This is a genomic window from Bacillus sp. T17B1 (assembly GCF_026796395.1).
Taxonomy (GTDB): domain Bacteria; phylum Bacillota; class Bacilli; order Bacillales; family Bacillaceae; genus Bacillus; species Bacillus spizizenii_A.
Window position 1 is genome coordinate 1 of sequence record NZ_JALAYA010000014.1, and the last position, 57,671, is coordinate 57,671.

Annotated in this window: 59 protein-coding genes, 1 pseudogene and 2 other annotated features (1 of these 62 running past the window's edge); of the genes and pseudogenes, 10 read left to right on the top strand and 50 right to left on the bottom strand. The window is 45.5% G+C overall.

Features of this window, described 5'->3' with window-relative positions; translation table 11 throughout:
• Nucleotides 1-35: 35 nt before the first annotated feature.
• Nucleotides 36-908: an agmatinase gene (gene speB / locus MOF34_RS07840; RefSeq protein ID WP_019716081.1), complete on the bottom strand. Its 873-nt coding sequence runs from the start codon at nucleotides 906-908 to the stop codon at nucleotides 36-38.
• Between the two features lie 60 nt (nucleotides 909-968).
• Entirely contained in the window at nucleotides 969-1,799 is an 831-nt protein-coding gene (speE, locus tag MOF34_RS07845; RefSeq protein ID WP_003222027.1) for a spermidine synthase, read from the bottom strand.
• A gap of 202 nt (nucleotides 1,800-2,001) precedes the next feature.
• Between speE and MOF34_RS07850 the strand changes: the two genes are divergently transcribed.
• Entirely contained in the window at nucleotides 2,002-4,077 is a 2,076-nt protein-coding gene (locus MOF34_RS07850) for a transglycosylase domain-containing protein (RefSeq protein ID WP_268399622.1), read from the top strand.
• Between the two features lie 188 nt (nucleotides 4,078-4,265).
• Here MOF34_RS07850 and MOF34_RS07855 read toward each other — a convergent pair whose 3' ends face one another.
• Together MOF34_RS07855 and MOF34_RS07860 are read right to left on the bottom strand one after the other, a co-directional pair.
• A complete protein-coding gene (locus MOF34_RS07855; RefSeq protein WP_019716083.1) occupies nucleotides 4,266-4,784 on the bottom strand; it encodes a YwhD family protein in 519 nt (172 codons plus the stop codon).
• 12 nt (nucleotides 4,785-4,796) lie between these two features.
• Nucleotides 4,797-5,456, bottom strand: a complete 660-nt coding sequence (locus MOF34_RS07860) for a site-2 protease family protein (RefSeq protein WP_268399623.1) — start codon at nucleotides 5,454-5,456, stop codon at nucleotides 4,797-4,799.
• 108 nt (nucleotides 5,457-5,564) lie between these two features.
• Here MOF34_RS07860 and MOF34_RS07865 point away from each other — a divergent pair, with 108 nt between their 5' ends.
• Nucleotides 5,565-5,753, top strand: a complete 189-nt coding sequence (locus MOF34_RS07865; protein WP_003222038.1) for a 2-hydroxymuconate tautomerase — start codon at nucleotides 5,565-5,567, stop codon at nucleotides 5,751-5,753.
• A 42-nt stretch (nucleotides 5,754-5,795) separates the two neighbouring features.
• Here the strand turns inward: MOF34_RS07865 and MOF34_RS07870 are convergent, their stop codons facing one another.
• The 6 genes from MOF34_RS07870 to MOF34_RS07895 form a co-directional block, all read right to left on the bottom strand.
• The gene (locus MOF34_RS07870; protein WP_019716085.1) at nucleotides 5,796-6,215 is read right to left on the bottom strand and encodes a MarR family transcriptional regulator; all 420 of its coding nucleotides are present in this window, start codon (nucleotides 6,213-6,215) and stop codon (nucleotides 5,796-5,798) included.
• A gap of 118 nt (nucleotides 6,216-6,333) precedes the next feature.
• Complete coding sequence (thrS, locus tag MOF34_RS07875; protein WP_268399625.1) at nucleotides 6,334-8,250, bottom strand: threonine--tRNA ligase; 1,917 nt, start codon at nucleotides 8,248-8,250, stop codon at nucleotides 6,334-6,336.
• Between the two features lie 44 nt (nucleotides 8,251-8,294).
• Nucleotides 8,295-8,515, bottom strand: a binding site (T-box leader).
• A 31-nt stretch (nucleotides 8,516-8,546) separates the two neighbouring features.
• Nucleotides 8,547-8,769: a binding site (T-box leader), on the bottom strand.
• Nucleotides 8,770-8,881: 112 nt separating this feature from the next.
• Nucleotides 8,882-9,004, bottom strand: coding sequence for a hypothetical protein (locus MOF34_RS07880; RefSeq protein WP_268399626.1), 123 nt, complete (start codon nucleotides 9,002-9,004; stop codon nucleotides 8,882-8,884).
• 138 nt (nucleotides 9,005-9,142) lie between these two features.
• Nucleotides 9,143-9,643, bottom strand: coding sequence for a YwgA family protein (locus MOF34_RS07885; protein ID WP_268399627.1), 501 nt, complete (start codon nucleotides 9,641-9,643; stop codon nucleotides 9,143-9,145).
• Nucleotides 9,644-9,678: 35 nt separating this feature from the next.
• Nucleotides 9,679-10,980 carry an HD domain-containing protein gene (locus MOF34_RS07890; protein ID WP_019716089.1) on the bottom strand — a complete coding sequence of 434 codons (1,302 nt, stop codon included), beginning with the start codon at nucleotides 10,978-10,980 and terminating at the stop codon, nucleotides 9,679-9,681.
• Nucleotides 10,981-11,141: 161 nt separating this feature from the next.
• Entirely contained in the window at nucleotides 11,142-11,366 is a 225-nt protein-coding gene (locus tag MOF34_RS07895) for a DUF1450 domain-containing protein (RefSeq protein ID WP_003222050.1), read from the bottom strand.
• Nucleotides 11,367-11,579: 213 nt separating this feature from the next.
• On the opposite strand from MOF34_RS07895, the gene rsfA reads away from it, so the two are divergent.
• On the top strand, nucleotides 11,580-12,359 hold the full coding sequence (gene rsfA / locus MOF34_RS07900) for a prespore-specific transcription regulator RsfA (protein ID WP_268399629.1): 780 nt from the start codon (nucleotides 11,580-11,582) through the stop codon (nucleotides 12,357-12,359).
• Between the two features lie 143 nt (nucleotides 12,360-12,502).
• Here the strand turns inward: rsfA and MOF34_RS07905 are convergent, their stop codons facing one another.
• From MOF34_RS07905 to pta, 4 genes are all read right to left on the bottom strand, one after another.
• Nucleotides 12,503-13,393, bottom strand: coding sequence for a carboxylate/amino acid/amine transporter (locus MOF34_RS07905; protein WP_268399631.1), 891 nt, complete (start codon nucleotides 13,391-13,393; stop codon nucleotides 12,503-12,505).
• Nucleotides 13,394-13,561: 168 nt separating this feature from the next.
• Nucleotides 13,562-14,407 (bottom strand): octanoyl-[GcvH]:protein N-octanoyltransferase, encoded by an 846-nt coding sequence (gene ywfL, locus MOF34_RS07910; RefSeq protein ID WP_268399632.1) that lies wholly within the window; start codon nucleotides 14,405-14,407, stop codon nucleotides 13,562-13,564.
• Between the two features lie 47 nt (nucleotides 14,408-14,454).
• Nucleotides 14,455-15,354: a cysJI operon transcriptional regulator CysL gene (gene cysL / locus MOF34_RS07915; RefSeq protein WP_019716093.1), complete on the bottom strand. Its 900-nt coding sequence runs from the start codon at nucleotides 15,352-15,354 to the stop codon at nucleotides 14,455-14,457.
• A 146-nt stretch (nucleotides 15,355-15,500) separates the two neighbouring features.
• On the bottom strand, nucleotides 15,501-16,472 hold the full coding sequence (gene pta, locus MOF34_RS07920) for a phosphate acetyltransferase (protein ID WP_268399635.1): 972 nt from the start codon (nucleotides 16,470-16,472) through the stop codon (nucleotides 15,501-15,503).
• Nucleotides 16,473-16,745: 273 nt separating this feature from the next.
• Between pta and hemQ the strand changes: the two genes are divergently transcribed.
• Nucleotides 16,746-17,510: a hydrogen peroxide-dependent heme synthase gene (hemQ, locus tag MOF34_RS07925; RefSeq protein ID WP_041906304.1), complete on the top strand. Its 765-nt coding sequence runs from the start codon at nucleotides 16,746-16,748 to the stop codon at nucleotides 17,508-17,510.
• 52 nt (nucleotides 17,511-17,562) lie between these two features.
• On the opposite strand, the gene MOF34_RS07930 is transcribed toward hemQ, so the two are convergent.
• From MOF34_RS07930 to spsA, 15 genes are all read right to left on the bottom strand, one after another.
• Nucleotides 17,563-18,828, bottom strand: coding sequence for an MFS transporter (locus MOF34_RS07930; protein WP_268399636.1), 1,266 nt, complete (start codon nucleotides 18,826-18,828; stop codon nucleotides 17,563-17,565).
• A 311-nt stretch (nucleotides 18,829-19,139) separates the two neighbouring features.
• Nucleotides 19,140-20,687 carry an L-glutamate gamma-semialdehyde dehydrogenase gene (gene pruA, locus MOF34_RS07935; RefSeq protein WP_268399638.1) on the bottom strand — a complete coding sequence of 516 codons (1,548 nt, stop codon included), beginning with the start codon at nucleotides 20,685-20,687 and terminating at the stop codon, nucleotides 19,140-19,142.
• A 237-nt stretch (nucleotides 20,688-20,924) separates the two neighbouring features.
• Nucleotides 20,925-22,199: a glutamate dehydrogenase gene (rocG, locus tag MOF34_RS07940; RefSeq protein WP_019716098.1), complete on the bottom strand. Its 1,275-nt coding sequence runs from the start codon at nucleotides 22,197-22,199 to the stop codon at nucleotides 20,925-20,927.
• Nucleotides 22,200-22,375: 176 nt separating this feature from the next.
• Nucleotides 22,376-22,840 (bottom strand): biofilm surface layer hydrophobin BslB, encoded by a 465-nt coding sequence (gene bslB, locus MOF34_RS07945; protein WP_019716100.1) that lies wholly within the window; start codon nucleotides 22,838-22,840, stop codon nucleotides 22,376-22,378.
• A gap of 317 nt (nucleotides 22,841-23,157) precedes the next feature.
• Nucleotides 23,158-23,613, bottom strand: coding sequence for a dTDP-4-dehydrorhamnose 3,5-epimerase family protein (locus MOF34_RS07950; RefSeq protein WP_019716101.1), 456 nt, complete (start codon nucleotides 23,611-23,613; stop codon nucleotides 23,158-23,160).
• Nucleotides 23,606-24,457 (bottom strand): dTDP-4-dehydrorhamnose reductase, encoded by an 852-nt coding sequence (gene rfbD / locus MOF34_RS07955; protein WP_019716102.1) that lies wholly within the window; start codon nucleotides 24,455-24,457, stop codon nucleotides 23,606-23,608. The genes MOF34_RS07950 and rfbD overlap by 8 nt, the downstream gene beginning before the upstream one ends.
• Before the next feature lie 13 nt (nucleotides 24,458-24,470).
• Nucleotides 24,471-25,418: a dTDP-glucose 4,6-dehydratase gene (rfbB, locus tag MOF34_RS07960; RefSeq protein ID WP_268399642.1), complete on the bottom strand. Its 948-nt coding sequence runs from the start codon at nucleotides 25,416-25,418 to the stop codon at nucleotides 24,471-24,473.
• Nucleotides 25,418-26,158, bottom strand: a complete 741-nt coding sequence (locus tag MOF34_RS07965; protein ID WP_019716104.1) for a sugar phosphate nucleotidyltransferase — start codon at nucleotides 26,156-26,158, stop codon at nucleotides 25,418-25,420. The genes rfbB and MOF34_RS07965 overlap by 1 nt, the downstream gene beginning before the upstream one ends.
• A 12-nt stretch (nucleotides 26,159-26,170) precedes the next feature.
• The gene (locus MOF34_RS07970) at nucleotides 26,171-27,199 is read right to left on the bottom strand and encodes a PseG/SpsG family protein (protein WP_268399645.1); all 1,029 of its coding nucleotides are present in this window, start codon (nucleotides 27,197-27,199) and stop codon (nucleotides 26,171-26,173) included.
• Nucleotides 27,200-27,201: 2 nt separating this feature from the next.
• The gene (locus MOF34_RS07975; protein ID WP_268399646.1) at nucleotides 27,202-27,921 is read right to left on the bottom strand and encodes a cytidylyltransferase domain-containing protein; all 720 of its coding nucleotides are present in this window, start codon (nucleotides 27,919-27,921) and stop codon (nucleotides 27,202-27,204) included.
• Entirely contained in the window at nucleotides 27,914-29,035 is a 1,122-nt protein-coding gene (locus MOF34_RS07980) for an N-acetylneuraminate synthase family protein (protein WP_019716107.1), read from the bottom strand. Before MOF34_RS07980 ends, MOF34_RS07975 begins: the two co-directional genes overlap by 8 nt.
• Nucleotides 29,035-29,904, bottom strand: a complete 870-nt coding sequence (locus MOF34_RS07985) for a GNAT family N-acetyltransferase (RefSeq protein ID WP_268399649.1) — start codon at nucleotides 29,902-29,904, stop codon at nucleotides 29,035-29,037. The genes MOF34_RS07980 and MOF34_RS07985 overlap by 1 nt, the downstream gene beginning before the upstream one ends.
• A complete protein-coding gene (locus tag MOF34_RS07990; RefSeq protein ID WP_268399651.1) occupies nucleotides 29,905-31,074 on the bottom strand; it encodes a DegT/DnrJ/EryC1/StrS family aminotransferase in 1,170 nt (389 codons plus the stop codon). It lies immediately after the preceding gene.
• 20 nt (nucleotides 31,075-31,094) lie between these two features.
• Complete coding sequence (locus tag MOF34_RS07995) at nucleotides 31,095-32,519, bottom strand: CDP-glycerol glycerophosphotransferase family protein (RefSeq protein ID WP_268399652.1); 1,425 nt, start codon at nucleotides 32,517-32,519, stop codon at nucleotides 31,095-31,097.
• A 4-nt stretch (nucleotides 32,520-32,523) separates the two neighbouring features.
• Nucleotides 32,524-33,294, bottom strand: a complete 771-nt coding sequence (gene spsA / locus MOF34_RS08000) for a spore coat dTDP-glycosyltransferase SpsA (protein ID WP_268399653.1) — start codon at nucleotides 33,292-33,294, stop codon at nucleotides 32,524-32,526.
• Between the two features lie 319 nt (nucleotides 33,295-33,613).
• Here spsA and gerQ point away from each other — a divergent pair, with 319 nt between their 5' ends.
• Nucleotides 33,614-34,168, top strand: a complete 555-nt coding sequence (gerQ, locus tag MOF34_RS08005; protein WP_268399655.1) for a spore coat protein GerQ — start codon at nucleotides 33,614-33,616, stop codon at nucleotides 34,166-34,168.
• 43 nt (nucleotides 34,169-34,211) lie between these two features.
• On the opposite strand, the gene MOF34_RS08010 is transcribed toward gerQ, so the two are convergent.
• The 3 genes from MOF34_RS08010 to MOF34_RS08020 all read right to left on the bottom strand — a co-directional run bounded on the left by MOF34_RS08010 (nucleotide 34,212) and on the right by MOF34_RS08020 (nucleotide 36,303).
• The gene (locus MOF34_RS08010; protein WP_268399656.1) at nucleotides 34,212-34,583 is read right to left on the bottom strand and encodes a DUF423 domain-containing protein; all 372 of its coding nucleotides are present in this window, start codon (nucleotides 34,581-34,583) and stop codon (nucleotides 34,212-34,214) included.
• Between the two features lie 61 nt (nucleotides 34,584-34,644).
• Entirely contained in the window at nucleotides 34,645-35,967 is a 1,323-nt protein-coding gene (locus tag MOF34_RS08015) for a purine/pyrimidine permease (protein ID WP_268399657.1), read from the bottom strand.
• A gap of 18 nt (nucleotides 35,968-35,985) precedes the next feature.
• Nucleotides 35,986-36,303 carry a YwdI family protein gene (locus MOF34_RS08020; RefSeq protein WP_029317140.1) on the bottom strand — a complete coding sequence of 106 codons (318 nt, stop codon included), beginning with the start codon at nucleotides 36,301-36,303 and terminating at the stop codon, nucleotides 35,986-35,988.
• 167 nt (nucleotides 36,304-36,470) lie between these two features.
• Between MOF34_RS08020 and MOF34_RS08025 the strand changes: the two genes are divergently transcribed.
• Nucleotides 36,471-37,841 (top strand): aldehyde dehydrogenase, encoded by a 1,371-nt coding sequence (locus MOF34_RS08025; protein WP_268399658.1) that lies wholly within the window; start codon nucleotides 36,471-36,473, stop codon nucleotides 37,839-37,841.
• A 26-nt stretch (nucleotides 37,842-37,867) separates the two neighbouring features.
• Here MOF34_RS08025 and MOF34_RS08030 read toward each other — a convergent pair whose 3' ends face one another.
• The 5 genes and pseudogenes from MOF34_RS08030 to MOF34_RS08050 form a co-directional block, all read right to left on the bottom strand.
• On the bottom strand, nucleotides 37,868-38,545 hold the full coding sequence (locus tag MOF34_RS08030; protein ID WP_268399660.1) for a uracil-DNA glycosylase: 678 nt from the start codon (nucleotides 38,543-38,545) through the stop codon (nucleotides 37,868-37,870).
• 14 nt (nucleotides 38,546-38,559) lie between these two features.
• Nucleotides 38,560-39,366: a glycosyltransferase family 2 protein gene (locus MOF34_RS08035; RefSeq protein WP_019716117.1), complete on the bottom strand. Its 807-nt coding sequence runs from the start codon at nucleotides 39,364-39,366 to the stop codon at nucleotides 38,560-38,562.
• A gap of 89 nt (nucleotides 39,367-39,455) precedes the next feature.
• Nucleotides 39,456-39,989 (bottom strand): annotated as a pseudogene (locus MOF34_RS08040) (hypothetical protein).
• A 47-nt stretch (nucleotides 39,990-40,036) separates the two neighbouring features.
• Nucleotides 40,037-40,672 (bottom strand): permease prefix domain 1-containing protein, encoded by a 636-nt coding sequence (locus MOF34_RS08045; RefSeq protein WP_268399661.1) that lies wholly within the window; start codon nucleotides 40,670-40,672, stop codon nucleotides 40,037-40,039.
• Nucleotides 40,665-41,003, bottom strand: coding sequence for a PadR family transcriptional regulator (locus tag MOF34_RS08050; protein ID WP_268399663.1), 339 nt, complete (start codon nucleotides 41,001-41,003; stop codon nucleotides 40,665-40,667). Before MOF34_RS08050 ends, MOF34_RS08045 begins: the two co-directional genes overlap by 8 nt.
• Before the next feature lie 143 nt (nucleotides 41,004-41,146).
• Here MOF34_RS08050 and MOF34_RS08055 point away from each other — a divergent pair, with 143 nt between their 5' ends.
• Nucleotides 41,147-41,962, top strand: a complete 816-nt coding sequence (locus MOF34_RS08055) for a bifunctional hydroxymethylpyrimidine kinase/phosphomethylpyrimidine kinase (protein WP_019716121.1) — start codon at nucleotides 41,147-41,149, stop codon at nucleotides 41,960-41,962.
• A gap of 34 nt (nucleotides 41,963-41,996) precedes the next feature.
• On the opposite strand, the gene MOF34_RS08060 is transcribed toward MOF34_RS08055, so the two are convergent.
• The 3 genes from MOF34_RS08060 to scrA all read right to left on the bottom strand — a co-directional run bounded on the left by MOF34_RS08060 (nucleotide 41,997) and on the right by scrA (nucleotide 45,160).
• Nucleotides 41,997-42,245, bottom strand: coding sequence for a hypothetical protein (locus MOF34_RS08060; RefSeq protein ID WP_019716122.1), 249 nt, complete (start codon nucleotides 42,243-42,245; stop codon nucleotides 41,997-41,999).
• A gap of 93 nt (nucleotides 42,246-42,338) precedes the next feature.
• A complete protein-coding gene (sacA, locus tag MOF34_RS08065; protein ID WP_268399664.1) occupies nucleotides 42,339-43,778 on the bottom strand; it encodes a sucrose-6-phosphate hydrolase in 1,440 nt (479 codons plus the stop codon).
• Complete coding sequence (gene scrA, locus MOF34_RS08070; protein WP_019716124.1) at nucleotides 43,775-45,160, bottom strand: PTS system sucrose transporter subunit IIBC; 1,386 nt, start codon at nucleotides 45,158-45,160, stop codon at nucleotides 43,775-43,777. Before scrA ends, sacA begins: the two co-directional genes overlap by 4 nt.
• A 300-nt stretch (nucleotides 45,161-45,460) precedes the next feature.
• Here scrA and MOF34_RS08075 point away from each other — a divergent pair, with 300 nt between their 5' ends.
• A complete protein-coding gene (locus tag MOF34_RS08075) occupies nucleotides 45,461-46,231 on the top strand; it encodes a formate/nitrite transporter family protein (RefSeq protein WP_268399666.1) in 771 nt (256 codons plus the stop codon).
• Nucleotides 46,232-46,270: 39 nt separating this feature from the next.
• Here the strand turns inward: MOF34_RS08075 and sacT are convergent, their stop codons facing one another.
• Both sacT and MOF34_RS08085 read right to left on the bottom strand, forming a co-directional pair.
• Complete coding sequence (sacT, locus tag MOF34_RS08080) at nucleotides 46,271-47,101, bottom strand: sac operon transcriptional antiterminator SacT (RefSeq protein ID WP_268399669.1); 831 nt, start codon at nucleotides 47,099-47,101, stop codon at nucleotides 46,271-46,273.
• Nucleotides 47,102-47,140: 39 nt separating this feature from the next.
• Nucleotides 47,141-47,443, bottom strand: coding sequence for a hypothetical protein (locus MOF34_RS08085; protein ID WP_029317142.1), 303 nt, complete (start codon nucleotides 47,441-47,443; stop codon nucleotides 47,141-47,143).
• Nucleotides 47,444-47,968: 525 nt separating this feature from the next.
• On the opposite strand from MOF34_RS08085, the gene vpr reads away from it, so the two are divergent.
• Nucleotides 47,969-50,389, top strand: coding sequence for a serine protease Vpr (vpr, locus tag MOF34_RS08090; protein ID WP_268399671.1), 2,421 nt, complete (start codon nucleotides 47,969-47,971; stop codon nucleotides 50,387-50,389).
• Nucleotides 50,390-50,426: 37 nt separating this feature from the next.
• Here the strand turns inward: vpr and MOF34_RS08095 are convergent, their stop codons facing one another.
• From MOF34_RS08095 to MOF34_RS08115, 5 genes are all read right to left on the bottom strand, one after another.
• Nucleotides 50,427-51,428 (bottom strand): LLM class flavin-dependent oxidoreductase, encoded by a 1,002-nt coding sequence (locus MOF34_RS08095; protein WP_268399673.1) that lies wholly within the window; start codon nucleotides 51,426-51,428, stop codon nucleotides 50,427-50,429.
• A gap of 175 nt (nucleotides 51,429-51,603) precedes the next feature.
• The gene (gene nfsA, locus MOF34_RS08100; protein WP_268399675.1) at nucleotides 51,604-52,353 is read right to left on the bottom strand and encodes an oxygen-insensitive NADPH nitroreductase; all 750 of its coding nucleotides are present in this window, start codon (nucleotides 52,351-52,353) and stop codon (nucleotides 51,604-51,606) included.
• A 105-nt stretch (nucleotides 52,354-52,458) separates the two neighbouring features.
• Nucleotides 52,459-53,643, bottom strand: coding sequence for an FtsW/RodA/SpoVE family cell cycle protein (locus MOF34_RS08105; RefSeq protein WP_268399677.1), 1,185 nt, complete (start codon nucleotides 53,641-53,643; stop codon nucleotides 52,459-52,461).
• 209 nt (nucleotides 53,644-53,852) lie between these two features.
• On the bottom strand, nucleotides 53,853-54,266 hold the full coding sequence (locus MOF34_RS08110) for a sterol carrier protein domain-containing protein (RefSeq protein WP_268399744.1): 414 nt from the start codon (nucleotides 54,264-54,266) through the stop codon (nucleotides 53,853-53,855).
• A gap of 5 nt (nucleotides 54,267-54,271) precedes the next feature.
• On the bottom strand, nucleotides 54,272-54,997 hold the full coding sequence (locus MOF34_RS08115) for a GNAT family N-acetyltransferase (RefSeq protein ID WP_268399679.1): 726 nt from the start codon (nucleotides 54,995-54,997) through the stop codon (nucleotides 54,272-54,274).
• A 229-nt stretch (nucleotides 54,998-55,226) separates the two neighbouring features.
• On the opposite strand from MOF34_RS08115, the gene ywcE reads away from it, so the two are divergent.
• Entirely contained in the window at nucleotides 55,227-55,493 is a 267-nt protein-coding gene (gene ywcE / locus MOF34_RS08120; RefSeq protein ID WP_080010364.1) for a spore morphogenesis/germination protein YwcE, read from the top strand.
• Nucleotides 55,494-55,746: 253 nt separating this feature from the next.
• Here the strand turns inward: ywcE and qoxD are convergent, their stop codons facing one another.
• The 3 genes in view from qoxD to qoxB are tightly spaced (at most 13 nt apart) and all read right to left on the bottom strand, a layout consistent with a single transcriptional unit that may run on beyond the window.
• The gene (qoxD, locus tag MOF34_RS08125) at nucleotides 55,747-56,121 is read right to left on the bottom strand and encodes a cytochrome aa3 quinol oxidase subunit IV (RefSeq protein WP_019716132.1); all 375 of its coding nucleotides are present in this window, start codon (nucleotides 56,119-56,121) and stop codon (nucleotides 55,747-55,749) included.
• Between the two features lies 1 nt (nucleotide 56,122).
• A complete protein-coding gene (qoxC, locus tag MOF34_RS08130; RefSeq protein ID WP_268399681.1) occupies nucleotides 56,123-56,737 on the bottom strand; it encodes a cytochrome aa3 quinol oxidase subunit III in 615 nt (204 codons plus the stop codon).
• A gap of 13 nt (nucleotides 56,738-56,750) precedes the next feature.
• On the bottom strand, nucleotides 56,751-57,671 hold the 3' end of the coding sequence (gene qoxB / locus MOF34_RS08135; protein ID WP_019716133.1) for a cytochrome aa3 quinol oxidase subunit I. It continues 1,029 nt past the right edge of the window; the window shows 921 of its 1,950 coding nt (coding positions 1,030-1,950); its start codon lies beyond the right edge, outside the window; its stop codon occupies nucleotides 56,751-56,753.

The following is a 57,671-nucleotide window of genomic DNA, read 5'->3' on the forward strand; positions in this document are numbered from 1 at the left end:
ATCTTATGGGGTCAGTCCCAAGTCTGGATGTTTTCTTATTTCACAAACCCAAGCAGCATTTCACGGATGATTTTGCTGGCTGTGTTTGCCGTTTGTTCTGAGTGGTCATACACTGGTGCGACTTCCACTAGATCAGCGCCCTTCACGTTTACTTCTGAGCGCGCAATTTCATGGACGGATGCAAGCAGTTCTTTAGACGTGATGCCCCCTGCGTCAACCGTTCCCGTTCCCGGTGCATGTGCAGGGTCTAATACGTCAATGTCGATTGTGACATATACCGGACGGCCCGCAAGCTTCGGAAGCACTTCTTTCAGCGGTTCAAGCACTTCGAATTTTGAAATGTGCATGCCGTTTTGCTTCGCCCATTCAAACTCTTCCTTCATGCCGGAACGGATTCCGAATGAGTACACATTTTGCGGTCCGATCAATTCTGCCGCTTTGCGGATCGGCGTGGAGTGAGAAAGCGGTTCTCCCTCATAATCAACGCGAAGATCTGTATGCGCATCAAAATGGATAATCGCAAGGTCTGGATATTTCTTGTACATTGCTTTAATGACAGGCCATGACACGAGGTGCTCCCCGCCCATGCCCATTGGGAATTTTCCTTTTTCTAATATACTGTCCACATATTCCTCAATCATATCAAGGCTTCGCTGCGGATTTCCGAACGGCAGCGGAATGTCGCCGGCGTCAAAGAAGTTTAAATCGGCCAGATCACGGTCTAAATACGGGCTGTATTCTTCAAGGCCGATTGACACCTCGCGGATTCTGCTAGGGCCAAAGCGTGAGCCCGGACGATAGCTGACCGTCCAGTCCATTGGCATGCCGTAAAGGATGGCGTCCGCCCCCTCCCACTCGGGACGGCTCGCAATAAATACTTTTCCTGAATAAGCTTCATCAAATCTCATCTATAATACCCTCGCTTTCCTGTAAAAAAGCGCAAGATTCGCTCCTGCGCCATACCTTCATTATTTAATCAGGTCACTCACAAATTTCGGCAGAACAAACGCCGCTTTATGAATATCTTTTGTGTAATATTTCGTATCAATTTCGAAGAAACGGCTATCTTCTACTGCAAGCGGATCATATTTTTTCGAACCGATTGTAAATGTCCACAAGCCGCTTGGATATGTTGGAATGTTAGCCGTATACAGTTTCGTAATCGGGAAGATTTCCTTCACGTCGCGCTGTACATTTGTGATTAATTCCGGTGTAAACCATGGGTTGTCCGTCTGAGCGACGAAAATGCCGTCTTCTTTCAGTGCCTTCGCGATTCCCGCGTAGAATCCTTTTGTAAACAGGTTTACAGCCGGCCCGACAGGTTCAGTTGAATCCACCATGATCACGTCATATTGATTTTCAGATTTCGCAATGTGCATAAATCCGTCATCCACCTGCACATCAACGCGTGGATCATCCAGCTTTCCTGCGATAGAAGGAAGGAACTTTTTAGAGTATTCAATAACCTTGCCGTCAATATCAACAAGCGTCGCTTTTTTCACGCTCGGATGCTTCAGGATTTCTCTGATGACGCCGCCGTCACCGCCGCCGACTACAAGAACGTGCTCAGGATTTGGGTGCGTAAATAACGGCACATGCGCTACCATTTCGTGATAAACGAACTCGTCTTTTTCAGATGTCATCACCATGCCGTCCAAAAACAGCATGTTGCCGAACTCTTCTGTTTCCACCATTTCTAAATGCTGAAACTCTGTTTGTTCTGTATGTAACGTTTTGTTAACCTTCATCGTAATGCCAAAGTTTTTCGTCTGCTTCTCTGTGTACCAAAGTTCGCTCAATTGTCATCTCCCTTTCAAGGCTGTATTCATTTATTGTAAGCGTCTTATCAGCTTTTATTCTACGGTTGAAATCTCATTTTCACCTAAGGAAAAAGTATAGAGGATGGCGGGGAAAAAGTAAAGATACGTCCTGTTTTGTGATGTTTAAAAATAATCTTTTTTTCTCATAATAGTAGAAACATAAAAAAAGGGGGAACCCGTTGTGGATGCAATGACAAATAAACGGCTGAGACTGACGCTGAAAACCGTTCGCGCCTTTATCTTTTTAGGGGCTTTGGCGGCCTTAGCGGCAGCTGCTGTGTTTATGACTGTCATTTTGATTGCCAAATACCAGGGCGCTCCTTCCGTGCAAGTGCCGCAATCCACGATTTTGTATGCGAGTGACGGCTCAAAGCTCGGGGAAACGAATTTCGGTGAAAAGCGCTATTGGGTCCCCTTAAAGGACATGAATCCGATGATTGTAAAAGCGACAGTTGCGGTTGAAGACCAGAATTTCTACGAGCATCACGGTTTTGATTATAAACGCATGGCCGGTGCGGCGCTTGCTGATCTGAAAGCATTTGCCAAGGTTCAGGGTGCCAGTACCATCACCCAGCAATATGCGAGAAACTTATACCTTGAACACGATAAAACGTGGAAACGGAAATGGAATGAGGCGTTCTACACAATTCGTCTGGAACAGAACTATTCTAAGGACGAGATATTAGAAGGCTATTTAAATACGATTTACTACGGCCATGGCGCCTACGGCATTGAAGCCGCTTCCCGCCTGTATTTCGGCAAGCATGCAAAAAATCTGACAGATGCGGAGGCTGCGCTTTTGGCGGGTATCCCAAAAGGCCCTTCCGGCTATTCGCCGTATGTCAATGAAACAAAGGCCAAGGAGCGCCAGAAAACGATTGTGCGGATGATGGAAAAGCAGCGGATGATCAGCCATAGGAAAGCGGATGAACTCATGAAAGAACCTCTTTCTTATCAGCCTTTGAATAAACAAGTTTCCAAGAAAAAAGCCCCTTATTTCTATGACAATGCGATGAGAGAGCTGGAGAAAAAGCTCGGCCTGACGCGGGAGCAAATTGAAACGAGCGGGTTAAACGTCTATACGACGGTAGATAAACGGATGCAGCGCATAGCTGAGGAGACCATTACCGAAACCGTCAACTCTGGCTCTGACATTCAAGTCGGGTTTTCAGCCATTGATCCCCGCACAGGAAACGTTCTCGCTCTTGTCGGTGGCAGGGATTATCATAAAAGCCCGTTTGACCGGACGACACAGGCGAAGCGCCAGCCTGCTTCGACAATTAAGCCGTTACTGTACTATAAGGCGATTCAGAGCGGATTTACGCCAGTTACCTTGATGAAAAGCGAAGAAACCGAGTTTCAAATTGATGCAAAGGGAGAAACCTATTCTCCAAGCAACTATAACGGATACTATGCCAACAGGCCGATTACGCTTCTGCAGGCGCTGGCGCTTTCCGACAACATTTACGCTGTGAAAACACATCTCTTTCTCGGCATGAACAAGCTCGTACAGGCGGCAGAGGAATTCGGCATCACCGCGCAGCTACAAGCACTGCCGTCCCTGGCGCTCGGTACCGAGCCCGTGCGCCCGATTGAGATGGTCAATGCCTATGCCATGCTCGCAAATGGCGGGAAGCAAATCGAACCGACCTTTATTTCGAGGGTCACGGACGCAGCGGGACATGTGCTGTATGAAAACCCGAATCAGCATAAACAAGTGCTCGATGAAAAAGCCGCTTTTATCACGGCGAGTATGATGACAGGCATGTTTGATCCGGATTTAAACGGCTATACGTCGGTAACCGGACGGATGATCGCCAACCGCCTGACAAGAACGTATGCGGGAAAATCAGGAACCACAAGCGCAGACAGCTGGATGATTGGTTTCAATCCGAAGCTGGCCGCAGGTGTTTGGACGGGCTATGATAAAAACAGCACCATCGACTCGGTCGAAGAAAAAAGCTATGCCAAAACGATTTGGGCTGACTTTATGGAGGATGCGCTCAAAGGAGAACCGGAAACTGCATTCAAACCGCCAAAAGGCGTAACCGGCGTGTACATTGATCCGGTAACAGGCTACACGTCAGGCCCCGGCTGCGCAGCCAAGCACTACACGTATTTTGTGAAAGGCACTGAGCCATCAAACGTATGCTATGGGGCAGAACCAGCAAAACAAACAAAAGACCTGCATCCAGTCAAAGAGAAGCCTGCTTCACCGAAAAAGTGGTGGGACAAATGGCTGGGGCGGAATCATTGAAAATAACCCGTCTCCTCGGAGGCGGGTTATTCGCATGGTTTCGTACATCATCTTACACTTACAAAATGAAAAACCCCGAGTCTTGGTTCGGCTCGGGATTTTCCATGTCCTATTTCTGTATCACCAGTTTACTCAATGTTTACGAAAAATAGTTCAAATTTTCTAAAAGTTCACAGAAAGTTCACAATTTAATTGTCTTCCGGAAGCAGGCCGGTTTTTAATTCATCTGGGGAGCGGTCCCATAGACCCTGATCATGCTTTTTCAGAAACTCGCCGAGCACACGCTTCGAGCTGTCATCCATTTTATCAATGATAATTTTTCGTTTCATTGATTTATCCATTAGATTCACATGCTCAGGCAACGATTTGTAGCCTCTTCTGATGCTTCTGTCGACCGTTAGTTCACAAGCTGTCACGCCTGCGTAATAAGGCCCCTCTTCTCTTCTGTCAATCGTCACCCATACAAGCCAGTATGGTTTGCCGTTTGGAACTTCTTCTTTATTCGGCAGAAATTTAATTCCTTTTTCAACGGTGCTGCGGGCGTGCATGGCACCGATGTCAACGAACGCTTCTTTTTCCTCTACATCGACGAATACAGGGGAAATGTTATCGAGGCTGAGTGCCCCTACACCGAAACCGCCATGTCCGTCTGTCGGATCACTTTTGATAATATTAAACCCGATTGATTTTTTCTTTTTTTCTTCCATGAGTTCTACCTCCTACAAAAGCGGTTGAAATATCGCTGAAAACAGCTGTAAAATCCGATCTCTTCCGGCATTTAGCAGTGGCCAAAGCACGTAAGATCCGAGCGGTGTCACAAACAGAACCAAAAAGACGATAAAGCCGTAGTTCTCCGCCTGCGTCATCTTGACACGCACTCCCGGGGGAACGAGATCTTCGATTATTCGATACCCATCGAGCGGAGGAAGCGGCAGCAGATTAAATAAAAACAAAACAAGATTCAGCTGTATCCAAATGGAAAAGAACTGATCAAGCCCCGTGCTGAATGCCGCAAGCAGCTCCATTCCGTATGCATGCATCAACACTAACAAAAAGAAACCGATAAACGCAAGAATCAGGTTACTGACGGGTCCGGCAATAGATACAAGCACGCCGGCAAGCCGAGGATTCTTAAAGAAGCGGCGATTAACGGGAATAGGGCGCGCCCATCCGAAGCCGGCCACCAGAATCAAAATGGTTCCGAACGGATCAAGGTGTTTAATGGGATTGAGCGTCAGTCTTCCTTGTTTTTTCGCCGTATCGTCACCGAACTTGTATGCGACATAAGCGTGGGCAAGCTCATGCACCGTAAACGACACAATTAACGTGATGACGAGGTATGGCATTAACGATAACGGATAATATAAAAAACGGTCCAAGTGTGATATCCCTCTTTCTAAAAATGCAAGAATTTACTTTATTCAGTATACTATAAGAAGCCTCTTTTTCTAAAGAGAGGAAACGAGATAAAGGAGGATTCAGCATCCATGCCATACGTAACTGTCAAAATGCTCGAAGGCCGTACAGACGAGCAGAAACGCAATCTTGTCGAGAAAGTAACAGAAGCCGTAAAGGAAACAACCGGTGCCTCTGAAGAAAAAATTGTTGTATTTATAGAAGAAATGAGAAAAGACCATTATGCTGTCGCAGGCAAACGCCTGAGTGATATGGAATAATCTCTATAAAGCCGGCGTTTCGCACACCGGCTCTTTCTATCCCTATTGGGTAAGCTTCCCAATAATCGCTAAGAACGTCTTTTTCTCTTCGTTTGTTAAACGCTCAAACATGCCGTCAATCAGCTGCTGGCGGTTTTCGATCATTTGTTCAGCTGTTCCCCGGCCCGATTCAGAAAGCGTAATCCATACAGTACGGCGGTCATTGTTATTTCTGGATCTTTCAATAAACCCCTCCTGTTCTAAATGATTCAGAGCGGTGGTTGTGGCTGAGGGAGACAGTGTGACCTCCTTCAGAATATCCTTTATTGTGCAGCTCCCATGTCTGTATATAATCCGCAGAATAAATCCTCTTACATTATTCATGTGTTTCGGAACAGTGGCTTCATCCAGTTGCTTCGTGCTTTTCAAGTATTTTGTAAGTGCGTGATCCAGCAAATTTGCTTCCAGTTTGTCATGGTCCATGTCAATTTCCCCATTTCGAGATGCATTCATAACATACGAACGATAGATTTACTTATTATTTTACTGATTCCGGATAGGGAAAGTCAAAAAAGCAAAATGAGAATTCACAGCTTTTCTCCTAGATACTTCGATTTTCCACCTGTTTGACAAGTTTATCTTTAAACGTCTGAAAAGGGACGTGTTCATTCTGCTGACTTCTGAATTGGCGGACGTTTACCGCACCTTCCTGCTCTTCGTGATCCCCAAGCACCAGCACGTACGTGATTTTCTGTACCTGCGACTCTCTGATTTTATAGCCCAGCTTCTCATTACGCTCATCTATGCGGGCTCTTATCCCCAGCTGCCTCAGCTCTGTCTGCACCTTTCTGCAATAGTCCAAATGAACGTGCGAGACCGGTATGATTTGAACCTGGATCGGTGCAAGCCAGACGGGAAATGCCCCTCCGAAATGCTCGATCAAAATGCCGAAGAACCGGTCGATCGAGCCGAATATCGCTCTGTGTATGATAACAGGACGAACTTTTTCATTGTGTTCATCAATATATGTTAAATCAAATTTTTCCGGCATTTGAAAATCAAGCTGTATTGTCGCGCATTGGTGGCTTCGTTTCAGGGCATCTTTGATGTGAAAATCAATTTTCGGCCCGTAAAACGCCCCGTCACCTTCATTAACCTCATAAGACAGGTTAAGTTCCTCAAGGACGCCTGCTAAGGCGCGTTCCGACGCTTCCCAAAGGCTGTCATCGCCTAATGAATCTGCCGGGCGAGTCGAGAGTTCGACCGAATACTCGAAGCCAAAAGTACGATATACCTCGTCAATCAGCCGAATCGCTTCTTTAATCTCACTCTCAATCTGATCGTCTCGAACGAAGATATGGGCGTCATCCTGGCAGAACGTCCGGACGCGTAGCATTCCGTTTAAAGCACCGCTGTATTCATGGCGGTGCACCTGACCGAATTCCGCCATTCGAATCGGCAGATCCCGATACGAATACAGGCTGTTTTTAAAGATGAGCATATGGCCGGGACAATTCATCGGCTTCATTGCGAATCTTGTATCATCCACTTCTGAAAAATACATATTGTCACGATAATGATCCCAGTGGCCTGACTGTTCCCATAACCGCTGATTCATCATAAACGGCGTACGGACCTCCTCGTAGCCAGCCTTTGTTTGCAGCTCACGCGAGAAGTGTTCCAGCTCATTGCGGATAATCTGCCCTTTCGGCAAATAAAACGGCATCCCCGGCGCTTCTTCAGAAAACATAAACAGCTCTAATTGTTTGCCCAGCTTGCGATGGTCTCGTTTTGCCGCCTCTTCCAGCATATGGAGGTGTGCATCGAGATCTTTTTTCTTAAGAAACGCAACCCCGTACACCCGCTGCAGGACTTCATTTTCGCTGTCTCCACGCCAATAAGCGCCCGATACTCTTGTCAGTTTGAACGCCTTGATCATTCCTGTAGAAGGAAGATGCGGCCCGCGGCACAGGTCAACGAATTCTCCCTGCTGATACAGTGTAATATCCTCTCCGGGCGGAATATCCTTCAACATCTCCAGCTTAAACAGCTCGCCTTTTTTGGCAAATAGCTCTTCAGCCTCTTCGTAAGAAACCTCAATTCGTTTGATTTCAAGGTTCTCATTTATAATATTCATCATTTCTTTTTCGATGGCCTCTAAATCTCCTGATGTCAAGCTTTGCTCCAGCTTTATGTCATAGTAGAAGCCGTCTTCAATCACTGGACCTATCCCCAATGACACTTCTCCGTACAGACGTTTCACTGCTTGAGCGAGTACGTGCGCTGATGTGTGGCGAAGCACCTGCAAGCCTTCTTGGGAATCAAGTGTGACAATCGAAAGCTCAGCATCCTCCTCCAGCTTAAAGCTAAGATCAACGAGCTTGCCGTTGACCTGACCCGCAGCCGCCTTCTTTTGCAAACTGGAACTGATAGAACCAGCCGCTTCTTTGATTGTGATGCCTTTCGGATATTGCTTGATCTGTCCGTCCGGAAGCTGAATGTGCACTTGTTTACTCATTTTTAAAATCATTGTTGGATATAAAAAAACACACCCGTCCCGCTGAAAGGGACGAGTGTGTGATGACCCGTGGTTCCACCCAAGTTCCCGACAAACGATATATTGTCGGCTCGGTGCTGTAACGCAGCATAGACGGCATTGGATACTTCAGTTCCCCAATGCTGCTCCAAGGCGGTAAATGATATCCCTAAGCTGGGAAGCTCTCACCTTTTCTTCCCTCTCTGAAAACCGTAAATATCATTCATGTCCTTTTCTTCACATGTATTCAATTCATAAAAAAACACACCCGTCCCCCTGAAAGGGACGAGTGTGTGATGTACCCGTGGTTCCACCCAAATTCCCGACAAACGCTATGTTGCCGGCTCGGTGCTGTAACGCAGCATAGACGGCATTGGATACTTTTAGTTCCCCAATGCTGCTCCAAGGCGGTAAATGATCATCCTAAGCTGGGAAGCTCTCACCCTTCCTTCCCTCTCTGAAAACCGTAATGATCATTCATGTCCTTTTCATCGCATGTATTTAGTTCATAAAAAAACACATCCATCCCTCTAGAAGGGACGAATGTGTTTATAATCCGTGGTTCCACCCAAATTCCCGATCAACACACATGGTGTATCGGCTTTAAGGTGCTTTAACGCAGCATGACGGTACCAGATACTTGATTTCCCCGATACGGCTCAAAGGCGGTAAGCTGCTTTCCCTGCGTTAGGAAGATCTCAGCAGTCCTTCCCTCTCTGGAAACCGTAAAAAGCATCTCATGTCCTTATCAAAGCCTGTATACATTACTGATTGTTTAATGATTTCATATATTTTACAATACATTTTCTGAAACCGCAAACGGTTTTGTTAAAAAAAAGCAAAAGAAACGGAGCATTTCTTTTGCTCGGTATGGTTAACAAATTTGCTTCAGTTCTTCTATGTATCGAAGCGCTTCGTCATATTCTTCGTTTGTATATTTTTGTTTGCTTTTGATTGTAAAGACTTTTTCTTTCTTTTCCTCGGCCTCAAGCCCGTCAAAGTAAAGGATCGTGGAAACCAGCTCTAAAAACCGTGATGAACGGCTGTTGACACTGTCGATATAGCCTTTGATATCCGGCATATCGAGATCAGCATGGTCTAAAAATGCGGAGCCTGTCTCAGTCAGCGAATAACGGTATTGAAAGTAGCCGCCCTTTTTTTCCTTCACCTCATGCAGAAATCCAAGGTTGCACAGCTCTTCAATCTGGAGCGTCAGTTCCTCTGAATATGGTCCGTAAAAGTGAAAATCATATTTCTCATAGAAAGGAAACTCCATTTTCTTCGCAATATAAATCATTTTCTGCAGCTTCTTCCGCCCGATGATTTCTCCAGAATCCGAGAACACCTTCATCAGTTTTGCATGTTCTTTCAACAAATTCCCGACATCTCCTTTTTCCTTCTTTCCAATTTCTATGTCAGTCCCAGCAGCTGCCGGATTTTCATTTTCGCTTCCGGATGTTCAGAGCCGTCACAAATCAGGTCCTTCGGATAGTACAGCTTGTGGTCCGTCCGCCGTTTTCCGGAGATGGATTCCACGATAGCCGACTGTCTGGACAGCTCTTTAATTTGGCCGTTTTGCGTCAAGAGATGGATCGGCAGACGCTCCTCTTCCTCTCCCGGACGGTAAAAATCGTATGGCAAATCTGAAGAAGAATCGACAACCAAATAATAGCTCGGATCGATTCCCGCCTCTTTGAACAATGAAGTCAGCTCAAAATAAGCCGACATTTCTTCATTCGGATTGAATTCAACGTATTGGAACAACTGGCGGTTAATGAATCTGCGGCACAAATCTGATAAAATCGCGTCTTCTTCATCCTCCCAGGCCTGGAAGTAATACAAAATAATAGACTCATCCAGCTTCACATAATCCTCCAGCGTCAATTTCCCTTCAAAAATAGAATAGAAATGAACCGGAGCGTGAGTGAAGACATAGCCTTCATCGTGCAGTTGCTTCGCCCTGTGAAGAATCTTCGTTAAAATAACCTCTGCGCTTCTTGTCACAGGATGGAAATACACCTGCCAGTACATTTGGTAGCGGCTCATGATATAGTCTTCGACAGCGTGCATCCCGCTTTCCTTAATGACGATCTGATCCTCGCGCGGGCGCATCACCCGAAGAATCCGCTCCATATCAAAATGCCCGTAGCTGACGCCCGTATAATATGCGTCGCGTTGCAGGTAATCCATGCGGTCTGCGTCTATCTGACTCGAAATCAGGCTGACCACTTGCTTATTTTTATATGTTTTGGCAATGACTTCAGCAACATCCTGCGGGAAACGCGGGCTCACCTTTCTGAGCACCTGATTGACCTCTGTGTCCCCCAAAATGATATCTCTTGTAAAATCTTCGTGGTCTAGATGAAAGACTTTTTCAAATGAATGTGAGAACGGCCCATGCCCGAGATCATGAAGCAGCGCCGCGGCCAAACAGAGTTCTCGCTCACTGTCATCCCATTCAGGGCGGCCTTTAAAGACGTCATCAACCATTCTCCTGACAATTTCATAGACACCGAGAGAATGGTTGAACCGGCTATGCTCAGCGCCGTGGAACGTCAAATACGTCGTGCCGAGCTGCTTAATTCTGCGGAGACGCTGAAATTCGCGGGTTCCAATTAAATCCCATATCAGCTTGTCCCGAACATGAACATAGCGGTGCACCGGATCTTTAAACACTTTTTCTTCTGATAATTTTCCATTTGGATACGCCATCGTCATTCCCTCTTTTTTTTAGCCGTGTTTCTATTATATCGACTCTATTCTTTGAAAACATCCTTGAATTTGTCCGGCGATTTGTTCCATCTTTACGAAAAACACGTTATGTGAAGCAAAAAAGCCTGACCTGAGGGCCGAGGCTATGAAAAAATATGTTTTTATTTTTTTATTTTCTTTTTTACTTTGTCAATCAGCTCATCCTCTGTCGGAGCTGACAGCGGGCGATTGTTCACAAAAGCAAATGATTTTTTCCGTCCGGGTCCGCAATAAGATTGGCATCCTACCTCAACCTTTGCGTCCGGGTCCACTTCTTTTAAACGCGGCAGCAATGTTTTGATATTAGTGGCTTGGCAATCATCACACACTCGAAATTCATTAGCCATGACGTACGCTTCCCTTCATTTCTATGTTCATCTATGTGAATAACCTAAAATCACTTTTCAAAAAAATCACATCGCTCTTCATTTTACAAGGATTCGGCTGTTCCTGCAAGCCGCTCCATCCTTCGTATCTCCTAGTCTTTCAGCCAACTTGTATAAATATTTTCCAAACTGGACATTCTAATACCATGAAAAGAAAAATGGGAGTTGAGATAAATGACAAAACAGCGACAAGACGCTTGGTCAGAGGAAAACGATCTGCTTTTAGCCGAAACAGTGCTTCGGCATGTGAGGGAGGGCAGCACTCAGCTGAACGCCTTTGAAGAAGTCGGAGATAAATTAAACCGGACATCTGCAGCCTGCGGATTCAGATGGAACGCGGTAGTTCGCCATCAATATGAAAAAGCGCTTCAGCTTGCGAAAAAACAACGAAAACAGCGGATGAGAGCGCTCGGAAACGGGCAACCTGCGAAAAAAAGGTTATTATATCAGCCTCCTGCGGTTGAACCTGAAATCATTCAAGATTCCGCTCCAGAGGAGACTGTTAAAACAGACGCACCTTCAGCTGAAAATGAGCAGCAGCCTTTCATGTCAGGCGAACACATGCCTTTTGTGGATGAAAGCTTTAAGGAAGAGTTAGCTAGTCTATCACACTTATTGTCTCCCCAAACCCCTGCAGCTGCACCTGAGATGACAATGAACGATGTGATCCGTTTTCTGCAGAATTACGATGGCAATAACGAGCAATCATCAGCTTTAAAAATGGAAAATGAGCGTTTAAAGAAAGAAAATCAGGAATTGCAAAGCAAAACGGAACAGCTTGAGGCAGAAGTACAAAAGCTTGAAAAAGACCAAAAGACGATCCAAGAAGATTATGAAACCTTGGTGAAAATTATGAATAGAGCCAGAAAGCTAGTTTTATTTGAAGAAGATGAACATGCCTCTCCGTCCTTCAAAATGGACCGAAACGGCAATTTAGAAAAAATGGCAGAGTAAGTTAGAAAAATCCCAAAACAGCAGCTGGTTTTGGGATTTTTACCATGTGTAAAATCCCCTTTTCCATTGTGAAAAGAGGATTTTATTATTTTGCAGCTGGCTCCGCTATTCTTGTAAAATGAGGCCAAGCTTATGCGAATCTATTAAGACATGTGAGCTGCCTCAGCCGTTTTTTGTTTCCGAGGCGCAGCGGAAATGACCAGAAGCCCAAGCATCATCAGTGCAATGCCGAGCCACGAGGAAAGTGAAAGTATTTCTCCTATGAAAAACACGCCCAGCAATGAGGCAGTCAGCGGTTCAGCTAAAGACAGCGTGACCGCCGCCGAGGCCGGAACCCCGGTAAGGCCTTTCACAAACAAAAAGTATGCGGCACATGTTGCTATTAGACCGATGTAAAGACTCGTCCCCAATCCTCTCGGGGTCAATATCCACGAGATATCTGACTGCCATAAAAGCGGCGTCAGCAAGATGGCGCTAATCATAAAAACAACGGCGGAAGTCGCTCGCGGAGGCTGGGTTTTCATCATCGCTTTACTGATAAGCGTATAGCCCGCAAAAGAAGCACCCGCTCCGAGCGCCATAAGAACGCCAGCCACATCAACTCGAACATTGGAACCATCGGAAAACAGGAGCCAGCAACCGGCTAAAGCCAGCACAGTCGCGATCCACCAAGAATTTCGCGGACGTTTTTTTAATACGGCCCATTCCATGCTTCCGGCAATGATAGGTGCACTGCCGATCGCAATTACAGTGCCCACCGCGATTCCTGTTTCTTTAACGGCTGTGAAAAACAGCGGCTGATAACACGCCATACAAACCGCTGCCGCTAACACGAGCGGCCATGACCAATTTTTCACGTGAAGCTCTCGGCTGATCCAAACCGCAAGCAGCATGGCGCTTCCTCCTATTAATAATCTGAACGCTCCGAATGCCAGCGGTGTGGAGCTTTCTGGAGCCATCGCCTGGATGGTTCCCGTGGTTCCCCAGAAGAAAGCCGCGATCAGCACAAACAGGCTGTAAACATTCCCTTTCATCTGCCTCTCCCCTTTGTATATGGATGCTGATGTCATTTTATCGTTTTTCTTTTTGTCAGGGTTATCTGAATGTAAGAAGGATTTATCTGAAAATAAGATTGTTGGGGATAACATACCGCTTGATATAAAAAATGCATGCCGGCCATACAGCTGGCATGCGAAGAACATTCACCCAAATACCTTTGCATTCCGCTCAGCCATCCGGACGAGGTTTTTCTCAAATTCCATTTCCTCATCAATGGACAGTCCGGCTGAGTAAAGATGGGTGCTTAACGCTTTTAATTCTGTCAGTAAAGCGAACATTAGGTCTTGTACGGAGATGTCTGTTTGCAGTAGCTCGCTTAAGGACGCCATCGTTTCCGGACGTAACTCCGGATAGACGCCTTTTTTATCGTTTCGTTTGTCCTTCAGCGCTGCTTGGTAGAATCGTCTGATCACATCAGCTCTTTCACTGCCGCTTTTATCCGCGCAAAGATAAATTTGAACAGCGACTCCGCCTCGAACGCGCCTTTGAGAGATGCCGGCGAATTTTTTGCCATTTATGCTAAGGTCATAGCTCCCGGGACAATAGGATCCTTCAATTTCATAGGCTTCGATCTTAGCGTTGTACGGTTTCAATATCCGTCTCATCAGCTCAACCATCGCTTCGTATCCTTTATCTATATCGATGCCTTTCTTTTCGTCCTCGAATATGAGAGAAATATTTAAAACGCCTTCATCCAAAACGACGGCAAGACCGCCGGAATTTCGTACAATTACACGGTACCCTTCATTCTCCAGGAAGGCGATACCGTCCTGCAAAAACGGGAGGCGCGTATCCTGTATTCCAAGGACAATTGTATCGTGGTGAACCCATGAGCGCACTGTCGCCGGCGACACGCCTTTTCCGACAGACATGCACAGCGTATCATCCATCGCAAAGGATTGTTTTGCATCAAATAAAGGGCCGAGACTGGATTGGTCAATAACTCTCCATGTCGGCTGCATCAGTAAATCAATCGGTTGGTTTGCCATCTATGTAAAACCCTTTCATGTTAGGCTTATGCACGAAAACTATTATATCATTTTAGCCGCTGTGATTGATAATTGCTTTTTAGCATCGTGATAAAAATTTCTTTATTTTTTGTATTCTCCATGAGAGGAGAATGAATGTAAGACAGCTTGCGCTTTAACGAGAAATCTTTTATATGGAGAATTGAAATTTCACGGTGAATCAAATCCTTATGCAGCACACTTCTGGATAGAACCGACAGCCCCATGCCGCTGATCACCGCTTCTTTTACCCCTTGATTGCTGCTGATGGTGAACATCGACTTCGGCCGCAGCCCGTTTGAGCTGAGCACATGATCGAGATATTCCCTCGTCCCGGAGCCTTTTTCCCTTGTCACCCATGCTTCGTTTTGCAAATCGCTGATCGGAATATCTCTTCGTCCTGCCAGCGGATGCTGATTGGGCGCTGCGATGCACATTTCATCTTCCATGAACGGTTCAATTTCCAGCTCGTTTTCGTTTGTATGTCCTTCAATCAGTCCGATATCAGCCTGAAGCATCCGCACACGCTCGCTGACCTCCTCTGTATTGCCAATCATGACATCGAGGTTCAGCTCTGGATACAGCTTTTGCAGCTGGGCCAAGAGCGGCGGAAGAATATACTCTCCGATCGTAAAGCTGGCAGCAATTTTCAATTCGCCTTTCACATAGTGATGATGCGCATAGATTTCAGCCTTTGCTTGCTCGTATAGAAATACCATTTGCTTTGCTCTTTGATATAAAATGTCTCCTGTCGGCGTTGTTGTAAAGTGTTTTGGCGATCGGTTCAGGAGGGCCGTTTGAAATTCTTTCTCAAGATTTTTGATATGCAGGCTGACGCTGGGCTGGGAAATCATCAGCTTTTCCGCCGCTTTTGTGAAGTTTTTTTCTTCTACTACCGCTATAAACGTTTTCAGGACGTCATAATACAAAAACCCCACCCCTGTCATTAATAAGATATATGGTTATGATCAGTTTTCTTTATTGTACTCATATCATCTGTCTTGGTAAAGAAGGCTATACGGAGACGCAAAAAAGGCAGCCCTCCGGAAGAGAGCTGCCATCGTCTTCATTTTTCTTACAGTGCTTGCACCGCTGTAATTAATGCGAGATTGTAAACATCTTCAGCGTTACATCCTCTTGAAAGGTCGTTTACAGGCATATTCAAACCTTGCAGGATTGGTCCTACCGCTTCAAAGTTACCCAAACGCTGAGCGATCTTGTAGCCGATGTTCCCTGCTTCAAGGCTTGGGAATACGAATACGTTAGCGTCCCCTTTGATCTCGGAATCCGGCGCTTTTTTCTCAGCTACAGATGGAACAAATGCAGCATCGAATTGGAATTCGCCGTCAAGTGTCAGTTCAGGCGCTTTTTCTTTCGCGATTTGCACCGCATCCGCTACTTTTTCTGTTTCGTCAGATTTTGCTGAGCCTTTTGTAGAAAAGCTTAGCATTGCGACGCGAGGCTCAATGTCGAACATTTTTGCCGTATTGGCACTTTCAATCGCAATCTCGGCAAGATCTTGGCTGTCAGGCGCAATGTTGATTGCGCAATCCGCGAATACGTATTGCTCTTCTCCGCGAGCCATAATGAACACGCCGGAAGTCTTTTTCACGCCTTCTTTTGTTTTGATGATTTGAAGAGCCGGGCGGACAGTGTCGGCAGTTGAATGAGCCGCTCCGCTTACAAGTCCGTGTGCAAGGCCTTTGTACACCAGCATTGTACCGAAGTAGTTCTCATCTAATAACGCTTTTCGAGCCTGTTCTTCTGTTGCTTTGCCTTTACGGCGTTCTACGAATGCTTGTACAAGGTCTTCCATGCCTTCATATGTATGAGGATCATAAATCTCAACGCCGTCTAGCGTCAGGTTCAGTTCTTTTGCTTTTGCTTGGATCTCATTTTCATTGCCGATCACAATCGGATTCAGCACTTTGTTTCCTGCAAGCTTGCTGACCGCTTCTAAAATACGCTCGTCTAAGCCTTCAGGAAATACAATTTTAATGTCTTTTCCAGCTACTTTTTCTTGCACTGTTGAAAATAAATCTGCCACAATAAAACCTCCTCAAAATGTTACAAAAACGCTTTCTTTTACTAGCATACTCTTCTTCCAATCAAATTCAAACAGCCAACTTTCATTATAGCGCTTTCATGAAAAAATCTTATTTTTCTAATTAATTTAAGCGGCTCATTCTTTCCTTATAGCTTCTCTTATTTTTATGAAGTTATACGAAAGAGATGTTCAAGGTTTCTCCACAGTAAAATCGGATAAACTATGATATAGTGAAGGCAATCATAAGTAAATAGATCATAGGAGTGAAGATAAATGAGTGAACAGCAAATGACCAATGAAGCGGCGAAAACGCTTGACGGCTGGTATGCGCTTCATGATTTTCGCACAATGGATTGGACTTCCTGGAAGCTGCTGTCCAGTGATGAGCGCCAATCGATCATACATGAATTCACAGGATTGCTTGAAAAATGGGGTATAGCCCAAAAAGAAGGAAAAGGATCACAGACCCTTTACAGCATCGTCGGCCAAAAAGCTGATTTTATGCTGATGATTCTTCGTCCTACAATGGAAGAATTAAATCAAATTGAGCTCGAATTCAATAAATCAAGACTTGCTGAGTTCACCATTCCGGCCTATTCCTACGTATCAGTGGTAGAGCTGAGCAACTACTTGGCAAGCGGTGACGGCGATCCTTATGAAAATCCGCACGTGCGTGCACGCCTTTACCCTGAACTGCCTGAGTCAAAATATGTATGCTTCTATCCAATGGATAAAAGAAGATCCGGCAATGACAACTGGTACATGCTTTCAATGGAAGAACGCAGAAACTTGATGAGAAGCCACGGCTTAATCGGCCGCAGCTATGCGGGTAAAGTCAAACAGATCATCACCGGCTCAGTCGGCTTTGACGATTACGAGTGGGGCGTTACATTATTCAGTGATGATGTGCTTCAATTCAAAAAGCTTGTGTATGAAATGCGTTTTGACGAAGTCAGCGCTCGCTATGGCGAATTCGGTTCATTCTTTGTCGGCAACCGCCTTTCGCTTGATACACTTCCTCAATTCCTATATGTATAATATCTCCTCCCGCCCAAACAGGCGGGAGTTTAATATATAGGCAATGTTACAATTAAACGGAATTTTTAGATTTATTCACTAACCTCGTAACAACTCCATCGGCTTTCTGCTCATACTTGCCATACTTTTTGTATGCGAATACACTGAGTGCAAATCCGAGCACTGTAATGGCGGCGCAAATCAACCCGACGGCTGCATACCCGTATCCTACATATACAGGCCCCATCAAAGCAGATCCTAGTGTCACAGCGAGATTCGAGGCAAGGCTGTAATACACCATGATTTTTCCGCGATGATGTTCTGAGCAGTCACTCAAAATGGTGCTAAGCAGTGTCACCGTCAAGCTTTGCATTACTCCCCAAATAAACAGGCTGACAATGAACAGAATCATTGAAGCCGGTGCATAAGCTAAACATGCCAACAGCACGCTGATGACCCCCAGTGCAATAAAAAGGGAGCGCATTTTTCCGATGCGATCAGCAATCTTTCCTGTAATAACGCTCATGGAAAACCCGATGCCGTAAATCATAATAAATAAGCTCGCAGCTGTATTTCCTCCGGTAAAGACGTCTTGGAGATAGGAGCCTAAAAATGAATACATACCGTAAAAACCAATCATATTACAAAAGGTTATCGTAATATAAACGGGTACTCGCGGGACTTTCAGCGCATCCCGGAATGTTCCAGCCGGCTCTTCTTTTTCTTCCTTGCCGCTGTTTTTATGTTCGGCATGACGGTGCATTTCAAGCAGGATCAGCAGCACAACCAGAACGCCCATCAAGGCGAAGATCCAAAATGTCCATCTCCAATGCAAGACGCCGCCGATAAATGATCCGATTGGCACACCGAAGATCAGTGCCAGCGACCAGCTTGATACAATCAGTCCCATCACCTTGCCCCGGTATGTATAAGGAACACGATCTCCTACAACTGCATAAGCGGTCGGCACAAACGCTCCCGCAGCCAACCCCGACAGCGCACGTCCTAAAAAGAAGAAAAAGATATTTTGAGCCAAAGCGCATATTACTGTTCCTATGATAAAGATGATAAGCCCTGCCATTAAACTCAGTTCTCTGGAGTATTTATCGCCTAAAGGAACCAGTAGCGGCGCACCGATAAAAATCATAACACCGTAAATACTGATAGATAACGCCAGGACACTGACATCTAAATGGAAGGCTTTTGCCAAATCCGGCAGCAACGGTGAGATCACAAGCTCTTCAGATCCGGCCGCAAATACCCCCATCGTTAAAGCCAGCGCTAACATTAGCGGAAAATGATGTTTTGTTTTGATGTCATTGTTTTGTTTGCTGTTCATTCTCGCTCCAACACCTCTTCCATAATCTTCATAAAGTTAAATTAATTCTAGCATTGTTTTTTCACATTTAGCATTTCGAATGAAATTTTTATTGTATTTAGTGTTTTCATTCAAATATTAAAATAGATTTCTATATTCCATTTAAAAACCACGACTGAATTTAATGGCACTAGGGAAAAAAGCCGATATCCTCCGATGATTGGATGAAATCGTAAAAAAGCTCTCCGGTTCTCCGGAGAGCTTTTCTATTGCGTACGCCTCGGCCGAAATCGTGCAGTTCGCTACAGAACCGTACGGTTTGTTTCTCTACATTAAAAAGCTTCGGACGTTGTTTTCGCCTGCATGTGAAGAATTAAATAATCCGGGCCGCCTGCTTTTGAGTCTGTTCCGGACATATTAAAACCGCCGAACGGCTGATAGCCTACAATCGCCCCGGTACAGCCTCTGTTGAAATATAGGTTCCCGACATGGAAATCCTCACGCGCCCGTTCAATGTGCGCGCGATTTTTTGTCAGCAGAGCGCCTGTTAATCCGTATTCCGTGTTATTGGCAATCTCCAGCATATGATCAAAATCACGCGCTTTGCAGATCGCAACAACCGGGCCAAAAATTTCTTCTTGCATCAAGCGGGCGTTTTCATCAACATCTGCAAAAATCGTCGGCTGAATAAAGTAGCCTTTTGAATCATCGCCTTCACCGCCGGACAACAGCTTGCCTTCAGATTTGCCGATTTCAATATATGACATGACTTTATTGTAGGACGCTTCATGAATCACGGGACCCATATACGTATTAGGATCTTCCGGATTGCCGACAGCCAGCGATTTCGTCAGCGCCACAGCTTTTTCCACTACTTCATCATATACATCCTGATGGATGACTGCGCGGGAACCTGCTGAACACTTCTGACCTGAATATCCAAACGCTGAATACACGATAGAAGACGCAGCAAGATCAAGATCAGCGTCCTTGTCGACAAGCACTGTGTCTTTTCCGCCCATCTCAGCAATTACCCGCTTCAGCCATTTTTGTCCAGGCTGCACTTTGGCGGCACGCTCATAAATCCGGCAGCCGACTGCACGTGAACCTGTAAATGAGACAAACCGTGTTTTCGGATGTTCCACTAAGAAATCACCGATCTCCGCTCCATCTCCCGGGATGTAATTCAAGACGCCGTTTGGCAAGCCCGCTTCCTCCATGACCTCGACAAATTTTGCAGCTACTACCGGGGCTGCGTCTGCCGGTTTTAAGAGAATTGTATTTCCTGTCACAATTGCAGCCGCCGCTGTACCAGCCATAATCGCAAGCGGGAAATTAAATGGAGAAATGACGATGCCGACGCCAAGCGCTTCGTAATGGTATTGATTGAACTCGCCTGCACGGCTCTTCACCGGAGCTCCTTCCTTGAGGCTTAACATTTGCCGCGCGTAGAACTCTAAAAAGTCTATCGCTTCAGCTGTATCCGCATCAGCTTCCTTCCACGGTTTTCCCGCTTCCTTTACAAGATAGCCTGAAAATTCATGCTTTCTTTTACGCAAAATAGCAGCTGCCTTGAAGAGGATATTCGCGCGGTGCTCCGGTCTTTGTTTTTTCCAAGATTCAAATGCCTGCAATGCGGCTTGCATCGCTTTTTCAGCAAGCTCTTGATCCGCTGTAGACGCGTACCCAACAATCTCTTCTTTATTTGCCGGGTTAATGGAAACAATTTTGCGATCCGTTTCTATTTTTTCTCCATTTATGATTAGCGGATAATGCTTGCCGAGCTGAGTGTTTACAAATGCCAATGACTCTTGAAATGCTGTTTTATTCTTTACCTCCGTAAAATCAGTAAATGGTTCGTGCGCGTATGATACTGTCATATGTAGTCCCCCTCATGGTCATGAAATATGTTTTCTTATATAAAAATGCAAGAATCATGCCGTTTTTTGTCTTTTGCTGAAAAAACTTGTTGAATCGAACGGTAATTGATCTCATAGTCCACACCTTTCTCTTTCTACGATAATGAAACGCAAATTTTATTTGCAGGTCTCACTCTTCCCGGATAGGTTAAGCGCAAAATTTTTTTGCGCCAGAAGAGAATATCTCCCCCTCTAAATTTAAACCCATCCGCGGAAACGTGATGCTTCTGCCGATTTTCTGATGCCGGTCATGTAAGCCGCCAAACGCATATCGACTTTATGTGTTGCTGCTGTCTGATAAATGGTTTCGAACGAATTGACCATGACATTCCTCAGTTTTTCTGCGACCTCTTCTTCTGGCCAATAATATCCCTGGTTGTTTTGCACCCATTCAAAATAAGAAACCGTGACGCCGCCAGCACTCGCCAGGATATCAGGCACGAGGAGCACGCCTCTTTCATTCAGGATCTTAGTGGCATCAATGGTTGTCGGTCCATTCGCTGCTTCGACGATGATTGACGCTTGAATGTTATGTGCGTTTTTGGCTGTGATTTGATTGGCGATTGCCGCAGGCACTAAAATATCGCAATCCTTTTCAAGCAGCTCCTCATTCGTGATGACGTCTGTAAATAAGTTGGTAACCATGCCGAAGCTGTCCCGCTTATCGAGCAAATAAGGAATATCAAGGCCGTCCGGGTTGTAGAGCCCGCCATTGGCATCCGAGATCCCGACCACCTTCGCGCCCGCATCGTGCATGAATTTGGCAAGAAAACTTCCCGCGTTTCCAAAACCCTGTATGATGATCCGCGCGTTTTGCAGCTTGATTCCTTTTTTCTTAACCGCCTCTTCAATACAAATCGTGACACCCTGTGCCGTTGCAGTTTCCCGGCCTTGCGATCCGCCTAAAACAAGCGGTTTTCCTGTAATAAAGCCCGGAGAGTCGAATTCCCGCAGCCGGCTGTACTCATCCATCATCCACGCCATAATTTGCGAGTTGGTGTAGACATCGGGAGCCGGAATATCCTTTGTCGGGCCGACGATCTGGCTGATGGCACGGACATATCCCCTGCTCAGCCTTTCCAGTTCTCCAAATGACATTATGCGCGGATCACAAATAATACCGCCCTTTCCGCCGCCGTAAGGAAGATTGGCAATTCCGCACTTGAGCGTCATCCAAATGGATAATGCCTTGACTTCCTCTTCATTGACTTCAGGATGAAAACGCACGCCTCCCTTTGTCGGGCCGACCGCATCATTGTGCTGCGACCGGTAGCCTGTGAACACTTTGACGCTGCCGTTATCCATTTTTACCGGGATGCGGACAGTGAGCATTCTCTGAGGCTCTTTCATAAGTTCAAACATATCGCCCGGATAGCCAAGTTTCCGAAGGGCTTCCTTAATGATCGTTTGGGTAGACAGAAATAAGTTAAGACCTTCTTTTTCCTCATCTTTCTTGACTTGCTTTGCTGACATCTTTTTTCACCTCATTGTTTTTCTGACCGGCCTTAAATATAAGCGCTTTAAAAAATATCCGGCCAATTCCTTTCTTCATTGGATTCATCCTTATAATCATGCAAGATCCGTACCAGTTTTTTTAATCAACAAAAAAAGAGACTGAAAACATCTCAGTCTCTGATCACATCTATTTATTAACGAGGCTCAATTACCAGCTGCGTTTCAGCATTAAAACTGCCGATTCCCAACCCGTTTACCACATCGCCTTTAATCGTGTAAGTGCCTGCACGCGGAAGCGTTTTGCGCACCATGACGAGATCAAATTCTGTTGCGCCTAACAAATCAAGCGTAAGTGGGAGTCTGACTGTTTTTCCATTGTTTAATATCTGTGTTTCTTTCAGTGTTCTTCCATTCACTGAATCTCTTGTCGTTGCATGAAACCCGTCAGGAAAACGAAATTCTACCGCTCCTAGAGAAAGCACCGCATTTGGTTTATATGTTACTTCAATATCAGAAGTGGTCCACTCTTTTGTGCTGTTGATCGTTTTAGCCTCAATCGATGCAGACTGCGCATGAGCTTGGCCTGAAGGCAGCAAGATTGATAGTAAGACAGCTGAACTGATGAATAATGAAGATACAAATGAAGTTCTTTTTAACATAACATTTCCCCCTCAATTCATTGTCGGTATTGGCCAGAGCGTCCTCTGCAGAAAAAGTGTTTTGCTGTCATTCGCGAATTATCTTACTTCTTCTTCAAGATCAATCTATCATCATTTTCCATGGAAGTAAATGTTTTTTAGGATATTAACACTTGCGATTCTTTAAGAATTTCATCCTAGTTATACAAGATTCGAATGGACAATTTACTCTTTTACTAGTCACATCCACCTGTTGACTTCTTCCGTTTATCCTATTTTGAAAAAAGGGACAAAAAAAGCGAAGATGCCTCCGCTCTTCGATTGACCACGTTTCTTCTTTATCTAAATTCTGTATTCCAGTTAAAACCGATCGTCTCATCATTCCACGGAATTCTTTTTTCATCAGGCTGATCCGGATTATACGACATGGTGGTGAAGTAGATAATCGTCAGCGGTGTTTCTCCCAGCACTCTGTACCCGTGGGCGACCCCTTTTGGGATCAGTAACAGCATCGGATTGTCTTCGCCCATATAATAGACGTCAGTTTCTCCTTTTGTCTTTGAGTCCTTACGCAAATCGTAAAGGACAACCTGGGCGTGGCCGGTTGGGAAAAACCAGAGATCATCCTGCTTCTCATGATAATGAAATGCTTTAATTACACCCGGATAGCTTTTCGACCAAGAGGCCTGCCCGAAATGCTCAAGAAGATTCTCATCATCCCGAACCAGTTCAGCAAAAAAGCCCCTGTCGTCACTATGCTTCGTCAATTTTTTCACCTTGACTCCTTCAATCACGCGCACTGCTCCTCTCCTGCAAATACTCCCGTAGTGCTTCCCGCCAATGGCGAGGGCGAATGCCGGCTTCTTCAATGGCTCGATGGCTTAGCACAGAGTAAGCCGGACGGGGCGTTTTATTTCCGTATTCTTCAGTCGTGACAGGCAAGATGACTGTGTCCAGTCCGCTTTCTTCCATAATGGCCTTCGCAAATTCATACCAGCTGCATACGCCTGAATTGCTGACATGATAGATGCCCGGCGGATGGCTGAACAGTTTGATAACCACTTCTGCTAAATCCTTCGTATAAGTCGGCGAACCTATTTGATCGCTTACAACCCTCAGCTCTTGTTTCGTTTCAGCAAGTCTCAGCATGGTCTGAACGAAATTGCTGCCGCCATGTCCGTACACCCACGATGTTCTGATAATCGTGCTGTCTTTTGTTGCTAATCGAATCAGTTCTTCTCCGAGCTTTTTGCTTTTGCCGTAGATGGTGTTCGGATCGAGCGCATCGTCTTCCCTGTATGGCTGGGTACCTTTCCCGTCAAATACATAGTCCGTGCTGATATGAATATATTGAGCGCCGATGCGGGTTGCCTCCAGCGCTGTATAATAAGCGCCGATTCCGTTAATCGAGTACGCTAAATCAAGTTCTGTCTCGCATTTATCAACCGACGTAAACGCGGCCGTATTGACCACGATATCCGGCTGATAATGGCCGAACGAATGCCGTACTGAGCGCTGGTCAGCAATGTTCATCATCTTCTTTGTTAACGCAATGACCTCATACCCGGCTTGCTTCAGCTGGCGGCACAGTTCCAGGCCAAGCTGTCCTCCCGCACCAGTCACCAACACCTTTGTCAATCAGATCACCTTCTCATCGGTCATTGTCTGTATACCAGCGAATCGTACGTTCAATGCCTTCTTCAAACGGCACTTCCTGCCGCCAGCCCAGTTCGTTTTTCAGCTTTGATGCATTGATCGCATAGCGCCGGTCATGCCCTTTTCGGTCTTCCACGTGGGCGAACAATTCCTCACAGCCCAGATGCTTCATGATGATGCTCGCCAGCTCTTTATTCGTGCGTTCATTTCCGCCGCCGATGTTATACACCTCACCGTCGGTTCCTTTTTCTAAAATCAGCTTGATGGCGCGGCAATGGTCCTCCGCAAACAACCAGTCTCGGATCTGATGCCCATCACCGTACAGCGGAACCGGTAGACCTTGCTTCGCATGTCGGATAATCGTCGGAATCATTTTTTCGCTGTGCTGGTAGGGGCCGTAATTGTTGCTGCATCTTGTAATAATGGCCGGAAGCTTGTGGGTTTTCACATACGATAACACGAGCAAATCAGAGCTTGCTTTGCTGGCAGAGTATGGGTTATTAGGAGAAAGCGGCGTCGTTTCAGTAAATGCGGGATCATCCGCTTCTAAATCTCCGTACACCTCATCTGTTGAAATATGAATCAGCTTCTTGGCTTTTCCCTGCAAGACCGCTTCCGCCAATCGGTATGTCCCCATGACATTTGTGGTGATAAACGGCTCCGCTTGGGAAATGCTTCTGTCCACATGCGATTCCGCAGCGAAGTGAATCACGCCGTCATAGATCTCATCAAACGCCCGATCGATATCCTCCTGAACGCTGATATCCCCTTTTACAAAGCGAAATCGGCTGTTTGCCTTTAGTTTTTCCATTTCCTCCGGGTGGCTGGCGTACGTCAATTTATCTAAAACGGTAATGCGTGCATCCGTTTCCTTCAGCATGAGCTTTGTAAACGTGAGCCCGATGAAGCCGGCCCCGCCCGTAATTAAATATGATTTTGCCATCACTTTTCGTCCTGTCCCTTCTGTAGAGCCTGATGTACAAGCTGAGAGGCGAGATGAAGCGATTCGTGAGTTCCTGCATCGACCCACCAGCCTGATAACACATCATACGTAAGCTGGCTGTTTTCGATGTATAGATTATTCACATCGGTAATTTCCAGCTCTCCGCGCTTCGACGGTGATATTTGTTCAATATACGAAAATACTTCCGCATCATACATATAAATGCCGGTTACACAAAGGTTGGTCGTCGGGTGTGCGGGCTTCTCGATAATAGAACGAATCCGCTTGTTTTTCTCATCAATCTCAGCAATCCCGAAGCGTTCCGGATCATCAACTTCTTTCAGCAGCACCTTTGCTCCTTTTCCCTGCTGTTCAAAACGCTCCTTAAAAGGCTTTAATGAATCTTCGAATATATTATCACCTAATAATAAAATGAAAGGCTCTTTTTTCGTAAAGCGTTTTGCATAAGACAGCCCATCCGAAATGCCTGATGCGGCTGGCTGAACCTGATAAGTGATTGTGACGCCAAGCTCTTCCCCGTCCCCAAGCAGTTTATAAAATTGCGGCATATGCTCTTTTTGGCTAATGAGCAAAATATCATTTATACCGGCTTCCTCCAGCTTCATGACCGACCAGTAAATCATCGGATAAGGGCCTACAGGAAGCAAATGCTTGTTAACGGCCTTGGTTAAGGGCATAAGGCGTGAGCCGTTTCCACCGGCTAAAATAACACCTTTCACATTAACACTTCCTTACATGTTTTTTATATCTTGATCATACAAATCTTTAAGAATCGCTGATACCCGCTTGATGCCTTTGCCATCCACGAGCGGCCTTCCTGCCTTGTGTAAAGAAAGGCGAAGAGGATAACTGCTGATGATCCGTGATATCTGATAGGTAAGCGTTTCATTCGATACAAGCTCTCCCAAGCCAAGATCAAGAGCGGCGCCTAGCTCAGCAAATGTTTTGGCTGTTGCCGTTTGGTGCTCAACCTGAGAAAGAACTAGGCACGGCACGCCGATGCAGATGGCTTCGTACAGGGAGATGCCGCCGGCGACAATGGCTGCATCCGCTTGTTTCAACATACCCGCCATATCATTAGTTTGCCCGATCACCGTGTACTGCGGCTTCTTTTGAATCTGCCTTCGAACCGCGTCCTGATGCGGTGAAGCGCTCCCCATCACAAACATCATGTTTTTGTCTTTCATGGCGGGGACATGGCCGGCTGCAGCCAACACTTTAAAAACTAGCTGCTTCGGATCACTTCCTCCTAATGCAACAACGATATTGCGGCATTTTCTCTTAAGTGTGTAATCATTTCTTGCGGTTTGGAAGGCGGGGTGAAGAATAAGATAATCCGGCCCCTCATAGATGCGGGTGTTTCCCTGATCGTACACCCTGCTTCTGATATCGCCGTAAATTCCGTTGATGACTGCGTCACTTTGTTGAATCGCTTTGGCGTTTTTCTCTTCAAAAAGTACAATTTTTGCATCTGTTTCCGCCTTTATTTTCTTTAACAGCTCAACGGGTGCGCCTAGAATATCAAACAAAAGCAGATCAAGTTTCTTGCTTTTTATTTCCCGGAGAATAAATTCGTGCTGCTGCAGCTCTGGCTTTACGATGACATTCCAATGCTCTTCATGAAGGAATGGTTCAGACTCCTGATTCGTGTAAAACGTAATCAAGCCGCACTGTTTGAGTTCATCAGCAAGTCTCTTCATCCGGACAACATGGCCCATGCCCTTTTCATAACCCCCGTCTGCGACAATCCCAATATGCATGGCTATTCAGCCTTTCGTTCGTTTGCCGCATCAGGATTACGGTTCAGGAGGCTAATGAGCTCTGAGGCGGATACATCAGGGCGCTCGCCTGCTTTTTGATAAAGGGCCTTTATCGATTCATAGTCTGTATCAATGGTCAGTCGGTATTGAGGGCCGCGAAATGGTTCCGGTGCCTCTAAAAACTGAACGCGATAAAGATCTGGATGATCCCTTACATATAACGTGACATGCTCCTGATATTGATCCTCCAACGCCTGAATGCGGCTGATGTCTGTTATCAGCTTGGCGCTGACCGCTTCGCCACAAATCCCTAACGGGGTATTCAAAATATACGTATAATCCGCTCCTTGTTGATTAAGATGCGCCTTCATCATCATATCGAGAAGCTCCGGATCAACAAACGGATTTTCACCTATCAACCGGATGAAAACTGTCGGTTTGACAGCCTCAATGACCTTCACAAACCTGTCGAGAACACGTTCCTCGCTGCCGCGAAAAACGCGAAAGCCATGTTTAATACAGTGTGCCTCTAATATGTCGTCAGTTTCTATATCGGACGTGGCGATGACAAGATTATCTTGATCCATTTGATAAAACGCGCTTTGCCGGACACGGTGAACGATTATATCGAGTAAGCGATTGGATCCGAGCCGACGCAGCACTTTTCCCGGAAGCCGTGTAGAACCCATTCTGGCTTGAATGATAAAGAGAATGTCATTCATGAAACGGGCTGTCTTTCAATAAAATGTCATCCCAAACAATGCCTGTGTCGACCGGAATGTCTCTTACAGCCCGAACGCCGCCGGTCAGCAGCTCAAAAAATCTCGGGTGCATCCCCTGCGGCTTTTGCCCGGGGCGAAGCACTGCAATATTGTCTTCACTAAAAGCTTCACCTTTTTGAATCGGAGCCGTTGTAAAAATTCCTCTGTATGCAAAACTTCGAATTTCTCCTTCGATGGCGGTCGTTGTTTTGTATGAACTGCCAAGCAGTTTTTCAGAAACCGGCTTCCTGATTCCTTGTTTCATCTCGGCCTCTGTTTTCCTGATGCTTTCGACCATTTCTTTCAATTCATCCGGATTTAACGCAAACGAGTGGTCGGCGCCCGGCAGGTTTTTATCAATCGTAAAATGCTTTTCTATCAGTCTTGCTCCGAGCCGAACCGCGGCACACGGCGCTTCTGTCGGATGCTCGCTATGATCAGAGAAGCCGATTACCGCCTCAGGAAAAGCGGCGGCAAGCATCGGAATGACGCTGAGGTTGCTGTACTCCACCGGTGCAGGGTATTTCGCCACACAATGCATAATGGCAATTTGATCGTTGCCCTCCGCCCTGATGGTGCTCCAAGCTTCGTGAATGTCAGAAATTTCCGCTCCGGCTGTCGAGAATATCATCGGCCTGTTCATACGGGCGACATATTTGAGCAGCGGAAGATGGTTAATTTCATAGGATGCGATTTTAAAAGCGCTCGGCGAGGTGGACTGAAGCAGGTCGGCTGACCCTTCGTCACATACTGTGCTTAAAAAAATCACCTGCTTTTCGCGGCAGTAATCCAATAGCGGTGAAATCCACTCAGCCGGCATTTCCATTGATTGCACTAAAGAAAAAATAGAGACATCCTTACCCGCCGCTGTTTTGTACAAACCAGGATCTTTCTGGTACATCTTATCAGCCTGGAACATTTGAAATTTCACAGCATCCGCTCCAGCTTCTGCTGCTGCATCAATCAGCGCAAATGCCTGATCAAGCTTTCCATCATGATTAATTCCCGCCTCGGCAATAATAAATACAGGCGCGTCTTTGCCTAGAGTTTTATCCGCGATCTGAAACTCTGCCATTATTTCGCCTCCTTGCCCGGCCAAATATGATAATAATAATATGATTGTTCAGCGGTGAAGCCCATTCTTTCATAAAGGCGGATCGCCCTTACATTGTGAAGCTGCGTCCCCGCTGTTACCGTTTTATGCTTCTGGGTCTCTGGTTGTTCTATGAAATTCGCCAATAAATGAAACGCGATACGTTTTCCTTCAAATCCCGGCTTCACAGCCATCAAATCGAGAATACATTCATCTTCTCTTAATAAGCCCTGAAGATAGCCGATGACCTCGCCATTATGCTTAGCGGCAATGTTTATAGCCGCCCTTCCATTCAGGTTGTTTCGTGTCCACTCCTGAAAAATTTTGTTTGCTGCTTCATTGCTGAGATGAGGATCTTGAAAATATCTGCTTTTTGTAAACGAGTCTCGGGCCAGCTCACATATCGCTTCTGTGTCTCCAGGCTCAGGCGGGCCCAGTTCAAAAAACGGCGCTGTTTTATCATAAAAAGACGGGGGCTTCGCCAGCTTCAGCAAACTGCCGACAAAGTAAGAGGATGGCTGCTGCTGTATCACATGCGTGGCTCTGATATCTTCAGCCGGAACACGAACAAAGATAAAATCCGTTTCATCCATTTGGCGCACAGAATAAAAAGCTTCAAACAGACTCTTCAGCTGCCCGGCGCTGTTTGCCGCAAGAAGTTTGACGTTCATAACTTTCTTCTGAAGCATCTGGCTTTCCCACAAAGAATTTTCGTAAAGCAAGACGCCTTGGAGCCTGCTGTTTTCAAAAAGGCCGAGAGAAAATTGATACGGAACGTCCAGTGTAAGCTGCCTGCTTTGGAGAAAATTCTCAATCTCCTCTTTGGCGACATTTTCTTTTACCGTGTACACTTAACCAGCCCCTTTTACAATATCCCGCACAGCTTCAATGACATCATCTACATCCTCGTCGGACATTGATGGATAGAGCGGGAGCGACAGGGTTCGTTTATAATAATTCATGGAAATCGGAAAGTCCTTTTCCTTAAATCCGAATTGCTTTTGATAATACGGATGAACGTGTACCGGAATAAAATGAACGCTTGTGCCGATATTGTATACATCCTTTAATGCCGTAATCATTTCGCTGCGCGTGACACCGGCCTGTTTTGCATCAACTTGCAGAACATATAAATGCCAGGCGTGCCTGCCGTCATCATGAACAAACGGTGTGATCAGCCCCGGTATCTGCTGAAAAGCGGCTTGGTAATGGGCGGCAATCTCTTCTCTCCGTTTCTGCATATCATCCAGCCGTTTCAGCTGATGAAGTCCGAGAGCAGCCTGCAAATCAAACATGTTCATCTTATAGCCGGGCGATTCGACTTCATAATACCAGCTGCCATTTGAAGAATAACGGTTCCATGCGGTTTTGCTCATGCCGTGAAGGCTCAGCACCCGGATGTTATTGGCAAGCTCCTCATCGTCTGTCGTCAGCATGCCGCCTTCCCCTGTCGCCAGGTTTTTAGTGGCGTAAAAGCTGAATGCCGTCGCGTCCCCGAGAGAACCGATCATTCTTTGCTTATACGTCGTATACACAGCATGGGCCGCATCCTCCAGCACGAATAAGCCATGCGTTTGGGCAATTGCCAAGATCGTATCCATATCACAGGACTGCCCGCCGAAGTGAACGGGCACAACTGCTTTCGTACGCGGTGTGACGGCCGCCTCAAGCTTTGCCGGGTCAATATTGAGCGTGTTTTCGTCAATGTCCGCAAACACAGGCGTTGCTCCTGTATGAATAATCGTATTGGCGGTCGAGCTGAACGTAAGCGGAGAGGTAATGACCTCGTCACCCGGCCCGATTCCTTTTGCTTTCAAAGCCAAAAATAAAGCAGCGGTACATGAATTCAGCGCCACGGCGTGCTTCGCCCCGACAAACGCGGCAAATTCTTTTTCAAACTGCTGAACCTTCGGGCCTTTGGAGAGCCATCCCGATTCAAGCGTTGCTGTAACCTCCTGAATTTCTTCCTTTCCGATTAGTGGCAATGAGTAAGGAAGAAAATGATTTCTCTTCTGCACCATTTCTTTGCGCTCCTATCATTTTATTCAGTATCTTCCCGCCTGTAATCAACCCCTGTTTTGGCTTTCAGTTCAGTAAATAAAGCGTTTGTTGATTCTGCCACCGGATAATTGGCTTTTGTGAATGCCAGACGCGCCTCTTCTGCTTTTTTATGCACGGCGGGACTTCGAAGAACCTCAATCAATGTGCGCACCAGTTCATCTGGCTGATCAAACATAAAATCACCAAGAGATTCATAATACGAATATGTGCGGTTTCCGGATGATTTCCCAATTAGCACAGGCTTTTGAAACAGCATGGCTTCAAGTCCGACCGTTGAGGTTTGCGTCACTGCAACGTCAGCATACGGCAGCAAATCATACAGATCCAGCTCTTTTGTGATGACCCTGCATGCTTTATGTTTTTTCGCCGCAGCGTGATACTGATCAAGCTTGTTTTTTCCAATCTCCCAAGGATGAGGTTTGATGATAATTTGCAGCTGCTTTTGATTGGAAAGTCCTTTTAGCACATCGGTATAGAAATTTTCTGAAGCAGGCTGGGTCGCAATGAGAACGATTTTTTTTGACGGATGAAATCCAAGTTTTCGATAGAACATGAACATATCCATAGGGGGCTTATTAAAAATCTGATCGAAGCGGGGATGTCCCGTTACGAGAATTTGCTCAGGCTTACAGCCCTTTTGTTTGAACCATTCCGCTTCATAAGCGCCAAACACAGCCTGGTAAGTTGTAAATATAGGCAAAAAGGCTTCATCGCCCATCAGCGCCCCATGCTGGAGACAAATACTGACTGCCCCCCTTCTTCTACACATGAGAGCAAGCACCCGGCTGTAAATGTCTTCTGTCGTTCCGACGACAACAGCAGAAATCTTCTCTTTGGCAAACAAGGCTTCGACCGCATCAATGGCTTCCATAAATAAAGGAATATCCTTGCAAAGCCGATCACGAAACGCCTGATCTCCGAATGCCGGATGATCGTCAAATGCGGATAAAATTGACATGGCCTTTTTAACATAAGGCTTCGGATCGCCTTTTTGGCCTGACTCTGCAAGATCACGCTTACAGATGACAGGCAGCCCGCAATAATCCGGCAGGCTCCATTTTGCCAAGACCGCTGTTTTCCCCGGATTAAATTGCTGGTAATTTTCAGTTGAAAAACGCAGGTAATCAAAGTGCAAAATGACTTTTCCCTTAACAGGTTTGTCATTTGTTTTACCGATATTTTGTATTTTTTCTTCAAAAAACGGTTGAATCTGCTCTTCATCAATATACTGGTCCACCGCTCCGAATAACTCTGGCTCTTCTTCCATCATTACCCTCAGCTCAGGGCTGATGTATTGATAAAAATTACTGATAAGTCCAAGTGGAATCTCCTTGTAGCGCAGTCTGTCAAAAAGCTCTACATACTTCCGGTACAGCACCCAATAATTGCTTAAATAGGCCGACAAGCTCTCACCTCATCCCAAGCTTTTTTAATGATTCACGCAGCTCGCGGCAATTGCGCTGCGGAGGAAGGTTCCGGACGAATTCATTTTTTTCTGCTTCAAACAGCTGAAAGTGAATCGATTGGTCGGTAATATAATTCAGATCAAGCTCCTCTGCAAGCGGATAAAACGGATAAAAATGATTGACCCTCCAAAAGAACCGGGCATCACCGATCCGGTAAAACGCCGGGCTTTCATCCCAATACGAGCCAAACTTCTCCTTTACCTTCTCAAGCACAGAACACCTATGCATCACCGAGCAATGATCGATGGCGCACGGCGCGTTCCATGTCACTTGAGCGGCAGGTCTGGCAGTTTCTTTTACAATGCCGCCATTCTCGTTTAAATGATAGGTTTTGGAGGCTGAGTAAATCACAGCCTTTTCAGGATGGGCATCGAGCTCTCGCACCATTTTCAGGAGCCGGTCCGGCATATAGATGTTGTCATCCGTTGCATAAGTGATATATTCACCTTCCGCCATCTCAAGTGCCTGATTGATCAGCGCCGCGTACCTCGTTTTTTCCGTTCTTTCCTTTACTCCAGATACATCACTTTGATAAAAACGCACTCGGTTATCATTCAAAAAAGGACGGATGACATTCAGCGTCTCTTCATTGGAGTTGTCATCCATAATAAACAATTCAAAATCTGAAAACGTTTGTGAGAGTATGCTAGAAATGGACTTTGCCACATAATCGCTTTTGTTAAAGCTTGTCATAATGACTGATACTTTCGGCAAACCCTACACCTCCTTCTTGAAACTTCACACCTGAACCTAACGTATCTTATGTTGCTTATGCGCAAGTTGCGCTAGGGGTACAAACCAATATCGAAAAGTTTGTGTATGTCTAAATAAGAAACAGCAGCTGCCTGGATCAAAACCTGTGCCGTCTGCTGCTCTTTTTCCGCATATTCCAAGCATCTGCCTCATAAGGTGAAAGAGATAAAAATCGCACCAGCGACTAAGATCGTTTTCTATCGGAGGTGAGTCATCGCGGAGCGTTCATCTATACATCCGGAACATGTTTTGATTGGTTTTCATAAAAAGGAGGAACGATATGAAACCGAAAAAAAATCAGTATCAGCCAATGCAGGGATTTGATAATATCCAGGGGTATCAGCCTCAGTACGGCGCCAATCCGTACCCGCAGCAAGGCCAAGGCGGACAAATGCAGATGATGGGGATGCAGCCAATGATGCCCATGCAGCAGGGGCAGCAAGGACAACAAGGACAACAAGGACAGCAGGGCTTCGGCTTCCCGGGCCAGCAGCAGGGCGGCGGGTTTCAAATTCCCTCGGGCCCGACATCATCAGCGCCGGGCCAAAACGTTCCCGGCATGCTGCCTGTTGAGGAATCTTACATTGAGAATATTTTACGCCTAAACCGGGGAAAAACGGCCACCATTTATATGACATTTGAAAACAGCAAAGAATGGGGCTCGAAGATCTTTCGCGGCGTCATTGAGGCTGCGGGACGGGATCACATTATCCTCAGCGACCCGAAATCAGGAACACGCTATCTGCTACTGACAATCTACCTCGATTACGTTACATTTGATGAAGAAATTGCGTATACGTATCCATACTCCATGTCTTCCTATTCGCCAAGATAAAGAAAAAGCCAATCACTCATATCATGAGGATTGGCTTTTTTGTTTATAGATATTTGACGGCTGCGACAACGATCATAATCCAAGAAATAATAAACGCCACACCGCCGAGCGGGGTAATAGCCCCAAGAATGGAGACTTGCGTCACACTAAGAATATATAAGCTTCCGGAAAACAGCACAATTCCCGCGAACATCAGCCAGCCAGCTGTCGTGATACTGCCGATGCCGGATAATTTATCGGCAAGAAACGCGACAACGAAAAGTCCAAGGGCATGATACATATGATACTGCACGCCTGTGTGCCAAACCTGAAGATATTTATCAGGAATTTTCCCTTCTAATCCGTGAGCGCCAAATGCACCGAGTCCCACGGCAAGCAGAGCGTTAATGGCTCCTAGTATGATAAAAACTTTCATCTGTCTCTCCCGCCTTTTCGTTAAACTCATATTATTTATCTTATCGCAGCTGTACTAAAATTCAACGTTTGTTCCCCGATGACACGAGATTGTCGGATTTTCTTCTGCGCCAAAGCTGAAACTGGTCTGCTGCTATCGCAGCAAGCGTCCCTAATACGAGCCCGTTGCTTAACAAAGAAATACATACCGGATGCAATCCCTTTAATGCAGTTTCAGGAACAAACATGATACCGACCCCTGTTAGCAGCGAGATGCCGATTACAGACCGCACCCTTTTCAGTTCTGCTTTCTCATATGAATCAAATTCTGCAAAGGCCAGACCTCCCATGGCGGAGAACACAACAAAGTTTACCGCAAATCCAACGGGTGACGGAAGGCTCGCAAACGCATTCATAAAAAACGGGATCACGCTGATCACGACAACCAATATACTGCCAATCATAAACGGTTTTTTAGAAGACATTTTCGTCGTCTCAATAAAACCTGCGGCTCCCGAAATCGGAACCGGGGCAATGGCTCCAGTCAAACCGCTCAGCAGATGGCTGAATGAGGCGGCAAAACCGGCATGTCGTTCATGATGCCGTTCATCCGGCTGTTTGCCGAATTTTTTCACAGCGATGTTCACAACCTTCATGCTCGCCAGCATATTTACGATCAGCAAGATGGTAATAAAAATGGATGTAATGATCAGTCCGCTGTTAAATACCGGGGTGCCAAAAGGAAACAGAGAAGGCAGCTGAAACAAACGATCCGGCAATTCAATCGGCTTTGCCGCTCCGGCAGCCGCAAACAGCACCCACCCGCCAAACAGGGCCAATAGAATGGAATACTGCTTGAAAAACATGATGTTCGAATTTGTCATTATAAAGGCAGCAGCAACAACAACAAGTGCCAAGCCAAAAACAAGACCGTCCACACTGTCCTTACGATAGCCGATTCCGAGAATCCCTTTTATGATGGGCTGACTCAGCTGCATCACAAGCAGCAATAAATAGACGCCAGTTACAACCGGGGTAAACAAGGCGGCAAGCCGGTCAATGACCTTGAAGACACTTAACAAAAAGAAACATACAGCGCTTACAAGAAGAGCGCCCTGCAAACCGCGCAGTGTGTCCCCATATGTCGCAAACACAGTTCCCGTCAGCCCGGCGTAAATTGTATACACTCCCCACCACAAGCCCGCGGGGCTTTCATTGATCGGCAGTCTGTGGCCTTTCACACACTGAATGACGGCGGCAATTCCCAGGACAAAAAAAGTGCTTTGGATCAATCTCGCAGAATCAGAGTGATTCAGATGAAACGACTGGGCAACCGCCACCGGAACAACAATCGCCGCAGCAATGATAAACGCTGTCCATTGCAGCGCACCAAGAACCAATTTCACGTAGCTCAACCTTTCTCATTAAAAATCAAATAGAGACTCTCCGTTTCCGTCCTCTTCCTGCTTCTCTTTTTCCTGCTTTCGATATTTGTTTAATCCCGCGCTTCCCATCATTTTTTCCATCATCAGCTGGTCTGCTGATGGCGGTGCGGCAGGACTCGGCGTGCTGCTTGGCTGTATGCGGGGCGCGCTCGCGGTCTCCGGCTGATCCAGCACGACGTCACACAAAGAACGGACAACTGCTACGTAACGCTTCAGCTCCTCATCCCGTTCAGCTGTCTTTGCCTTTTTCAGCTCCTCTTCCATCTTTTGAATCAAAGCAGATATATGAATGTTCATCAAGAACCCTCCAAAAAATAAATGTCGTCTTCCTGCATTTTATCAAATTCCTGCCCCAAGCGCAGATAAGAGTTTGTTATTTTTTCTGACAAACCTTACGCATTTGACAAGCAGAAGAGATTTTTCACATAATAAATCACCATACCTTACAAAAAAGGAGCGACGGAATGAACAGCATCCCCATTATCGTCAGCAAGCATAAAGCCTATTTTGCCGCGGGGCATACGAGACCGCTTGAATCGAGACTGGATATTTTGCAAAAGCTGAAACAAGCGATTAAAACACATGAAGCCGATTTAACAGCCGCTCTCTATCAGGATCTCCACAAATCTGAACAGGAGGCGTACACGACAGAAATTGGAATTGTGTTGGAGGAAATCAGCTTTGTGATGAAACGGCTGGGGAAATGGATCAGACCGAAACGAGTCAAAACGCCGCTGACTCATCTAGGCTCCAAAAGCATCATCATCCCTGAGCCGTATGGAACCGTTTTGGTGATTGCACCTTGGAATTATCCCCTGCAGCTGGCGCTATCTCCCTTGATTGGAGCTATTGCCGCCGGGAACACGGTCGTTATCAAACCTTCAGAATATACGCCGGCTGTTTCGGCCGTTCTTTCCAAGCTCATTAGCAGCGTTTTTCCGAATGATTATGTCGCTATGGCGGAAGGCGGGCCTGACGTCAGCACAGCATTATTACAGCAGCCCTTTGACTATATTTTCTTTACCGGCAGCGTTGCCGTGGGAAAAATCGTCATGGAGGCTGCCGCCAAACAATTAATTCCCGTTACCTTGGAGCTCGGCGGCAAAAGCCCGTGCATTGTCCATAGGGATGCTGACATACGGCTTGCCGCCAAACGCATTATCTTCGGGAAATTCACGAATGCAGGACAAACCTGCATCGCACCGGATTATTTATTTGTCCACGAAGACGTCAAAAACAAGCTCATAGAAGAAATGAAACGTGCAATCATTACATTTTACGGCCCTCAGCCCGAACGTAATCCGCAGTACGGCAAAATCGTCAGTGAGCGCCACTATCAGCGGCTGCTCAACTTTCTGAATGATGGCGTCCCGCTCACAGGCGGACAGTTTGATTCTGAACACTACAAAATAGCGCCGACGATTCTTGAGCAAGTGAAGGATGACTCTTCAGTAATGCAGGAGGAGATTTTCGGGCCGATTCTTCCACTCTTTACATACAGCGATATCAGCGAAGTCATTGAGAAAGTCCAATCACGCCCAAAGCCGCTCGCTCTGTATGTCTTCACCACACATAAAGAAATCGAGCGGGCAGTTTTAGAAAACCTGTCGTTTGGCGGAGGCTGTGTCAATGATACATTAATGCACGTCGCGACACCGTATTTGCCATTCGGCGGCGTCGGAGAAAGCGGCATCGGCAGCTATCACGGGTTTGACAGTTTCAACACATTTACGCACAAAAAAAGCGTCGTCAAACAAACGAACCGCTTCGACTTCTCATTTCGTTATCCTTCCTCCAAAAACGGGCTGAGAATGATTCGGAAAGTACTTAAATAAAAAGCGCAGAACACCTGCGCTTTTTTTTACAAATCTGGTATACACCAATCAATCGGGGCCTTTCCCATTTTCTCCAAGCACGCATTCGCCCGGGAGAACGGCCTGCTCCCGAAAAATCCGTTTCTTGCAGAGAACGGGCTGGGATGCGTAGATTCAATGATAAAATGTTTGGACGTGTTGATCCGTTCTTTTTTCATTTGAGCATGCCGCCCCCACAAAATAAAGACAACCGGCCGCTCTCTTTCATTCAGAACATCAATAACCCTGTCCGTCAGATGCTCCCAGCCTTTTCCCTTATGGGAATTCGCCTGTCCGCACCTTACTGTCAGCACAGTATTCAGCAATAGAACCCCTTGTTTTGCCCAGCTGACAAGCGATCCGTGATTCGGGATGCTGCAACCGATGTCCTGCTGCAGCTCCAGAAAGATATTTTTTAATGAAGGCGGCTGCTTCACACCCGGCTTTACGGAGAAGCTTAAACCTTGAGCCTGTCCCGGCCCGTGATACGGATCTTGGCCGAGAATGACGACCTTGACATCATCGTACGGGGTATAATGCAGCGCATTAAAAATATCCCGGCTGTCCGGATAAATCGTTTGCTCCGCGTATTCCCTCTTCAGCATTTCTCTAAGCTCATGATAATATGGTTTTTCAAACTCTTCCTTCAGCTGATTCCACCAGCTGTCCTGTAAAAGCTGTTTCAAGGTTCAGGCCTCCCTCACGAACGATGAAGTCTGGAATAGACAGGTTCGCCATCCCAAACGATCTCACTTTGTGCTTCCCGTCTTTTCATCTCAGGCTCTTCAAGCAGGACGGCAAAGTTTTTCGTCGGCAGTTCCCCGAGTCCGTGCTTTTCACTTAAACGATCCAAATATTGTTTCCGTTTAGCGCCAAGGTCCGCGGACTGATTGTCTCCCGCGTCACTGAATGCATAAATCACACTCGCACAAGGGACACGCTTTACCCGGTACTCCTTCGCCGCGCGCAAATAAAAATCCCAATCCCAATAATTGTGCACATCAGCATCGAAATACCCGATTTCATCATGCAGAAAACGTCTGTACATGCTGCCCGACGGCACGTATGTAGAGAACACTCTCATATCCTCGTAGTCAGCGGTATAAGCAAACAGCTTCCGCGAAACTGGATATCTTGTTCCATTTTTCTCTTCAAACGAGACAATTTCCGCATCAGAATGAACAAAATCTGCCGTTTCTATTTCCTTCGCCATTCTCTCCACATGCCCCGGTGTAAAGAAATCATCGTCATCACAAAGCATAATGCAATCGCCAGATGCCTCTTTTACACCAGCATTTCTCGCAGCCACATGCCCCGAGTTCTTTTCTAAATTGATGACGGCAATCGGAAGCTCCCGATACAGTGCTTTGACCGGCACGACCGATTCCCCGGCATCATTTACAATAATAATTTCATACGGCTTCAAGGTCTGCTGCGAAATCGACTCCAGAAGCTCACACAAAGCCGGAATCCGATTATAGGTCACAATTACAATAGAAATTTTCATGATGCTCTCCTTCTCATTTTCATAGTCATGTACTATTAAAACATATATTGAACAGGAGATCAGTGGGAATATCCTACCGAAACGGCAAACTAGAATGATAGAAACAGTAAAGTGGCACCGATCAGTAGCACCATGATCAGTGTCAGATCTCCAAAGACATGAAAGAAATCTTTCAGGCGGACGCCATTCGGAAGGATCAGATGCCACAGCTTAGATTGATAGACCGGCAGCAGCACCAGCGCATAAGTAAAGCATAAGAATGAAAAAGCCGGCGGAACAAAAGCACAGCCTCCATCGTCCCATTTCCTTACTATGTCTGTCATACTTGATCCATCTAGTAAATACAAAGATACCATGAAGGCCAGCAACACAAAGGACCCTAATTGAACATCAAACAGGCGCATTTTCTGATTATATGCAAACCTGACTGCCAAAAATCATACGTAAGCATATGAACATAACAGAAAAAGAATAGCACCGGCTGTAAGTACAACATCAGGCAGCCAATCAAACAGAAAAACGATAGGCAAGCTGGCTGCCATAGCCAAGAGCATACAGCCGCCAGTAAGTAAAAATACTGCTCCATGAGCTACAAAACCATACAAACAAGAGTTAAGCTTCACAACAAACACCATCCTTACATAGTAATCCTATGTATGCACCTAAAAAATCAGGCAAGCTGACGCCTGCCAATATAACACCCCATTTGGCCAAATAACGGAAATAACAGCGTTGCACAAGCACAAGTTCCAACAAACCCAGGTGTCAGCAAGGATTCAAACAGTGCAGCAGGAATGACATTGAACAGAAATATAAGCATAAAAATGATGTTTGGCACCATTGAGATCAGAATCGTATATAAAACAAGCTGTTCTCCGCGTTTACCAAACTCCCTCACTCCTTGATACCCAATCAGCATCCAGTAGATGACATATATAGCTAAGATCAGCCATACAGAAACAGAAAGGCCTTTCCATACCGCATGAACAATCGGTGATTCAAACCATACATGCATTATTGTAATCGCAATGCCAACAGCGAGTTGTGCGCTGTTACAGAAAAGATGGAACATCAAAAACGAACGGAACGTTACAGGCTGTTCTTTTTTAAACGAATGAACAATGTCAGCAGGCGTCCCGAAATCATGTAATAACGTCTGCATGGCTTCCGCCTCACTCTTCCCTTCCTGAAAAGAGTGGAACAAATGGTGTTCAATATGGCTCTCAATCTCTTCTATTACTGCCTCGCCTTCAGGGAGCTTCTTAAGCCCGTTTTTGATTTCAGATAAATACGTTTCTTTATCCATTCTGCCCGCCCCGTTTCAGCATTCGGTCCATCATAGCGGAAAATACGCTCCATTCCTTCGTACGTTCCACCAGTACCTCTTGGCCTTCATCTGTAATCCGGTAATATTTACGGTCAGGCCCTTTCTCCTGCTTCTTCCAATATGAAGAAATTAACCCTTGGCGTTCAAGCTTGTGAAGAGAAGGATACAAGGTCCCTTCTTTCATCTGCAGTTCATTTCCGCTGCGGCTTCCCATTTCTTTTACAAGCTCATAGCCGTACATCGGCCGCTCGTTCAGAAGCGACAATACCAATATAACAGTGCTGCCCTTCACCAGCTCACGATTTAACATCACAACCACCCTACCTAGTAATCTTATGTAGCATTTTACGAAGACCTCTTGATATTGTCAAATGATTCCTATCGTTCTTCTATATTGTGATACAGAGGAAATCTAACTATAATGAAAGACAAAACATGATGGAGGTACAAGACATGTCTATGCATAAAGCGCTCACCATTGCCGGCTCAGATTCCAGCGGCGGTGCTGGGATTCAAGCTGATTTAAAAACATTTCAAGAAAAAAACGTATACGGGATGACCGCTTTAACGGTGGTCGTTGCGATGGACCCGAACAACAGCTGGGACCATCAAGTGTTCCCGATCGATACTGATACAATTCGCGCCCAGCTGGCAACGATTACGGACGGCATCGGAGTGGACGCCATGAAAACAGGAATGCTGCCAACCGTTGATATTATTGAGCTTGCGGCAAAAACGATCAAAGAAAAACAATTAAAAAATGTGGTCATTGACCCGGTCATGGTTTGTAAAGGAGCTAATGAAGTCCTTTATCCGGAGCACGCCCAAGCCCTGCGTGAACAACTAGCGCCGCTAGCCACTGTCATTACGCCGAATCTGTTTGAAGCCAGCCAACTCAGCGGCATGGATGAATTAAAAACAGTTGACGATATGATTGAAGCCGCGAAAAAAATTCACGCACTCGGCGCTCAATATGTTGTTATTACCGGCGGGGGCAAACTTAAACACGAAAAAGCCGTTGATGTTCTCTATGACGGAGAAACCGCGGAAGTCCTTGAAAGCGAAATGATCAATACACCTTATACACATGGCGCAGGCTGTACCTTCTCAGCAGCAGTGACAGCGGAGCTCGCCAAAGGCGCAGAAGTTAAAGAAGCCATTTACGCAGCGAAAGAATTCATTACTGCTGCCATTAAAGAATCCTTCCCGCTAAACCAGTATGTAGGACCTACGAAGCATTCTGCGCTACGCCTGAATAAACAATCATAAACAAAACAGGCTGCCTTACACAGAGGCAGCCTGTTTATTTGACTTTTAAATTGTTCGCAGATTTCCTCAAAAATGCTTCAATCGACTGAATAAAAAGTGCATATTCCTTCATTTGCTCATATGCTCGCGAAAGAATTTCTGCCGTTTCACTATGCGGTGTTGTCCCGCCAAGCATTTTTTTCAGCTGAAGCAGTACATCCTTATATTCTTCCCGCTTATCTTCAACTTGGTCCGCAGCCTTTTCCAAACATTCCGGTGTTATCTTCTGTTCATGTATATTCAAGAAAACAACTCCTTTTACAGAAAAAAATAGTAGGTTATCGTTGAAGAATAGCACAGATGGCACAGCTTTCACATAAGAAAATAGAAGGATTTTCTACATAAGTGTCCAAATTACAACATCCATTTTAGATTTTCCGGTCGAGCTGGCTGTTATTTCATGATTTCCCGGGAAAGGAAAATATCTTGCACTAAAGACCTCTTCCCCATTATTGATATAGATTTCTACAGATGACGCGTCAATAAACATGTGCACAGTATGCAAATTCTTGATGCGGCAATGTCTGGCTTCTGTTCGTTTTTCGTCGAAGCTCGTTCGCTCCAGCGTCACAATGCCCTCCTCCTTATCAAAGGAGAACGCAGCCGCTCCGCGGATACTGATTGAAAAGCCGGACTGTGTATCAATGTCTTCGATCAAGATCTCAGCTCTTTCAGGGTTTTCAACTGGAAGCGTACCAGATGATCCATGCATGTCGATTTGCATTTTCTTCTCATTCCTGCGCATGGCTTTCAACTCAGGCAGCGGCTGCTGAATCAGCTTTTGTCCTGATAGCGTCAGCTGTCTCGGCAAGGTCATACAGTGGATCCAGTGATAGTCAATCGTCGGATGAGACCCTTCATTCTGATCAGGCACAGCCATCCATGCAAATAAAATGCGCCTTCCCTGATCATCTTCAAGTGTTTGTGGCGCGTAAAAATCAAAGCCTTGATCAAGCTCTGTAAAGTCGCCATGCTTCAGTTCAGGCTTGTTATAATCGAGACGACCGACAAAATAACCTGATTGATACACGTTCTGATAACGAAAACCATCAGCCTCAAGCCCTTGAGGCGAGACGATCAGCACGTCGGACCCTTGAAGAGAAAACAAATCAGGGCATTCCCACATGTATCCAAAATCGTCCAGCCCATTGAAGCCTGCGCCGGTTATCGGGCCGAGAAATCTCCATTCTGTCAGGTTACCAGAAGCAAACAACACAGCGTGTCCTTGCATATTCTCCGTTTGCGCACCGATTACCATATACCATGTGCCTTCATGCTCCCATACCTTAGGGTCGCGAAAATGCGCCGTGTATCCTTCCGGGAGGCGGGCGACGACACCCTTTTTCTCAAAGGTCAGCCCGTCGTCAGATACAGCAAGGCACTGATACGTCTCTCGATTGCCTTCGTGATCCTTGACATTTCCAGTGTAAAACAGATAAAGCCGGCCGTCTTTGGTGACAGCGCTGCCCGAGTAGCAGCCGTTTTTATCGAACCAATCACTCGGAGCGAGCGCAATCTCTTCCCGCTTCCAATTCACCATATCCTGTGTCGTATAATGCCCCCAAAATTTCGCTCCATGCCCTGTCTGAAACGGCTGCCACTGGAAAAACACATGATAGCTGCCCTTCCAATGCAATACGCCATTCGGGTCATTCAGCAGCCCAACCGGCGGCATGATATGAAAATGCTGGCGATGCGGATCGCTGTTAGCGATCCGCTCTTTTTTGTCCACTTCTTCATATGCCCGGCGACGAAGCTCCTGATCATGTGATGTCATTTTTTTCTCCCCTCATCTTCATTAATCTTCATGATAAATGCTGCGATGAACGCTGACACTCCTGCAATGGCCATTCCAATCAGATAGTTGATCAAGTTGCCAATGCCAAACGGCGCAGCAATGGCGATCATCGGTATACCCGTTAACCCGTAAGCGTTTGCAGCAACATGTGTAAAGACGACATATGCACCGCCCAATGCACCGCCGATCATCGCAGCGATAAACGGTTTTCGGTAGCGAAGATTGACTCCGAATATGACTGGCTCAGTAATGCCGAGAAAAGCGGAAAATGCAGCCGGAAGCGCGATTTCTTTTGTCTTTGCCTTTTTCGCCATAAAGAAGACGGCAAGGCCGGCACCGCCCTGTGCGACATTCGCCATTGACCAGATTGGCAGCAAGTAGTTTTTGCCTATATCTGCAATAAGCCCTGCCTCAATCGCATGGAAGCTGTGATGAACGCCTGTCAAAACGATGAGTGAATACATGCCCCCGAAAATCAGACCCGCAACAAAACCGGCATGGTCATATACATAAGTTAAAGCAACCGTAATCCCGGAGCCAAGCGCTCTGCCCAAAGGACCAATCGCGATAAAAGCGACAAACCCGGTGACAATCACTGTAACAAAAGGTGTAACAAGCAAATCTACCGCATGCGGAACTACTTTTCTTGTCCATTTCTCTACCTTGCTCATCACATAAACCGCCAACAAGACAGGAATAACAGTTCCCTGATAGCCGAGAAGCGCGATATCAAACCCGAACAGATGCATATAATCAGGGGTTGCTTCCGCCAACCCCCAAGGATTCAAAAGTGTCGGATGAATCATGATACCTCCGATGACTGCTCCCAAGTAAGGGTTGCTTCCAAACTCTTTTGAAGCACTGACCCCGATTAAAATCGGCAAGAAAATGAATGCCGCACTTGAGAACATGTCGAGCAGCTGGAGCAGCGCAGAATCCTTGCTCATCCAATGAAACGCATTGACCATACCCAATAATCCCATTAATAGGCCGCTGGCCACAATAGCCGGGATGATTGGAACAAAAATATTAGAAAGCGTTTTCGCAAATCTCGCAGCGGGATTCAATTTTTCTTTTGCAGCATCCTGGTGATTTACGTGTTCTTCACGCTCAATATCAGCTTCCTTAGAAAAAGCATCGTACACCTTATTGACAAGGCCTGTTCCGAAAATAATCTGGTACTGGCCAGAGCTGCTGAACGCGCCTTTTACGCCATCAAGCTCTTCTACTTGTGCTTGATCTATCTTTGATTCATCTTTCATCACTAAACGCAGTCTTGTTGCACAATGAGCCGCGCTGATAATGTTATCTTTTCCCCCGAGAAGTTCAATGAGGCGTTTTGCAGTCTCTTTGTAATCCATCTGTTTCTCCCCCTTTTCTTTAAACAAAAAAGACCTAAAATTCGCCAACGAATAAAGGACACAGCGATCCTTTTTCATTTACGCAAATTTTAGGTCTTGCCTGCTTTACCAGTCACAATCCCGCTTATTTAGATTGAGAATACGCTTTCATCATAAATCATGATAGCGTTTTCGTCAACTGTTTTTTAGTTAAATAGTTTGATAAAACAATTAGACAAAAATTCGTAAAAATTACTTGTGAAATATTTCACAAAATCGTGCTATACTATGCTCAACCATCAAAGAAAGCAGGAAAAAACAATGGAAACTCAAGCATTGCAAAAAGTTGAACAGTACGCTTTGAACAAACTAAACATATTTGTTTCTAGCAAAATCCGTTATGTGCTCAGATCCATTTTGGCCAGCATGTTTATTGGATTCGGCATTACAGCCGCAAGCAAAACAGGCAGTTATTTCACTATGGCTGATTCTCCGTTTGCTTTTCCGGTAGCCGCTGTCACATTCGGGGCCGCTATTCTGCTGATTGCTTACGGAGGCGGAGATTTATTTACCGGCAACACTTTTTATTTCACTTATACCGCGCTCCGAAAAAAAATTCGCTGGCGAGACACCCTGTACATGTGGATGACAAGTTATGCCGGCAATTTGATCGGCGCCATTCTATTTGCCATTCTGATCAGCGCGACAGGACTTTTTGAGGAGGTTTCTGTTCATTCCTTTTTGATCCATCTGGCAGAGCACAAAATGGAGCCGCCCGCTTCCGAACTGTTTGTCAGAGGGATGCTGTGCAATTTGCTTGTGTGCCTCGCCTTTTTCATTCCAATGTCTCTTAAAGGAGAAGGGGCAAAGCTCTTTACCATGATGCTTTTTGTTTTCTGCTTCTTTATTTCCGGCTTTGAACACAGCATTGCCAATATGTGCACATTTGCCATCTCACTTTTGATCGAGCACCCTGATACAGTGACAGTAATGGGAGCAGTCAGAAACTTAATTCCCGTTACACTCGGCAACCTGACCGCGGGAATGGTCATGATGGGCTGGATGTACTACACGCTCAATCCCGATAAATAAAAAAAACTTCCAGAGATCACTCCCTGCAAGTCAAAGCGGTTATTCCGAGTGATCTTGAAGACGCTGGACATGCAGCGTGATATAGCCGGCCTCGGACTCCGGCAAATGTAATTGATATTCACTTTTTAAAAACTCCGCCAGCTCAAGCGCACATTGATAGGCAAATGAATACTTTTTTTGGATGAAATAAAGCATCTCCTCGTCCATACGATGGAGCGCTTCATTTGATTCCAACCGGCTGACTGCGTATCTCAAATGCGTGACGAGGCGTTGATAGGAAATGCTGTTTTCATCCACCTTTCTATTAAAATATTGTTCTATTTTCTCTATCATTTCTTTGATCATGGTCGTATGCTTCAGCGCTGAATACATGCTCTCCGCATCCATCTTCGCCGTATGGATGTGAAGGGCAATATAACCCGCTTCATCTTCAGGAAGAGACACGCCCAATGTCTCTTTTACATGTCCGATCGCCCACAGGCCGATCTCGTATTCTTTTTTATAGAGCGCTTTTATCTCATGCAGCAATTTATTCTGCACAAGCAGCCCATTTTGAATCCTTTCGATCGCAAAGGACAAATGGTCAGAAAGCGCGATATGAATGTGGTCGCTCAGCGGCGCCGCGAGCTCCCCTTCCGCATAGCTGATGATATCCTCAGCTATTTCAATATGCTCCTCCGGCAGCGTTTGCAGGATTTGTTTAAATTTTTCATTCTCGTCGTGCACGACAAAGATCTTTTCCACTTTACTTATAGGAATGAGGTCATTTTTCTTTTTTTGAAAAGCGATTCCCGGACCCATCACGATTTTTTCCTGATCACCCTCTATTATTAAAGCCGCATTGTTGTTTAGTACTTTATAGATTTTCAAGAGGCTATCTCTCCCGCCAATTAGCTTTTGACTGGGATTTTACCTCCTTTTGACCGCCATGTAAAGATGCGGGCCGGCTCTCTCCTGCTTTGGCGATTCTTTGAAGGCTTGCAAACATCTTCTCTTATAAAGCGCCGAGGCTTTCGCTTTCTGTTTTTCTTCCTCATTCACAGCCATCCGCCACTCATAAAACGAAACAAGTCCCGCGGCCTGCACCGCCGCTTTCCTTTGGTATGTACGCTGAGCCGAATAGACCGCGGCAGCCGCAGTTTTTCTGTCCGGCATCACCCAGTTCATCAAAAAGACCATCCACACCCGTAAAGATACAAGCAAACGTTTCATAGAAAAACATCCCTCCGCTTCTTTTTGGTAGGCAGCCTTTTAGCAGCCCGTTTTCTCAGCCGCAGCCCGTGGGAAAAGACGGCCGATTTCTTTTCTCGCAAACTAGCGGCTCTAGCAAAACTCATGACTCTATAATAGACTGCGGAAAGAGAATTCTTTGTCACAATATGAGTGAAAAAACCAACTAGTTTTTAGAAGTTTTGTTGAAAGCTGAAAGAAATGAAATGAAAATTGGAGAAACGCTTTAAAAACTTTATACACATGTTATCCCAAAGATAAGAACAACTTAATCACAATAGATATCCACATGTCCACAAATCCTATCTATATTTTGTATAAGAACATATATTCCTAACTATATATATACACAGGTTTATTCACTTATGCACAGGGTTCTGTGTATAACTCCTTCCTTATACACAAACAAAATCATATAAATGATCCATATGACACAAGGACTTTTTTGAATTTTCAAGAAATATATACTAGATCAAGATTTTTTCTAAACACAAAGGGGGAAACACATTGAAAAAGGGGATCATTCGCTCTCTTCTTCTAAATTTTGTTGTATTTTTCACATTATCCACAAGTATGACAGGAGTACAGGCAGCTCCGGCTTCTTCAAAAACGTCGGCTGACCTGGAAAAAGCCGAAGTATTCGGTGATATTGACATGACCACTAGCAAAAAAACAACCGTTATCGTGGAATTAAAAGAAAAATCCATGGCAGAGGCGAAGGAAGCGGGAGAAAGCCAAACGAAAAGCAAGCTGAAAAACGCTCGCACCACAGCAAAAAACAAAGCCCTCAAAGCGGTGAAAAACGGGAAAGTAAACCGGGAATATGAGCAGGTATTCTCAGGCTTTTCTATGAAGCTCCCAGCTAATGAGATTCCAAAACTTCTTGCGGTAAAAGATGTTAAGGCAGTATACCCGAACGTCACGTATAAAACAGACAATATGAAGGATAAAGACGTCACGATCTCCGAGGACGCCGTATCTCCGCAAATGGATGACAGCGCGCCGTATATCGGAGCAAACGATGCATGGGATTTAGGCTACACAGGAAAAGGCGTCAAGGTAGCCATTATTGATACCGGGGTTGAATACAATCACCCTGATCTGAAGAAAAACTTCGGACAATATAAAGGGTACGATTTTGTAGACAATGATTACGATCCAAAAGAAACACCAACAGGTGATCCGAGGGGAGGAGCAACAGACCACGGAACACACGTAGCCGGAACTGTAGCCGCAAACGGAACGATTAAAGGGGTTGCGCCTGATGCCACACTTCTCGCTTACCGCGTGTTAGGCCCTGGCGGAAGCGGCACAACGGAAAACGTCATTGCCGGCGTGGAACGTGCTGTACAGGACGGCGCAGATGTGATGAACCTGTCTCTCGGAAACTCTTTAAACAACCCGGACTGGGCGACAAGCACAGCGCTTGACTGGGCCATGTCAGAAGGCGTTGTCGCGGTTACGTCAAACGGCAACAGCGGACCGAACGGCTGGACAGTCGGATCGCCTGGCACATCAAGAGAAGCGATTTCCGTCGGTGCGACCCAGCTGCCGCTCAACGAATATGCCGTCACTTTCGGCTCCTACGCTTCAGCAAAAGTGATGGGCTATGACAAAGAGGACGACGTCAAAGCGCTTAATAACAAAGAAGTTGAGCTTGTTGAAGCGGGAATCGGCGAAGAAAAGGATTTTGAAGGAAAAGATCTGACAGGCAAAGTCGCCGTTGTCAAACGGGGCAGCATTTCGTTTGTGGATAAAGCCGATAATGCAAAAAAAGCCGGCGCCATCGGCATGGTTGTGTATAACAACCTCTCTGGAGAAATTGAATCCGATGTGCCAGGCATGTCTGTGCCAACAATTAAGCTTTCATTAGAAGACGGTGAAAAACTCGTCAGCGCCGTGAAAGCCGGTGAAACGAAAGCAACATTCGGGCTAAGTGTCTCAAAATCGCTCGGTGAGCAAGTGGCTGATTTCTCATCACGCGGCCCTGTTATGGATACATGGATGATTAAGCCTGATATTTCCGCACCAGGCGTCAATATCGTCAGCACCATTCCGACACACGATCCTAACAACCCATACGGGTACGGATCTAAACAAGGAACAAGCATGGCATCTCCTCATATTGCCGGAGCGGTTGCCGTTATCAAACAAGCCAAACCAAAATGGAGCGTTGAACAGATCAAAGCCGCCATCATGAATACTGCTGTCACCTTAAAGGATGGCGACGGAGAAGTGTATCCGCATAACGCCCAAGGTGCAGGCAGCGCGAGAATCATGAACTCGATCAAAGCCGACTCGCTCGTCTCACCTGGAAGCTATTCATACGGCACGTTCTTGAAGGAAAGCGAAAACGAAACGAAAAAAGAAACGTTTACGATTGAAAACCAATCTTCCATTAGAAAGTCATACACACTTGAATACTCATTTAACGACAGCGGCATCTCCACATCCGGCACAAGCCGAGTTGTGATTCCGGCACATAAAACCGGAAAAGCCACTGCAAAAGTAAAAGTCAATACAAAGAAAACAAAAGCTGGCACCTATGAAGGAACGGTTATCGTCAGAGAAGGCGGAAGAACCGTCGCCAAGGTACCTACATTGCTAATTGTTAAAGAGCCGGATTATCCGAGAGTAACATCTGTCTCCGTCAGCGAAGGCTCTGTACAAGGCACCTATCAGATTGAAACCTACCTTCCTGCAGGAGCAGAAGAGCTGGCATTCCTCGTTTATGACAGCAACCTTGATTTTGCAGGCCAAGCCGGCAATTATAAAAATCAAGATAAGGGCTACCAGTACTTTGACTGGGACGGCACGATCAATGGCGGAACCAAGCTTCCTGCCGGAGAATATTACTTGCTCGCCTATGCCGCAAACAAAGGCAAATCAAGCCAAGTTCTGACTGAAGAGCCTTTTGTCGTTGAATAATAAGAAGCCCTGCCGAACCGGCGGGGCTTTCTTCAGATTAATTCGCAAATGCCTCCTGCAACAAGCGGTAAGAACGGAGCTTATCTTCAAAATTATGCGTAATGGTTACCGCCATGATTTCCTCAGTTCCATACGCCTTACTCAAAGCTAACAGTTGCTCCTTCACCTGTTCTTTCGTGCCGACAATCATTCGATTTCGGTTATCCGCAATTCGTCTCTTTTCATAGGGGGAGTACGTATTTTCCCGAACAGCTTCATAAGAAGGAACTCCTTCTAAAGGAATGCCCTGCTCCCCTGCCAATATCGTAAAATCAAGCACGGCTGCAAGCTCCTCTGCCTTATCCTCCGTGTCAGCACAAAGAACAAAAACAGCAACTGCCGCTCGAGCCGTATCACCTAACACAGACGGTTTAAATCGTCTCTTATACTGTCTGACAGTATCCTCTCCGCCCTCTCCATTGATAAAGTGGGCAAACATATAGCCAGCGCCTGAATCAGCGGCGAGCAGCGCGCTTTCTCCAGATGAGCCAAGCAGCCACACATCCGGCGCGGTGGAAATATGCGGCGCGGCCGTCAGATTCGGAAAACGGTGTTTGTCATCCGCCAAATCATGCAAATACATCGTCAGTTCCTTGATTTGCTGCGGATACTGATCGGCATTGCGCTTCCCGCCGTCATTGAGCGCCCATGATGCAATCGGCATTCCACCTGGTGCTCTGCCAAGTCCCAGATCAATTCTTCCCGGTGTCAGCCCCTCCAGCACACGGAAATTCTCTGCTACTTTATAAGCGCTGTAATGCGGCAGCATGACTCCGCCTGATCCAACACGGATTCGCTCCGTTTTCGCTGCTATATGACTAATCAGCACCTCAGGGCTTGATCCTGCCAGCCGCTTTGAAAAGTGATGCTCAGACACCCAAAATCTCTTATATCCAAGGTCCTCAGCAGCTTGCGCAAGCGCAACGGTTTGCTGTAAGGCTGTTTCTGCAGAACTTTTCTCAGATACCGGAGATTGATCTAATATACTTAATGAAATCATCCCTACCACCTCATCCTCATCGTATCACTGATCCCTTATTTTTTCTCCGAAGCCGCTCACACTGCTTATCAGTGTTTCCCGATCATTCGCCATTTATTTGTGATACCATGTCTCTATTTGTCGGAATATGTTACACGTGAAACATAAAAACCCCTCCGAAGCGGAGAGGTTTACTTTAGTTTTTATTAAAGCCTTTATCTTTTACATAGTCATTTAAATAGGTACGCGGTTTCTGCTTCATAAAGTTTAGAATCTGATCAGACCACGTTTCTTCCCGCTGTCCGTTTGTTCTTTCTCTATAATAATCAGAAATGGTTTGATCATACGCATTCATGGTTTTGCGGAAATCATCTGCGTTTACATTATACGTATTCTCATGATAGACAGCCTGCTTAGGCAATCTCGGTTTTTTGCCGGATAGGTTTGCAGGATGGCCTACTGCCAGACCGAAAAGCGGAAGCACATGGTCAGGCGTTTGCAACACCTCTGTCACCTTGTCCAATTCATTCCGAATGCCGCCGATATAACAAATGCCCAGTCCCATAGATTCAGCGGCAATGCTCATATTTTGCGCTGCCAACGCTGCATCAATTAAGCTGACCATAAACATTTCCGTATTTTCGACCAGCTCAGAAATATTTTCGCCTTTTTCCTCAGCCAGTTTTTGGTGGCGGTGCAAGTCCGCGCAAAATACAAAAAAGTGCCCGTTGTTCTCAACGTAAGGCTGATTTCCGGCAAGCACAGACAGCTCACGTTTTTTCTCAGGATCGGAAACCCCGATAATCGAATACGCTTGAACATAACTGGACGTAGACGCAGCCTGCGCACTCTTCACTAATATATCAATTTCTTCAGCTGTCAAAAGCTGATCAGTAAAAGACCGGATCGACCGATGATTTAAAATGGTTTCGATTGTGTTATTCATCACAAGAACCTCCTTATCTCTTTTTATCATATCCGAAAAATAGTCAAATCAAAAGCGAAATGCTCTTTAATAAAAAAGACAGCCTTTTTCAAGGCTGTCTGCATATTAAGAATTAAAGAGATAACTTCTGTATTTCGTCAGCTGCACACTCGCGTTATACACAATCCCGAAGCCAATTAGCGTGGAAAGTGTCGAGCTTCCCCCATAGCTGACAAACAGCAGCGGAATTCCGGTAACAGGCATAATGCCGATGTTCATTCCGATATTCTGGAATGTGTGGATCACTATTAACGCCGTAAATCCAACGCAAAAGAAAGAGGCAAAACGGTTATACGGATGTATCTTGTCAATTAGAACGACAAGCCTGTAGATTAAGAAGAAGAACATGATGACGACAATGGCACAGCCTATAAATCCGAAGCTTTCTCCCAGAATGGCGAAGATAAAATCAGTCTGTCCTTCAGGTACATACACCTTCAAGTTGTGAACACCATTTCCAAGAATGCCACCTGAACCTATAGCCATGACGGCCTGATCTACCTGCCAGCTGCTATTTGCATCTTCCTGAGTTGTTCCGTTTGAATCAGAAACCCAAGATGTAACCCTCTTTATTTGATACTCTTGAATACCCGCTGATTTAGCAACATCAGGAAAATTAATCATGACTAACAAGATAAGAGAAATAAATAAGGCACCTGAACCGCCGATGATCGCGATCAGCTTCCAGTTAACTCCTGACATAAAGATCATGACAATCACAACAAACATACATATCCCGGCTGTACCAGCATCCTGAAGAAGGATAAGTCCGATTGGCACTACTGATACACCTGCAATCTTCAATAAAAGATGGACATCATCTCTGAGTGATCGGATTTTTTTAGGACTTGCCTTTGAAATGACTGAGGCTACCATCATCATGAGGCCGATTTTCATAAATTCAGAGGGCTGTAACGTTACAGAACCGAACTGAAACCAGCTTTTCGCACCGTTTTTCACTGGCGCAATAGACTCAGGACTGACTCTCAATATCAAGAGAAGCAGAATTCCAAATGAAAATACATATAAACTAAGTTTTTCGAGCTGCTCCAAATCGAAATACAGCAAAACCGAAATGGCGATGGCTCCCAAAACATAATAAATAATTTGTTTCATCCAAGCATTATCACCATACTGCCCAAATTGGCCGGCAGCATAAATTGCAATTACACTTATAATAAAAAACACACCAAATATAAAAATCAAATCCCCCTGATAAAAGGGGTTTTGCTGCTTCTTATATCGACTCATTCTATCCCGCCTTACATTTTCATCGGAAAATCACTAATGTTTATTATACATGAACCACGTTCAAGATGACACGTGAAGCTCGCTTCCATTTATGTTTTTTGCGCGCATACGACGCTTTTTCAGCTACACGAAATATGACGTATCATAAACCGAAATGTTTCGATTGATATCAATCTTTTCAAATAAAAAAACCCCATTTAAATAAGGGGTTAAAAGAAATCCATAAGAAATGGAGGTTTTAATTGAAAAACATCATCAAGCCGTTTGATTTCCGATACCGGTCCTTTTATCATACCTGTTTCATAAAGAAAAAGGGCACTTCTGGCGCCAAGGAAGAAAGCCGTAAAAGAAGCTATACTGCATTCTATTAGCTGGTCAGATGACTCTTCTGAAATAACCTGCACTTGCTCTGAATCGACTCGGAAAGTCTGTTGATTCCATGGAGCCCATTGATCTGTTACCTTAAAGTCAAAAGGTGCTTTCATGCGAGGCTTTGGATAATTTCTCAAAAAACCTTCGACATCTACGATGCGTCCCATACTATAAGGATATACCTCTTGTTTGACACGGGGTTCGGCAGTTAAAAAATCAAGATCTTCCTCCACCCTTACAGTCAGTTTCACTTCATTCAACTCGAGTCATGCTGGCAAATAAAATTCCATAAGCCCCTCTGTGCCTCTCTGTTCAAATAAACAAATTCCTCAACTCGCATCATTTTATTTTTGATGTCATACACAAGATATCCACAGGGCATTCCACCTTCAGAGATGTACATAGCTTTCATTCCAGAAACCTTCTCTGTCCAATGCTCCTTTGAACGCTTCATCAGCCCATTATGTTTTGTTCTATACTGATTATAGATGGCATTCACTGCATCTGTTTCATCCTTTTGAAGCCGTCTCACGCATCCAGAGGCATTGCCTAGCTTTTGAAGCTGTTCTTTATGATAAGTCAGTCGTTTTTGATAGAAACAGAGCTCCCAGCCAAATTTGCGGTAGAAGGATATCAGGAACGGATGCAAAAAGCTGATGGTTTGATTTTGTTTCTTCATGACTAGGAGAGCGTTTCGAATAAGTTCTTTTACTGTTCCTTTTCTTCTATATTCAGGCCAGGTTGCTACTCCAGCAATACCACCCATCTCCATCTCCTGCCCCTCAAGCATGACAGAAAAGGGAATGATATGAAGTTTAGACAGCAGTTTCTCTTGTTCTTTAATCCCGATAATGGAATGGTTCTCTAAAGCTTTTACTTTCTTCTCTCGTTCCTCATCACTGAGTTCTTTCTGAAAAGCATATTCTGACATGCGGATCACTTCTAGCCAGTCTTCTCTTTCAAGCTTTATTATCTGGTACATGAACATCCCCCTTGTTTTATAAAAGAAAGTTCCATACATTCTCCTAGCAAATGAATCTAAAAAATAAGACGATAGATCCAGTCCATTTCTGCAAAAACACGTATCAATTTCTGGAAAACATGGTATAATAATTGTAACAGAATGTTCACAAAACAACCATAAAACAGACACAACTCAGTTCCTCTATTTCATTTTTGTAAACGTTATCACAAAATGAAAGGAGACGGGTATGATGGACATGTTTTTTGCTTATTTATTGGTTGCCAGCGCAACACCTCTCTTTATATGGCTTGATAACAAAAAAGTCGCACTCTCTGCTATTCCGCCAATCATCTTAATGTGGGTATTCTTCTTCTTTTACGCAACAGAAAGCCTTTCTCCACTAGGACACACTCTCATGATTATCTTGTTTGCCGTCAACGTCATTGTCGCTCATATCGCCGCGTTTATCATTTACGGTCTTCCGTATCTTCGCAGAAAGCGAAGCAACAGCTGAAAACATCATAAACCCCTCTTCTAACGAAGAGGGGTTTCAGTGTGTCGACAAGCCCGCGCATTCGTTTTCGATCCTGCGCGTTGGTGCTCACGGGTTATGGCTAATCGCCCAGGCGTCTTGGCCTTAAACACCGCCATCACCACATCCTGTGAAAAGTGCTCCACTGCTCGTCCAATGAAAATTCCAAAACAAATTTCATTTCGGGATTTTTGCTTATACTAAAAACCCTCTTCTAACGAAGAGGGTTTTTGTATTATTCGTTGTGGCCTGAATGCTCTGAGTGTTCAGCGCCTCCTGGTGGATTTCCATCCATATGGTCACCATGGGTATAGTGAGCCGCGAAAATCCAGATGGATCCAAGTACGATAACGATCGCGCCAAAGAATCCGAACAGCGTGTTTCCGACTTGGACACCGCCGTTTTCGCTCTCTGTCATGTGCATGAACATGAGAAGCTGCAGCGCCGCCTGGATAAAGGCGAAGCCGAAAATAATCCAAAGTTTTGCTGATGAGCTCAGGTCAGTATACACTGCAACCCATAGAGCCAGCAGGGTCAAAACGATAGACAGTGCAAAACCTACAATGTGCTTCCATGGAAAGTGACTGTGTTCAGCAGATTTGTTTGCCATTTTACAGACCCCCCAATCCCATGAGATAGACACCTGTAAAGATGAAAATCCATACAACATCTAAGAAGTGCCAGTACAAGCTTGAGATAAAGATTTTAGATGAAGTTTGCGGAGTTAATCCGCGTTTCTTCAACTGAATCAGAATTCCTATGATCCAGAAAATACCGATTGTTACGTGAGTTCCGTGAGTTCCAAGTAAAACAAAGAATCCAGACCAGAACGCACTTGTACCGAGAGATGCTCCTTCATGTACATAGTGGACAAACTCGTTAATCTCGCATGCGACGAAGCCGGCGCCGAGTAGAAGAGTGATAATTGTCCAAATGACTACGCCTTTTAAACTTCCGCGGCGCATTTCATGAACAGCGATCCCGCAGGTAAAGCTGCTGATAAGCAGCAAGAACGTCATAATCATTACCAGATTCACTTCAAACAGTTCGTCCGGTAAGACACCTCCTGCTGTTCTGTTTTGAAGAACGAAGAAGGTTGCAAATAGTGTTGAGAACAACACAATTTCTGCCCCTAAAAAGATCCAAAACCCGAGAATATTAAGTCTGCCGGTTTCAGATTGATATTCCATAGGCGCGTTAGAATTGCCGTGTTCTGCATGTTCCATAACTCACGCCTCCTTATTCGGAAATCTTTCTTTCCGTCTCTTTTATTTCATCAACACTAATGTAGTAGCCATTGTCGTACTCGAATGAACGCAGAACCATGCAGAGCAGGACTCCGATCAATCCGACTACGCCCATCCAGTACCATTCAAAGACAAGTCCAAAGCCGGCGATACCGAAGGCAACAGACATTAAGAACGGTCTACCAGAGTTGCTTGGCATATGGATTTTCTTGAATTTGCTTTCAGGGTATAACTCGGTTTTTTCTTCTTTCATTTGATGGAATGCATCTTTAGATTTGACTTCAGGAAGCACCGCAAAGTTGTAGTGCGGCGGAATCGCAGAAGAAGTCGCCCAATCAAGACTGCGTCCCACACCCCATGAATCTCCGCTGATTTCACGAGTTGAGTAGCGGAAGCTGTAGTAGATGTTATAGCAAAGGATTAAGAATCCTACACCCATCATGAAAGCTCCGACAGTTGAAATAAAGTTCAATGTTGTCCAGCCGTCATTCGGTCCATATGTGTAAATACGGCGAGGCATGCCTTGAAGCCCCAAGAAATATTGCGGGAAGAAACAAATATTGAACCCGATCATAAAGATCCAGAAGAACCATTTTCCGATTCTTTCGTTCAGCTTGTGGCCGAACATTTTTGGATACCAGAAAATAAATCCGGCGAAACAAGCAAATACAGTACCTGCAATCAACACATAGTGGAAGTGAGATACAAGGAAGTACGTATTATGGTATTGATAATCCGCTGCTGCCATCGCAAGCATAACCCCTGTAACTCCGCCGATTACGAAGTTAGGAATGAACGCAAGCGCCCACAGCATAGGCGTTGTAAAGCTAATTCGGCCTTTATACATGGTAAAGAGCCAGTTAAAGATTTTAACCCCGGTCGGAATCGAAATTGCCATTGTCGTAATTGAGAA

Bases quoted from the DNA above. Each gene is read 5' to 3' on its own strand.
- speB (WP_019716081.1), bottom strand. From the start codon at position 908: ATGAGATTTGATGAAGCTTATTCAGGAAAAGTATTTATTGCGAGCCGT.
- MOF34_RS07855 (WP_019716083.1), bottom strand. From the start codon at position 4,784: ATGGAAGAAAAAAAGAAAAAATCAATCGGGTTTAATATTATCAAAAGT.
- MOF34_RS07865 (WP_003222038.1), top strand. From the start codon at position 5,565: ATGCCATACGTAACTGTCAAAATGCTCGAAGGCCGTACAGACGAGCAG.
- MOF34_RS07870 (WP_019716085.1), bottom strand. From the start codon at position 6,215: ATGGACCATGACAAACTGGAAGCAAATTTGCTGGATCACGCACTTACA.
- thrS (WP_268399625.1), bottom strand. From the start codon at position 8,250: ATGAGTAAACAAGTGCACATTCAGCTTCCGGACGGACAGATCAAGCAA.
- MOF34_RS07880 (WP_268399626.1), bottom strand. From the start codon at position 9,004: ATGCTTTTTACGGTTTCCAGAGAGGGAAGGACTGCTGAGATCTTCCTA.
- MOF34_RS07890 (WP_019716089.1), bottom strand. From the start codon at position 10,980: ATGGCGTATCCAAATGGAAAATTATCAGAAGAAAAAGTGTTTAAAGAT.
- MOF34_RS07895 (WP_003222050.1), bottom strand. From the start codon at position 11,366: ATGGCTAATGAATTTCGAGTGTGTGATGATTGCCAAGCCACTAATATC.
- rsfA (WP_268399629.1), top strand. From the start codon at position 11,580: ATGACAAAACAGCGACAAGACGCTTGGTCAGAGGAAAACGATCTGCTT.
- MOF34_RS07905 (WP_268399631.1), bottom strand. From the start codon at position 13,393: ATGAAAGGGAATGTTTACAGCCTGTTTGTGCTGATCGCGGCTTTCTTC.
- ywfL (WP_268399632.1), bottom strand. From the start codon at position 14,407: ATGGCAAACCAACCGATTGATTTACTGATGCAGCCGACATGGAGAGTT.
- hemQ (WP_041906304.1), top strand. From the start codon at position 16,746: ATGAGTGAACAGCAAATGACCAATGAAGCGGCGAAAACGCTTGACGGC.
- MOF34_RS07930 (WP_268399636.1), bottom strand. From the start codon at position 18,828: ATGAACAGCAAACAAAACAATGACATCAAAACAAAACATCATTTTCCG.
- pruA (WP_268399638.1), bottom strand. From the start codon at position 20,687: ATGACAGTATCATACGCGCACGAACCATTTACTGATTTTACGGAGGTA.
- rocG (WP_019716098.1), bottom strand. From the start codon at position 22,199: ATGTCAGCAAAGCAAGTCAAGAAAGATGAGGAAAAAGAAGGTCTTAAC.
- bslB (WP_019716100.1), bottom strand. From the start codon at position 22,840: ATGTTAAAAAGAACTTCATTTGTATCTTCATTATTCATCAGTTCAGCT.
- rfbB (WP_268399642.1), bottom strand. From the start codon at position 25,418: ATGGCAAAATCATATTTAATTACGGGCGGGGCCGGCTTCATCGGGCTC.
- MOF34_RS07970 (WP_268399645.1), bottom strand. From the start codon at position 27,199: ATGCATATTGGGATTGTCGCAGACGGGGGTTATGAAAAGGGCATGGGC.
- MOF34_RS07975 (WP_268399646.1), bottom strand. From the start codon at position 27,921: ATGAATGACATTCTCTTTATCATTCAAGCCAGAATGGGTTCTACACGG.
- MOF34_RS07980 (WP_019716107.1), bottom strand. From the start codon at position 29,035: ATGGCAGAGTTTCAGATCGCGGATAAAACTCTAGGCAAAGACGCGCCT.
- MOF34_RS07990 (WP_268399651.1), bottom strand. From the start codon at position 31,074: ATGGTGCAGAAGAGAAATCATTTTCTTCCTTACTCATTGCCACTAATC.
- gerQ (WP_268399655.1), top strand. From the start codon at position 33,614: ATGAAACCGAAAAAAAATCAGTATCAGCCAATGCAGGGATTTGATAAT.
- MOF34_RS08010 (WP_268399656.1), bottom strand. From the start codon at position 34,583: ATGAAAGTTTTTATCATACTAGGAGCCATTAACGCTCTGCTTGCCGTG.
- MOF34_RS08020 (WP_029317140.1), bottom strand. From the start codon at position 36,303: ATGAACATTCATATATCTGCTTTGATTCAAAAGATGGAAGAGGAGCTG.
- MOF34_RS08025 (WP_268399658.1), top strand. From the start codon at position 36,471: ATGAACAGCATCCCCATTATCGTCAGCAAGCATAAAGCCTATTTTGCC.
- MOF34_RS08035 (WP_019716117.1), bottom strand. From the start codon at position 39,366: ATGAAAATTTCTATTGTAATTGTGACCTATAATCGGATTCCGGCTTTG.
- MOF34_RS08045 (WP_268399661.1), bottom strand. From the start codon at position 40,672: ATGGATAAAGAAACGTATTTATCTGAAATCAAAAACGGGCTTAAGAAG.
- MOF34_RS08050 (WP_268399663.1), bottom strand. From the start codon at position 41,003: ATGTTAAATCGTGAGCTGGTGAAGGGCAGCACTGTTATATTGGTATTG.
- MOF34_RS08055 (WP_019716121.1), top strand. From the start codon at position 41,147: ATGTCTATGCATAAAGCGCTCACCATTGCCGGCTCAGATTCCAGCGGC.
- sacA (WP_268399664.1), bottom strand. From the start codon at position 43,778: ATGACATCACATGATCAGGAGCTTCGTCGCCGGGCATATGAAGAAGTG.
- scrA (WP_019716124.1), bottom strand. From the start codon at position 45,160: ATGGATTACAAAGAGACTGCAAAACGCCTCATTGAACTTCTCGGGGGA.
- MOF34_RS08075 (WP_268399666.1), top strand. From the start codon at position 45,461: ATGGAAACTCAAGCATTGCAAAAAGTTGAACAGTACGCTTTGAACAAA.
- MOF34_RS08085 (WP_029317142.1), bottom strand. From the start codon at position 47,443: ATGAAACGTTTGCTTGTATCTTTACGGGTGTGGATGGTCTTTTTGATG.
- MOF34_RS08095 (WP_268399673.1), bottom strand. From the start codon at position 51,428: ATGATTTCATTAAGTATATTAGATCAATCTCCGGTATCTGAGAAAAGT.
- nfsA (WP_268399675.1), bottom strand. From the start codon at position 52,353: ATGAATAACACAATCGAAACCATTTTAAATCATCGGTCGATCCGGTCT.
- MOF34_RS08105 (WP_268399677.1), bottom strand. From the start codon at position 53,643: ATGAGTCGATATAAGAAGCAGCAAAACCCCTTTTATCAGGGGGATTTG.
- MOF34_RS08115 (WP_268399679.1), bottom strand. From the start codon at position 54,997: ATGTACCAGATAATAAAGCTTGAAAGAGAAGACTGGCTAGAAGTGATC.
- ywcE (WP_080010364.1), top strand. From the start codon at position 55,227: ATGATGGACATGTTTTTTGCTTATTTATTGGTTGCCAGCGCAACACCT.
- qoxD (WP_019716132.1), bottom strand. From the start codon at position 56,121: ATGGCAAACAAATCTGCTGAACACAGTCACTTTCCATGGAAGCACATT.
- qoxC (WP_268399681.1), bottom strand. From the start codon at position 56,737: ATGGAACATGCAGAACACGGCAATTCTAACGCGCCTATGGAATATCAA.